Source organism: Novimethylophilus kurashikiensis (genome assembly GCF_003112435.1).
In the GTDB taxonomy this organism is placed as follows: Bacteria; Pseudomonadota; Gammaproteobacteria; order Burkholderiales; family Methylophilaceae; genus Novimethylophilus; species Novimethylophilus kurashikiensis.
The window spans coordinates 1-57,671 of sequence record NZ_BDOQ01000023.1 but is presented as its reverse complement, the minus strand read 5'-3'; the positions used below and the strand labels follow the sequence as shown (position 1 = coordinate 57,671).

At 54.9% G+C, this 57,671-nt stretch carries 51 protein-coding genes and 2 tRNA genes (1 of these 53 running past the window's edge); 46 read left to right on the top strand and 7 right to left on the bottom strand.

What is annotated here, in order from left to right; translation table 11 throughout:
• A protein-coding gene (locus NMK_RS17675; RefSeq protein WP_109017097.1) for an HlyD family type I secretion periplasmic adaptor subunit crosses the window boundary here: on the top strand, window positions 1-61 show its 3' end. Its footprint begins 1,280 nt before the window's first position; 61 of the gene's 1,341 nt are visible here — the last part of the coding sequence; its start codon lies beyond the left edge, outside the window; its stop codon occupies window positions 59-61.
• Here the strand turns inward: NMK_RS17675 and NMK_RS17670 are convergent.
• Window positions 58-666 (bottom strand): arylesterase, encoded by a 609-nt coding sequence (locus tag NMK_RS17670; protein WP_109017096.1) that lies wholly within the window; start codon window positions 664-666, stop codon window positions 58-60. The two genes, NMK_RS17675 and NMK_RS17670, sit on opposite strands and share 4 nt — an antisense overlap.
• Between NMK_RS17670 and NMK_RS17665 the strand changes: the two genes are divergently transcribed.
• Entirely contained in the window at window positions 665-1,333 is a 669-nt protein-coding gene (locus NMK_RS17665; protein WP_109017095.1) for an ABC transporter ATP-binding protein, read from the top strand. The genes NMK_RS17670 and NMK_RS17665 overlap by 2 nt on opposite strands.
• The gene (locus tag NMK_RS17660; RefSeq protein WP_109017094.1) at window positions 1,330-3,816 is read left to right on the top strand and encodes an ABC transporter permease; all 2,487 of its coding nucleotides are present in this window, start codon (window positions 1,330-1,332) and stop codon (window positions 3,814-3,816) included. The genes NMK_RS17665 and NMK_RS17660 overlap by 4 nt, the downstream gene beginning before the upstream one ends.
• Window positions 3,817-3,967: 151 nt before the next feature.
• Here NMK_RS17660 and NMK_RS17655 read toward each other — a convergent pair whose 3' ends face one another.
• Together NMK_RS17655 and NMK_RS17650 are read right to left on the bottom strand one after the other, a co-directional pair.
• A complete protein-coding gene (locus tag NMK_RS17655; protein WP_109017093.1) occupies window positions 3,968-4,612 on the bottom strand; it encodes a response regulator in 645 nt (214 codons plus the stop codon).
• Window positions 4,609-5,961 carry an ATP-binding protein gene (locus NMK_RS17650; RefSeq protein WP_109017092.1) on the bottom strand — a complete coding sequence of 451 codons (1,353 nt, stop codon included), beginning with the start codon at window positions 5,959-5,961 and terminating at the stop codon, window positions 4,609-4,611. Before NMK_RS17650 ends, NMK_RS17655 begins: the two co-directional genes overlap by 4 nt.
• 166 nt (window positions 5,962-6,127) lie before the next feature.
• Between NMK_RS17650 and NMK_RS17645 the strand changes: the two genes are divergently transcribed.
• The 12 genes from NMK_RS17645 to gltX all read left to right on the top strand — a co-directional run bounded on the left by NMK_RS17645 (window position 6,128) and on the right by gltX (window position 20,217).
• Complete coding sequence (locus NMK_RS17645) at window positions 6,128-8,383, top strand: TonB-dependent receptor (RefSeq protein ID WP_109017091.1); 2,256 nt, start codon at window positions 6,128-6,130, stop codon at window positions 8,381-8,383.
• A 149-nt stretch (window positions 8,384-8,532) separates the two neighbouring features.
• Window positions 8,533-9,732 carry a formate-dependent phosphoribosylglycinamide formyltransferase gene (gene purT, locus NMK_RS17640; protein ID WP_109017090.1) on the top strand — a complete coding sequence of 400 codons (1,200 nt, stop codon included), beginning with the start codon at window positions 8,533-8,535 and terminating at the stop codon, window positions 9,730-9,732.
• Window positions 9,733-9,736: 4 nt separating this feature from the next.
• Complete coding sequence (locus tag NMK_RS17635; protein WP_109017089.1) at window positions 9,737-10,150, top strand: group II truncated hemoglobin; 414 nt, start codon at window positions 9,737-9,739, stop codon at window positions 10,148-10,150.
• A gap of 80 nt (window positions 10,151-10,230) precedes the next feature.
• The gene (gene tig, locus NMK_RS17630; protein ID WP_109017088.1) at window positions 10,231-11,544 is read left to right on the top strand and encodes a trigger factor; all 1,314 of its coding nucleotides are present in this window, start codon (window positions 10,231-10,233) and stop codon (window positions 11,542-11,544) included.
• Window positions 11,544-12,188 carry an ATP-dependent Clp endopeptidase proteolytic subunit ClpP gene (clpP, locus tag NMK_RS17625; protein WP_109017087.1) on the top strand — a complete coding sequence of 215 codons (645 nt, stop codon included), beginning with the start codon at window positions 11,544-11,546 and terminating at the stop codon, window positions 12,186-12,188. Before tig ends, clpP begins: the two co-directional genes overlap by 1 nt.
• Window positions 12,189-12,233: 45 nt before the next feature.
• On the top strand, window positions 12,234-13,502 hold the full coding sequence (gene clpX, locus NMK_RS17620) for an ATP-dependent Clp protease ATP-binding subunit ClpX (RefSeq protein WP_109017086.1): 1,269 nt from the start codon (window positions 12,234-12,236) through the stop codon (window positions 13,500-13,502).
• A 113-nt stretch (window positions 13,503-13,615) separates the two neighbouring features.
• Window positions 13,616-16,051 (top strand): endopeptidase La, encoded by a 2,436-nt coding sequence (gene lon, locus NMK_RS17615; protein WP_109017085.1) that lies wholly within the window; start codon window positions 13,616-13,618, stop codon window positions 16,049-16,051.
• Window positions 16,052-16,193: 142 nt separating this feature from the next.
• A complete protein-coding gene (locus NMK_RS17610; RefSeq protein ID WP_109017084.1) occupies window positions 16,194-16,466 on the top strand; it encodes an HU family DNA-binding protein in 273 nt (90 codons plus the stop codon).
• Window positions 16,467-16,486: 20 nt separating this feature from the next.
• Window positions 16,487-16,562 (top strand) — tRNA-Val (locus NMK_RS17605).
• A gap of 51 nt (window positions 16,563-16,613) precedes the next feature.
• Window positions 16,614-16,690: transfer RNA gene (locus NMK_RS17600), tRNA-Asp, on the top strand.
• A gap of 126 nt (window positions 16,691-16,816) precedes the next feature.
• Window positions 16,817-18,712, top strand: a complete 1,896-nt coding sequence (locus NMK_RS17595; RefSeq protein WP_109017083.1) for a SurA N-terminal domain-containing protein — start codon at window positions 16,817-16,819, stop codon at window positions 18,710-18,712.
• A gap of 113 nt (window positions 18,713-18,825) precedes the next feature.
• On the top strand, window positions 18,826-20,217 hold the full coding sequence (gene gltX, locus NMK_RS17590; RefSeq protein WP_109017082.1) for a glutamate--tRNA ligase: 1,392 nt from the start codon (window positions 18,826-18,828) through the stop codon (window positions 20,215-20,217).
• Here gltX and NMK_RS17585 read toward each other — a convergent pair.
• Window positions 20,214-21,626, bottom strand: a complete 1,413-nt coding sequence (locus tag NMK_RS17585; protein WP_109017081.1) for an MBL fold metallo-hydrolase RNA specificity domain-containing protein — start codon at window positions 21,624-21,626, stop codon at window positions 20,214-20,216. The genes gltX and NMK_RS17585 overlap by 4 nt on opposite strands.
• Window positions 21,627-21,762: 136 nt before the next feature.
• Here NMK_RS17585 and hfq point away from each other — a divergent pair, with 136 nt between their 5' ends.
• The 15 genes from hfq (at window position 21,763) to NMK_RS17510 (ending at window position 35,050) form a co-directional block, all read left to right on the top strand.
• A complete protein-coding gene (gene hfq, locus NMK_RS17580) occupies window positions 21,763-22,005 on the top strand; it encodes an RNA chaperone Hfq (RefSeq protein WP_109017080.1) in 243 nt (80 codons plus the stop codon).
• A complete protein-coding gene (gene hflX, locus NMK_RS17575; RefSeq protein ID WP_109017079.1) occupies window positions 22,005-23,132 on the top strand; it encodes a ribosome rescue GTPase HflX in 1,128 nt (375 codons plus the stop codon). The genes hfq and hflX overlap by 1 nt, the downstream gene beginning before the upstream one ends.
• Before the next feature lie 14 nt (window positions 23,133-23,146).
• The gene (hflK, locus tag NMK_RS17570; RefSeq protein WP_109017078.1) at window positions 23,147-24,331 is read left to right on the top strand and encodes an FtsH protease activity modulator HflK; all 1,185 of its coding nucleotides are present in this window, start codon (window positions 23,147-23,149) and stop codon (window positions 24,329-24,331) included.
• Window positions 24,328-25,206 carry a protease modulator HflC gene (gene hflC / locus NMK_RS17565; protein ID WP_109017077.1) on the top strand — a complete coding sequence of 293 codons (879 nt, stop codon included), beginning with the start codon at window positions 24,328-24,330 and terminating at the stop codon, window positions 25,204-25,206. The genes hflK and hflC overlap by 4 nt, the downstream gene beginning before the upstream one ends.
• Before the next feature lie 10 nt (window positions 25,207-25,216).
• Window positions 25,217-25,405 (top strand): DUF2065 domain-containing protein, encoded by a 189-nt coding sequence (locus tag NMK_RS17560; RefSeq protein ID WP_109017076.1) that lies wholly within the window; start codon window positions 25,217-25,219, stop codon window positions 25,403-25,405.
• Between the two features lie 9 nt (window positions 25,406-25,414).
• On the top strand, window positions 25,415-26,572 hold the full coding sequence (locus NMK_RS17555; RefSeq protein WP_109017075.1) for an ATP phosphoribosyltransferase regulatory subunit: 1,158 nt from the start codon (window positions 25,415-25,417) through the stop codon (window positions 26,570-26,572).
• A 13-nt stretch (window positions 26,573-26,585) separates the two neighbouring features.
• Window positions 26,586-27,908, top strand: a complete 1,323-nt coding sequence (locus NMK_RS17550) for an adenylosuccinate synthase (RefSeq protein ID WP_109017074.1) — start codon at window positions 26,586-26,588, stop codon at window positions 27,906-27,908.
• Between the two features lies 1 nt (window position 27,909).
• Window positions 27,910-28,452 carry a flavoprotein gene (locus NMK_RS17545; RefSeq protein ID WP_109017073.1) on the top strand — a complete coding sequence of 181 codons (543 nt, stop codon included), beginning with the start codon at window positions 27,910-27,912 and terminating at the stop codon, window positions 28,450-28,452.
• Entirely contained in the window at window positions 28,428-29,825 is a 1,398-nt protein-coding gene (locus NMK_RS17540) for a DUF6513 domain-containing protein (protein WP_109017072.1), read from the top strand. Before NMK_RS17545 ends, NMK_RS17540 begins: the two co-directional genes overlap by 25 nt.
• On the top strand, window positions 29,822-30,397 hold the full coding sequence (locus tag NMK_RS17535) for a DUF447 domain-containing protein (RefSeq protein ID WP_109017071.1): 576 nt from the start codon (window positions 29,822-29,824) through the stop codon (window positions 30,395-30,397). The genes NMK_RS17540 and NMK_RS17535 overlap by 4 nt, the downstream gene beginning before the upstream one ends.
• Window positions 30,394-31,143: a (5-formylfuran-3-yl)methyl phosphate synthase gene (locus tag NMK_RS17530; RefSeq protein ID WP_109017070.1), complete on the top strand. Its 750-nt coding sequence runs from the start codon at window positions 30,394-30,396 to the stop codon at window positions 31,141-31,143. Before NMK_RS17535 ends, NMK_RS17530 begins: the two co-directional genes overlap by 4 nt.
• A 22-nt stretch (window positions 31,144-31,165) precedes the next feature.
• Window positions 31,166-32,290 (top strand): OmpA family protein, encoded by a 1,125-nt coding sequence (locus NMK_RS17525; protein WP_109017069.1) that lies wholly within the window; start codon window positions 31,166-31,168, stop codon window positions 32,288-32,290.
• A 62-nt stretch (window positions 32,291-32,352) separates the two neighbouring features.
• Window positions 32,353-33,684 carry a TRZ/ATZ family hydrolase gene (locus tag NMK_RS17520; protein ID WP_109017068.1) on the top strand — a complete coding sequence of 444 codons (1,332 nt, stop codon included), beginning with the start codon at window positions 32,353-32,355 and terminating at the stop codon, window positions 33,682-33,684.
• Window positions 33,651-34,367, top strand: a complete 717-nt coding sequence (ubiG, locus tag NMK_RS17515) for a bifunctional 2-polyprenyl-6-hydroxyphenol methylase/3-demethylubiquinol 3-O-methyltransferase UbiG (protein ID WP_109017067.1) — start codon at window positions 33,651-33,653, stop codon at window positions 34,365-34,367. The genes NMK_RS17520 and ubiG overlap by 34 nt, the downstream gene beginning before the upstream one ends.
• The gene (locus NMK_RS17510; protein WP_109017111.1) at window positions 34,361-35,050 is read left to right on the top strand and encodes an HAD family hydrolase; all 690 of its coding nucleotides are present in this window, start codon (window positions 34,361-34,363) and stop codon (window positions 35,048-35,050) included. Before ubiG ends, NMK_RS17510 begins: the two co-directional genes overlap by 7 nt.
• Window positions 35,051-35,128: 78 nt before the next feature.
• Here NMK_RS17510 and NMK_RS17505 read toward each other — a convergent pair whose 3' ends face one another.
• The 3 genes from NMK_RS17505 to NMK_RS17495 all read right to left on the bottom strand — a co-directional run bounded on the left by NMK_RS17505 (window position 35,129) and on the right by NMK_RS17495 (window position 41,862).
• Window positions 35,129-38,626: an EAL domain-containing protein gene (locus tag NMK_RS17505; RefSeq protein WP_181376335.1), complete on the bottom strand. Its 3,498-nt coding sequence runs from the start codon at window positions 38,624-38,626 to the stop codon at window positions 35,129-35,131.
• 144 nt (window positions 38,627-38,770) lie between these two features.
• On the bottom strand, window positions 38,771-40,117 hold the full coding sequence (locus tag NMK_RS17500) for a sigma-54-dependent transcriptional regulator (protein ID WP_109017065.1): 1,347 nt from the start codon (window positions 40,115-40,117) through the stop codon (window positions 38,771-38,773).
• Window positions 40,114-41,862, bottom strand: a complete 1,749-nt coding sequence (locus tag NMK_RS17495; protein ID WP_227871560.1) for a PAS domain-containing sensor histidine kinase — start codon at window positions 41,860-41,862, stop codon at window positions 40,114-40,116. Before NMK_RS17495 ends, NMK_RS17500 begins: the two co-directional genes overlap by 4 nt.
• An 87-nt stretch (window positions 41,863-41,949) precedes the next feature.
• On the opposite strand from NMK_RS17495, the gene NMK_RS17490 reads away from it, so the two are divergent.
• The 16 genes from NMK_RS17490 to NMK_RS18970 form a co-directional block, all read left to right on the top strand.
• Window positions 41,950-42,981, top strand: a complete 1,032-nt coding sequence (locus NMK_RS17490; RefSeq protein ID WP_146187237.1) for a hypothetical protein — start codon at window positions 41,950-41,952, stop codon at window positions 42,979-42,981.
• A 41-nt stretch (window positions 42,982-43,022) separates the two neighbouring features.
• On the top strand, window positions 43,023-43,457 hold the full coding sequence (locus tag NMK_RS17485) for a hypothetical protein (protein ID WP_146187236.1): 435 nt from the start codon (window positions 43,023-43,025) through the stop codon (window positions 43,455-43,457).
• Window positions 43,458-43,659: 202 nt separating this feature from the next.
• Window positions 43,660-44,355, top strand: coding sequence for a thermostable hemolysin (locus tag NMK_RS17480; RefSeq protein WP_109017062.1), 696 nt, complete (start codon window positions 43,660-43,662; stop codon window positions 44,353-44,355).
• Complete coding sequence (locus NMK_RS17475; RefSeq protein ID WP_109017061.1) at window positions 44,352-45,857, top strand: AMP-binding protein; 1,506 nt, start codon at window positions 44,352-44,354, stop codon at window positions 45,855-45,857. Before NMK_RS17480 ends, NMK_RS17475 begins: the two co-directional genes overlap by 4 nt.
• A complete protein-coding gene (locus NMK_RS17470) occupies window positions 45,844-46,497 on the top strand; it encodes an iron-containing redox enzyme family protein (RefSeq protein ID WP_109017060.1) in 654 nt (217 codons plus the stop codon). Before NMK_RS17475 ends, NMK_RS17470 begins: the two co-directional genes overlap by 14 nt.
• On the top strand, window positions 46,494-47,297 hold the full coding sequence (locus tag NMK_RS17465; RefSeq protein WP_109017059.1) for an SDR family oxidoreductase: 804 nt from the start codon (window positions 46,494-46,496) through the stop codon (window positions 47,295-47,297). Before NMK_RS17470 ends, NMK_RS17465 begins: the two co-directional genes overlap by 4 nt.
• Before the next feature lie 15 nt (window positions 47,298-47,312).
• A complete protein-coding gene (locus NMK_RS17460) occupies window positions 47,313-47,957 on the top strand; it encodes a tetratricopeptide repeat protein (RefSeq protein WP_109017058.1) in 645 nt (214 codons plus the stop codon).
• A gap of 34 nt (window positions 47,958-47,991) precedes the next feature.
• Complete coding sequence (locus tag NMK_RS17455; protein ID WP_181376334.1) at window positions 47,992-49,662, top strand: ArnT family glycosyltransferase; 1,671 nt, start codon at window positions 47,992-47,994, stop codon at window positions 49,660-49,662.
• On the top strand, window positions 49,659-51,425 hold the full coding sequence (locus NMK_RS17450; protein WP_109017056.1) for a glycosyltransferase: 1,767 nt from the start codon (window positions 49,659-49,661) through the stop codon (window positions 51,423-51,425). The genes NMK_RS17455 and NMK_RS17450 overlap by 4 nt, the downstream gene beginning before the upstream one ends.
• Before the next feature lie 44 nt (window positions 51,426-51,469).
• Window positions 51,470-51,838: an EamA family transporter gene (locus NMK_RS17445; protein WP_109017055.1), complete on the top strand. Its 369-nt coding sequence runs from the start codon at window positions 51,470-51,472 to the stop codon at window positions 51,836-51,838.
• Between the two features lie 222 nt (window positions 51,839-52,060).
• A complete protein-coding gene (locus NMK_RS17440; RefSeq protein ID WP_109017054.1) occupies window positions 52,061-52,552 on the top strand; it encodes a TlpA family protein disulfide reductase in 492 nt (163 codons plus the stop codon).
• A complete protein-coding gene (locus NMK_RS17435; protein ID WP_109017053.1) occupies window positions 52,549-52,776 on the top strand; it encodes a DUF4266 domain-containing protein in 228 nt (75 codons plus the stop codon). The genes NMK_RS17440 and NMK_RS17435 overlap by 4 nt, the downstream gene beginning before the upstream one ends.
• A 26-nt stretch (window positions 52,777-52,802) precedes the next feature.
• Entirely contained in the window at window positions 52,803-53,957 is a 1,155-nt protein-coding gene (locus tag NMK_RS17430; protein WP_109017052.1) for a DUF3570 domain-containing protein, read from the top strand.
• On the top strand, window positions 53,957-54,862 hold the full coding sequence (locus NMK_RS17425) for an FAD:protein FMN transferase (protein WP_109017051.1): 906 nt from the start codon (window positions 53,957-53,959) through the stop codon (window positions 54,860-54,862). Before NMK_RS17430 ends, NMK_RS17425 begins: the two co-directional genes overlap by 1 nt.
• A 22-nt stretch (window positions 54,863-54,884) precedes the next feature.
• Window positions 54,885-56,732 (top strand): protein-disulfide reductase DsbD, encoded by a 1,848-nt coding sequence (gene dsbD / locus NMK_RS17420; protein ID WP_181376333.1) that lies wholly within the window; start codon window positions 54,885-54,887, stop codon window positions 56,730-56,732.
• Window positions 56,733-56,744: 12 nt separating this feature from the next.
• The coding region (locus NMK_RS18970; RefSeq protein ID WP_305778759.1) for a putative Ig domain-containing protein at window positions 56,745-57,671 on the top strand (927 nt) is incomplete at its 3' end.

Below are 57,671 nucleotides of genomic sequence, written 5' to 3'. Positions count from 1 at the left end.
GATTTCTTATCTCATGTGGCCCTTACGCAAGGCTATGGATGAATCCCTGCAAGAGCCTTAATGCAACATTGGTTTTAACTCGACCCAGACATTTTCCAGCAATTTCCCCTGGGCTTGCGCCACTGGGTGCAGTCCATCTGGCTGAGTAAGTTCGGGTTTACCCGCTACGTCTTGTAATAAAAAGGACACTAGTCCTGCCTTCGTTTTTTTTGCCAAGCCCACATAGATGTTGGCGAAATCTTTCGTGTATTGAATTCCGTAGTTCGGCGGCAGTCTCATACCGATAAGCAATGTGCGTGCGCCGGCTTTCTTGTTGGCAGTGATGATGCTGGAGAGGTTGGTTTCGGTTTCAGAGAGCGGCAATCCACGCAGTCCATCGTTGGCGCCCAGTTCCAGGATGACGATAGCTGGCTTATGTTTTATCAGCAACGCGTCTATGCGACGTACCCCGCCGCTTGTTGTTTCGCCGCTAATGCTTGCATTGACGACTTCGTAATCCGGCTTTTCCTGAGCCAGCTTTTTTTCAAGGAGCGATACCCAGCCCGCCTCGCGCGGGATGCCATAGGCGGCGGACAGGCTGTCGCCGAATACCAATATCGTCTGTTTTGCCATCGCCGTCAGAGGCAGTAACATCAACCCCATTGCCAACCACCATCTCAATCTCATGCCGACTCCCGTCATTGAAGCCCGTCAACTTGCCAAGCATGTTAACAGCAGCGAAGGAACGCTGACGATACTCCACGTCCTCGATCTCGTCGTGAAGACAGGCGAAACCGTCGCCATCGTGGGCGCTTCCGGCTCGGGAAAATCAACCTTGCTGGGGCTGTTGGCGGGGCTTGATGCGGCTAGCGAGGGGCAGGTACTAATCAATGGAGTGGCATTGGATAGTCTTGACGAAGATGGCCGGGCGGCCTTGCGTGGCAAGGAAATCGGCTTTGTGTTCCAGTCTTTCCAGTTGCTGCCGGCGTTTACTGCGCTGGAAAACGTATTGCTGCCGCTGGAGCTTGCCGAGCGAGACAATCCTGAACAACTAGCCTTGGCGGCTTTGAGTCGAGTAGGGTTGCAGCATCGCTTGAGCCACACGCCCAGTCGACTATCTGGCGGGGAGCAGCAGCGCGTCGCCATTGCACGGGCCTTTGCGCCGGGGCCGAAATTGCTCTTGGCCGACGAACCCACAGGTAACCTCGACAGCGCCACCGGCGAACGCATTATCGATCTGTTGTTCGAGCTTAACCGTGAGGCTGGAACGACCTTGGTATTGGTGACGCACGACCCGGTGCTAGCGGCCCGTTGCAGTCGTACGCTCAAGCTGGAAGGCGGGCGGCTGGCATGAACAAGCTTCAATTTGCCTGGCGCTTATTCAAGCGCAACTGGCGTGCGGGGGAATTGCGCATCCTGGCTTTCGCCGTGGTCATCGCCGTCGCTGCCGTGACCGCCGTCGGATTCTTTACCGATCGCGTACAGTCCGGGTTGGCAAGGCAGAGCAATTTGCTGCTTGCTGCCGACCTTGCCCTGGTATCGGACCATCCCATTCCAGAGGATTACATTCGAGAAGCGCAGCGACGCGGTTTATCGCAGGCCCAGACACTGCATTTCCCCAGCATGGCGACGCATGGGACGACCAGCCATCTAGCCGAGATCAAGGCCGTCGACCCGGGCTATCCCTTGCGCGGTCGCTTGCGGATTGCCGCTGCCGAAAACGCCGCTCCGCAGCCTACCAACGCCGTTCCTGCATCCGGTACGGTTTGGATGGAGCCACGCCTGTTGACCTTGCTCGGTGTGCATGTCGGCGACGATATCGTGTTGGGCGAACGCACGTTCAAGCTGGCCGCAGCGCTGCATTTCGAGCCAGACCGCGGCGGTGATCTTTTCAGCATTGCGCCACGGCTCATGATGGCGCACGGTGATATGGCGAGTACAGGCCTGATTCAATACGGCAGCCGAGTTACTTACAGATTGCTCGTTGCTGGCGATGCCAAGGCCGTCGAGGATTATCGCCTTTGGCTTAACTCGGAGTTGAAGCGGGGAGAGCGGGTAGAGCAGGTGAGCGATGCGCGACCCGAAATCCGCAACGTGTTGACCAAGGCGCGGCAATTCCTCGGTTTGTCGGCCATGGCGAGCGTTGTGCTCGCCTCGGTGGCCATGGCCTTGGCCGGCATGCGTTTCATGGCGCGCAATCTCGATGCCTGTGCTGTGATGCGATGCCTCGGCGCCAGCCAGCGTTTCATCCTGGACGTGCATCTGCTGCAACTGGTGTTGATCGGCTTGTTGGGCAGCCTAGCGGGCACTGCCTTAGGGTTTTTCGCGCAAGAGGCCTTGAGCCGTCTGCTCGCCGGCATGGTGTTGGAGCGCCTACCATCTCCGTCGTGGCTGCCTGTGCTTCATGGATTGTTAACGGGGTTGTCGGTATTACTCGGCGTAGTGTGGCCTCTGCTGGCCAGGTTGCGAGATGTCCCGGCGTTGCGTGTTTTGCGCAGCGATTTGCCGTCCCCATCCATGGCGCGCGGATTAGCCTTCGTTCCGGCTGTAGCGATTATCGCCGGTTTGATGGTCTGGACGGCGCAGGAGCTTAAATTGGGGCTGATTGCCTTGGCCGGTTTTGCCGGTTTCATGGCGCTGGCGTCATTGGTGGCCTGGTTTGCGATGCGTGGATTGCGACGCTGGAGCAGGCAACAAGCTGGCTCGTGGCGTTTCGGCGCCGTCAATCTGGCGCGGCATCCCGCCGCTAGTATCGCCACTATCGCCGGGTTCAGTCTGGGGCTGATGGCCTTGCTCTTGCTGACTTTAGTGCGCGGTGATCTGCTGCGGAGCTGGCAATCGACCTTGCCTCCCGAAGCGCCTAACCGCTTCGCCATCAATATTCAACCTGATCAATTGATCGATTTGCAGGCGTTTTTCCAACGCGAACAACTGCCGCCGCCTACTTTCCAGCCCATGGTGCGAGGGCGGTTGATCGAGGTCAACGGCAAGCCTCTGGATGTTTCCAAGTACGACGAACGGGCGCGGCGTTTGGCGGAGCGTGAGTTCAACTTGTCGTGGGCGACTCAAATGCAGGAAGACAATCGCATCGTCGCCGGGCGATGGTGGACGCCGCAGGAATCCGGTCGGCCGCAACTGTCGCTGGAGCAGGGGATTGCCGATACCCTGGGACTGCACCTAGGAGATCGGCTCACCTATGACGTGGCCGGGCAGACCATCGTGCTCACCATCACCAGCCTGCGCAAGGTGGAGTGGGATTCCATGCGAGCCAACTTCTTCGCCGTCACGCCGCCTGGCGTTCTCAATGATTTTCCTGCCAGCTACATCACCAGCTTTTACCTGCCGCCGCAGCACGAGGATGTGTTGAACCGCTTGGTGCAGAGCTTTAACAACGTCACGGTTATCGACGTCGCTGCCATCATCGCGCAAATTCGTAGCATGATGGACCGCATGGCTTATGCCGTGCAGTTCGTGTTCGGGTTTTCCCTGCTGGCCGGGATACTGGTGCTTTATGCCGCACTGGCCGCTACCCAGGACGCTCGAGCACTGGAATACACCTTGCTGCGCGTGCTCGGCGCTAAGCGGCGACAAATGGTGGCTGCCATGCTGGCCGAGTTCGCGCTAATTGCTGCCTTGGCTGGATTGGTTGCCGCATTAGGCGCCAGCGTGCTGGCCTGGGGCATCAGTCGGTATGCGCTACATCTGCCTTATACCTTCAACCCGGCGCTGCTAGCGTGGAGTGTAGGTGGGGCTTTGGCGGTGATTCCATTTGCTGCTTGGCTTGGGCTGCGCAACACCATGAACCTGCCGCCGCGGCAGTTGCTGAATAGTGTCTGAAAAAACGGCGGGCAAGCCCGCCGGGTGAGTTGCTATGGAGGTGTAAACAAACTGAGATATTGCTTTGCTGCACGTCTTTATCTTAGCTTTTGAACCCACGAAAACCGAGGGAAAACTTCCTTCCGTTGGCCGGGATTCTTTCCCGTCCGGACTAACTTTCGATCACGCCATGGCGGATAGCCAGCCGCACCATCTCGACTGGACTGTTGATGCCGAGTTTTTGCTTGATGGTAGTTTGGTAGTTGGCGACGGTTTTGCCGCTAAGTTTGAGCGCCAGTGCTATATCTTCAGTTTCCTTGCCCTCGGCCAGCAGGCGGAAAATCTCAAACTCGCGGGCGGATAGCTGTTGTATCGGATCGCCTTTGTCCTGCAGGGTTTGCATGGCGATTTTGCGAGCGATCTCGGGGCTGAGGTAGGTCTTGCCACGTACAATGGCTTGCAGCGCATCGACCAGTTCTTCCGCCAGGCTGCTTTTCGCCAGGTAGCCTTTGGCACCGGCCTTGAGCGCCTGGTTGGCGAACGCGGCGTTTTCATGCATCGAGAGCACGAGCAGCTTCGCAGCGGGATGGCGGGCAATGATGCGGCGTATGGCTTCCATGCCGCCCATGCCGGGCATGGTGAGGTCCATGACAGCAGCATCGGGCAGCGTTTCACCGAATAATTGGTATCCGCGTTCGCCGCTGTCGGCCTCGGCGGTGACTTCGAACCCGGTGTGCTGCTCCAGCAGGCGCCGAATGCCGGAACGCACCACGGCGTGGTCGTCGACGAGCAAGATTCTAAAGCGGATCGTGCTCATGCTTCATCCCTCACAGGAATCCAGGCCCGAATTTCCGTGCCTTGGCCCAGGCTACTATCAACAATCAGCCCGCCGCCCAATCCCTCTACACGTTCCCGCATGCCCGGCAATCCCATTCCGTCCGTACGGTTCGGGTCGAAGCCTTTGCCGTCGTCGCGCACACTGATACGTAGGTCGATCGATTCATTGCGAATTTCCCGCTCGATGGTCACCGTGACATTTTTAGCCTGGGCATGGCGGGTGACATTGGTGAGGCATTCCTGCACCAGTCGATAGGCCGTGATCTCCGTCGTCTCGGCAATGACTGGTGGAATTCCGTGGCTGCTGAATTGAATCTCAGCGTCCTCGTTGCGTGATTGCCAAGTGTCTGCGAGATCATGCAGTGCTGCTTCCAATCCCAATTCGTCAAGGATACCGGGACGCAGGCGCTGCAGCAGACCCTTCACGAGATCCATCAGGTGGCGCGACAGCTCGCTGATGGCTGCGGCGCTGTCCTTGATTTCCGGATATTTGGTTTCGGCCTGGCGCAGCACCACGGTGGCATCGGTGTGAATCGCGGTCAGGCATTGGCCGAACTCGTCGTGCAGGTCGCGTGCCAGGCTCTTGCGTTCTTCTTCCTGCAAGGTGATGAGTTGCTGGGTCAGTCGATGGTTGCGCGAAATGCTGAGTTCCAGCGTTTCCACCATGCGGTTGAATTTCTCGCCGATTCGCGCAAGTTCCGGCAGGTCGAAACCGGGCAGGCGGGCTTTCAGATTGCCGCGCTCCAGCTCGTTGAGCGCTTGCAGGATATTCTCGGTGGGCTTGAGCGCCTGGCCCACTGCCCAGGCAATCATCAGGTTGACCGAGACGAAGAATATGATCGCTAGCGTGGTGGAGTCGGTGATCTGCTTCCAGATTTCGGCGTATTCGTAGGTGGGGTCGGGCGTAATGACCAGTTGGCCGATGAGTTGTCCCCGATATTCGACATGGCGTATTTGCGATTCCCAGGGTGGGGTGATGCGGTTGAGCAGCGCTTCGAACCAATCCGGCGCTTCGCTGTGTACCCGGCGCGGCGAGCGGGGCTGATTGCTGTCCAGCACGTGGCCTTGGAGATCGCGAAATTCGATATGCAAATGCCGCATGTGGTCCAGCCGTTGCAGTTGGAAGGGACGTCCTTCGTCGTTGCGCAATACTAGCGCGCTGTTGTTGAACAAGGCGGTATCGAACAGGTAGAGCGCAAGCCTTTCAGCCGATGCAACTTCGGCGCGAACGTTCTGACGGGCATTGATCAGCGTCAGGATCGTTCCGGCCAGGACGATCAGCATCAACAGGCCGGTAATGATGAGGTTGAGGCGGAGCTTGAGACTCACGGTAAGGCTTTCATGAATGGCATGGGCAGGTGAACTATAGCGGCAGCGGGGAGGGAAGTGAAATAACCCTGTGCAGGTCGGGAATTTTTCCTAATGTGCCGGCTCGGACCATTTGTTAGAGTTGCGTAAAATTTTGTTAACACTTTTGCAGCTTATCGAGGAAAACATGCATCAGGTTCGTGTCAAAACGCTGGTTCTCGCCGTCGCCGGCGCCATTTGTATGATTCAAAACGTCCACGCCGCCAACCAGGCCGAAGTGCTGGAAACGGGTGCTGTGGATGTGGTGAGTACCACGCCCTTGCCCAGTATCGGTACGCCCATCAATGAAGTGCCGGCCAATGTGCAAACCGCATCTGCGAAGTCCATCGCAGAACAGCGCAACCTGGATGTTTCGGAGTTTCTCGATAACAACCTGGGGTCGGTGAGCACGAGTAACAGTGTTGCCAACCCTTACCAACCTGATGTCGCTTTCCGCGGGTTTACCGCATCGCCGTTGCTCGGGACGCCGCAGGGACTTTCAGTGTTCATGGACGGCGTTCGTGTGAACGAGCCATTTGGCGATGTGGTGAACTGGGATTTGCTACCGCCAAACGCTATCGCGAGTATCAACCTTGTTCCAGGCTCTAATCCTGTATTCGGCCTGAACACGCTCGGTGGCGCATTGTCGGTCAATACTAAGAGCGGCTCAGAATTCCCGGGCACATCGGTGACAGCTTACGGCGGTTCGTGGGGGCGTCGTGCACTCGAAGTCGAAACCGGGGGCGCCAACGCAGACAAGAGCATCGATTATTTCATCTCTGGCAATACCTTCAAGGAAGACGGCTGGCGCGATCACTCCAAGAGCGAAGTGAATCAATTGTTTGGCAAGGTGGGCTGGCAGGATGAGAAAAGCGACCTGGACCTGTCCGTCATGTTCGCCGATACCGATATGGAAGGGACGCAAGCATTACCCCGCTCAATGCTCAATAACCGTCATCAAGCCTATACCTATCCCGATTCCATCGGTAACAATTTGGCGATGGTCAATTTGAAAGGCAGCCACTTTTTCACGGACGATATATTGGTGGCGGGGAATGTGTATTACCGACATAACCGGATTACCGGGTTTAACAGCAATGCGGAAACGTTAGCCCCAGGAGATTCCGCCAATATTTCTACCTCTACCGACCAAGACGGTTTCGGCGGAGCCTTGCAGATGACGTTGCTCAAGGATTTGGTTGGGCATAAGAATCAGTTTACCGTCGGTGCAAGCTTGGATGCCGGCAGAACCGATTTCACCAGTGATACAGCGCAAGCCAGCGTCATTGGCAATAAGACAGTCAATGACCCTGGCGTAGACGAAATTGCCTGGGTTCGTCTCAATGCTCGTAACGATTATTACGGTGTGTATGCTACGGATACGTTCTCCATCACCGATCAATTGCATGCAACCTTGTCCGGCAGATACAACCTTGCAAAAATTCATTTGTCCGGCGAGAGTTTTGACGATAATTTGACGCCAAAAACGTCTGACTTGAGCGGCAATCATCGTTACAGCCGTTTTAATCCCGCTATTGGCTTGAATTACAACCCAAGCCAGTCGCTCGGGTTCTACGGCAGCTACAATGAGGGGATGCGCGCACCGACGCCAGTTGAGTTGTCCTGCGCCGATGAGTCTCGTCCTTGCGCACTGCCGAATGCTTTCGCGGCAGACCCGCATCTCGACATGATTGTCTCCAAAACCTGGGAAGGCGGGGTGCGTGGAAAACTGATACCGGGCTTGGGCTGGAACGCCAGCATTTATCGCACTGTGAACAACAACGACATCCAGTTCATCGCCAGCAATGCGACGTCTACGGGGTTCTTCAAGAACGTGGGTGATACCAAACGGCAGGGTGTAGAGCTAGGCTTGAACGGCAAGGTCGAGCGCTTCAGTTTTGCGGCCAACTACGGCTTTGTGGATGCAACTTACCAGTCCGATTTCGTAGTTGGTTCGCCCAGTAATAGTACAGCTGACGGGGCGGGTAAGATTCCTGTGACCAAGGGCGACAAGATTCCCGGCATTCCAAGGCAAACACTCAAGCTGCGTGTCGGCTATGAAGTTACGTCGAACTGGAGTGTGGGGAGCAATGTTGTGATGGCCGCAGGCCAATACGCGCGTGGAGACGAGAACAACAAGGATATCAACGGGAAGGTGCCTGGCTACACTGTGGTCAACCTCGATACGCACTATGCGATCAATGACAGCTGGAAGGTATTCGCCAAAATCAATAACGTGTTCGACCGCGACTATGAAACCTTCGGGGTGTTGGGCACAAATATTTTCAATGGACAGGATGAGCAATTCCGTTCACCAGCCGCACCGCGTGCAGGTTGGGTAGGTGTCACCTATGAATTCGGTCGTCCCAAAGGCTCAGCCGGCGCCAGAATCGATAACGATTAGCGCTTTAATCCCGGCAATTCCGGCCCGGCCTTGTGCCGGGCTTTTTTATTGGGCGGTCAGTACAAAATCCCCGCCGCTAGTGACGGCACCCCCCCCAGCGGGTTACTATTCAGCACCATTCAAATTTGCAATTTCCGCTGGAGTTTCCCTTGAAAATCGGCACCCCTCTCAGCCCCTCGGCCACTCGTGTCATGCTGCTCGGCAGCGGCGAGTTGGGCAAGGAAGTCATCATCGCCCTGCAACGCCTGGGCGTCGAAGTGATCGCAGTCGACCGCTATCCAAACGCCCCCGGCCACCAGGTGGCGCATCGTTCTCACGTCATCAATATGGCGGACGGCGCAGCCTTGAAAGCGCTGGTAGAACAGGAGCGGCCACACCTGATCGTCCCGGAAATCGAGGCACTCAACACTGATACCCTGGCCGAGATCGAATCCGCAGGCTTGGCGACTGTCATCCCAACAGTTAAGGCAGTGCAGCTCACTATGAACCGCGAAGGTATCCGTCGTCTTGCGGCGGAAGAACTCGGGTTGCCGACTTCGCCTTATGCGTTTGCCGAAAGCCTGGAACAAATGCAGACGGCTATCGATGGTGGTATCGGCTATCCATGCTTCGTCAAACCGGTGATGTCGTCTTCGGGTAAGGGGCAATCCCGCGTAACCAAGGCGGACGAAGTATCCGCAGCCTGGGACTACGCCGCGGCAGGCGGACGGGTGAACAAGGGCAAGGTGATTGTGGAAGGGCAGATCGATTTCGATTATGAGATCACGTTGCTGACTGTGCGCGCCAAGAATGCTGCGGGTACTGTGGAAACCCATTTCTGCGAACCCATCGGGCATGTGCAGGTCAAGGGCGACTATGTGGAAAGCTGGCAGCCCCAGCCTATGTCGCCCCTGGCCTTGCAGCGCAGCCGCGAGATTGCCAAGGCGGTGACGGACAGCTTGGGCGGCTTGGGCTTGTTCGGTGTGGAGTTGTTCGTCAAGGGCGATCAGGTCTGGTTCTCAGAAGTCAGCCCACGGCCGCATGATACCGGAATGGTGACGATGGCGAGCCAGCGGTTGTCCGAGTTCGAACTGCACGCACGAGCCATTTTGGGGCTGCCGGTAGACGTCGCTCTAAAAAATCCGGGTGCCAGTGCCGTCATTTATGGAGGTGTGGACGGTCAAGGCATCGCGTTCGAGGGGCTGGAGCAAGCGTTGTCGGTGCCGGAAAGCGATGTTCGCCTGTTCGGAAAACCGGAATCCTTCGAGCGACGCCGCATGGGCGTTGCCTTGGCGGGGGGCGAGGATGTTAATGTCGCCAGGGAGCGAGCCAAGCAGGCCGCGAATTTTGTCAGACCGGTAAAGGGTTAATGTCTTGAGCGCTGCAACCGAAGAGAAGAGTGAAGTAAAAACGACATTCTTTGAAGTAATAGGTGGAACCGACACGATCAGGGCGTTGGTCGAGCGTTTTTACGATGTGATGGATACCGACCCCAAGGCCGCCGGGATTCGCGCGATGCATCAGGAAGACCTGACATCGGCGCGTGAAAAGCTGTTCATGTACCTGACCGGCTGGACGGGCGGACCGCAACTTTATATCGAACGCTATGGTCATCCCATGCTGCGTGCGCGACATTTGCCTTTCCCCATCGGCGAGGATGAACGCGATCAATGGATGTATTGCATGATCCGCGCTATGCACGACGTGGGACTGGAAGAAAAGGCGATACTCAAGTTCTCCGAGGCATTGTGGGGCGTTGCCGACTTCATGCGCAACAAGACGGAATAGCAGATGATCCTTCGTGCTAGAATCATGAGTTTCATCAGCCGGCGGCAGTGATTGTCGCTTTTTCGATTTAAGGAAAGAACATGCAAGCAACCGTTGAAAATATCAGCAACCTTGAGCGCCGTTTGACGGTGGCGATGCCAATGCAGCCGATCGAGGAAGAGATCGGCAAGCGCCTTAACAGCCTGGCCAAGACGGTCAAGATGGCCGGTTTTCGCCCCGGCAAGGTGCCGTTCAAGATGGTGGAACAGCAATACGGTCCGCAAGTGCGCCAGGAAGTGCTTTCCAGCAAGGTGGAAGAAACCTTCAGCGATGCCGTCCACAAAGAAGGTCTGCGCATTGCCGGTTACCCCAGCATCGAGCCCAAGCCGATGGCGGACAATGCCGAGAATTACGAATATGTGGCAACGTTCGAAGTGTTCCCGGAAGTGGCGATCGGCGATCTGTCCGGCGTCTCTATCGAACGTCCCAAGCTCGCAGTGAGCGACGCTGAAATCGACAAGACGCTTGAAGTCTTGCGCAAGCAACGCGCGGTGTTCGAAACCGTTGAGCGCGGTGCCGAAATGGGCGATCGCGTGAGCATCGAGTTCAGCTCCCAGATCGACGGCGAACAAATCGAAGATACCAAGGGCCAGACCATTCCGTTGGTGCTGGGCGAAGAAGGCCGCCTGCCGGACTTCGACAAGAACATCGTCGGTGCCAAGGCCGGTGAAAGCCGTTCTTTCGAACTCAATTTCCCTGCGGATTATCACAATGCCAACCTGGCCGGAAAAACGGCCAAGTACGAAGTGAAGGTGGCCTCGGTGTCTGCGCCCAAGTTGCCCGAGATCGATGCCGATTTCGCCAAGGGACTGGGTGTGGAAGATGGCGACATCGCCAAGATGCGCGCCGAGATCAAGGACAGCCTGGATCAAGAAGTCGACAAGCGCATCAGCGCTGCAGTGAAGAGCCAAGTGCTGGGTGGTCTGGTGAACGCAATTGATGTTGAGTTGCCAAAATCTTTGGTGACGATCGAAGTCGGTCGCTTGATGGAAACCGCTCAGCAAACCTTGCAGCGTCGTGGTCTGGATGCCGGTCAGATCAACCTTGAACCGGCCATGTTCGAAGAACAGGCGCAACGCAACGTCAAACTGCGACTCATCATGGTGGAAGTGGTGCGTGCGAACGAGCTGCAAGCCAAGCCGGAACAGATTCGCGCCATGATCGATACATGGGCCAAGAGCTTCGAGCAACCGGAAGAAGTGGTGAACTGGTACTACGGCGACCCGCAGCGCCTGAACGAGCCGGCTGCGATGGCCACGGAAGAAAACGTGGTGAATTGGGTGCTGGAACGCGCCAAGGTCACCGACAAGGAAGTTGCATTCGACGATTTGATGGCTGCCAAGGAGCAAGCTTGATGAGCATTGAAAGTAAATTCGAGATGCAAAACCATTGGGAGCCCCAAGGTTTGGGCTATATCCCGATGGTTATCGAACAGAGCGGTCGCGGCGAACGCTCTTACGATATCTACTCGCGCCTCCTCAAGGAGCGCGTGGTGTTCCTGGTTGGACCGGTGAACGATATGACGGCCAACTTGGTCGTGGCGCAGTTGCTGTTCTTGGAAGCGGAAAATCCCGACAAGGATATTTTCTTCTACATCAACTCGCCCGGCGGTTCCGTGACGGCCGGCATGGCAATTTACGACACCATGCAATTCATCAAGCCGGACGTGAGCACGCTGTGCATCGGCCAAGCTGCCAGCATGGGTTCCCTGCTGCTGACGGCAGGTGCGAAGGGCAAACGTTTCTGCCTGCCCAATTCGCGTGTGATGATTCACCAGCCGTTGGGCGGCTTCCAGGGGCAGGCGTCCGACATTGAGATTCACGCCAAGGAAATCTTGTACTTGCGCGGTCGTCTCAACGAAATCCTGGCGCATCATACCGGTCAGCCGGTCGAGGCCATCGAGCGCGATACCGATCGCGATAATTTCATGAGCGCCGAGCAGGCCATGCAGTACGGTATCGTGGACAAAGTGATTGGCACGCGTGCCGATGCTGTATAAGATGTTTTTGCAGGTGTGTTTAGTGGTTCGTATTAAGGAAACTTCATGACAAGCAAATCCGACGGCGAAAAGCTGCTTTATTGTTCCTTCTGCGGCAAGAGCCAGCATGAGGTGCGTAAGCTCATCGCCGGCCCATCGGTATTCATTTGCGACGAATGCGTCGATCTGTGCAACGACATCATCCGCGAGGAAGTTCAGGAAGATGGCGTCAAGGCACGTCGCGACAGCTTGCCCACGCCCAAGGAAATCTGCGACATCCTAGATCAGTATGTGATCGGCCAGGTGCGCGCCAAGAAGATTCTCGCTGTGGCGGTGTACAACCACTACAAGCGTCTGGAACAGACAGGCAAGGGCAAGGACGACGTCGAGATTTCCAAGAGCAATATCCTGCTCATCGGACCGACCGGTTCCGGCAAGACCTTGCTGGCCCAGACCTTGGCTCGCTTGCTCGACGTGCCTTTCGTCATTGCCGATGCAACGACGTTGACCGAAGCCGGTTACGTGGGTGAAGACGTCGAAAACATCATGCAGAAGCTGCTGCAAAAATGCGATTACGACGTCGAGAAGGCGCAGCGCGGCATCGTCTACATCGACGAAATCGATAAGATTTCACGAAAGTCCGATAATCCCTCGATCACCCGCGACGTATCGGGCGAGGGTGTGCAGCAGGCCTTGCTCAAGCTGATCGAAGGTACGGTTGCTTCCGTGCCTCCGCAGGGCGGTCGCAAGCATCCCAACCAGGATTTCGTGCAGCTCGATACCACCAATATCCTGTTCATTTGCGGTGGCGCATTCGATGGCCTGGAAAAGGTAATTCGACGCCGCTCTGAAAAGGGTGGCATCGGTTTCGGCGCTGAAGTTAAGAGCAAGGATGACCAGAAGGCTGTTGGCGAAGTGCTGCGCGATGTTGAACCTGAAGATTTAATCAAGTTCGGCTTGATCCCGGAATTCGTGGGTCGTCTGCCTGCTGTGGCTACGCTGGAATCCTTGGACGAGGCTGCCTTGATGGAAATCATGGTAGAGCCCAAGAATGCCTTGACCCGCCAATTCCAGAAGTTGTTCAGCATGGAAGGCGTTGAACTGGAATTCCGCGATTCGGCATTGCACACGATTTCCAAGAAGGCCTTGGAGCGCAAGACTGGCGCACGCGGTTTGCGTTCCATCATGGAACACTCGCTGCTGGATGTCATGTTCGATCTGCCGACCATGAAGAATGTCAGCAAGGTGGTCGTAGACGAAGGCGTAATCAACGGCGACAATCCGCCGATTCTGATTTACTCGGACGCTCCCAAACGCGTCGAATCCGGAAAATAATCACAACAAGGCGCGACGGGCTTGATTTGCCCGTCGCAGCCCCCACATGTTAGGTGTGCGACAGTTCATGTCCTGTGATGGTCGCCGCTTATTTATGACTGAAGGAAGCACGCATGTCTAACGAAGAGTCCAGCCCCAAACCCATTACGGAAGCCGATTTCCTCCCGCTGTTGCCGCTGCGCGACGTCGTGGTGTACCCGCATCTGGTCATTCCCTTGTTTGTTGGTCGCGCCAAATCGGTTCGTGCCTTGGAACTGGCTGTCGAAAATGGGAAGCAGATTCTGCTGGTAGCACAAAAGTCGGCAAACCAGGAAGATCCGGGTCCAGCCGATCTATATGAAATCGGTACGCTGGCGACGATTCTGCAAATGCTCAAGCTGCCGGACGGCACCGTGAAGGTGTTGGTGGAAGGCGTGAGCCGTGCGCGCGTGCTGGAATTCGTCGAACGCGAAGACAGTTTTGCTGCGCGCATTTCCCCGGTGGAAACCGCTTCCGAGGCAGACAGTGAAGTGCAGGCTTTGATGCGTGCGGTATTTGCGCAATTCGATCAGTTCGTCAAGATCAACAAGAAGATCCCGCCGGAAATCCTGACCTCGCTTTCCAGTATCGACGATCCCGGTCGTCTGGCCGATACGATCACGGCGCATCTCTCGCTCAAGCTCGAGGAGAAACAGCGCATTCTCGAGATGTTCGACGTTGCCAAGCGGCTCGAGCACCTCTTGGGCTTGCTGGAAGCCGAGTTGGATATCCTCCAGGTTGAAAAGCGGATCCGTGGCCGCGTGAAGCGCCAGATGGAGAAGAGCCAGCGCGAGTACTACCTCAACGAGCAGGTAAAAGCGATCCAGAAGGAGCTCGGCGAGCAGGACGAAAATGCCGAGATGGACGAGCTCGAGCGCAAGATCAAGGAAGCCGGCATGAGCAAGGATGCGCGTGCCAAGGCCGAGGGTGAACTGAAGAAGCTGCGCATGATGTCGCCGATGTCTGCGGAAGCGACAGTGGTGCGTAATTACATCGAAACATTGACTGGTCTGCCGTGGAAGAAAAAGACCAAGATCAGCAAGGATCTTGGGGCGGCCGAAAAAGTCCTGGACTCCGACCATTTCGGTCTGGAAAAGGTCAAGGAACGCATCATCGAATATCTCGCTGTGCAGCAGCGCGTCGACAAGTTGAAAGCGCCTATCCTTTGCCTGGTAGGCCCTCCGGGCGTGGGTAAGACATCCCTGGGGCAAAGCATTGCCAAGGCGGTGAACCGTAAATTCGTCCGCATGGCGCTGGGCGGCGTACGAGACGAGTCTGAAATTCGCGGCCATCGCCGCACCTACATCGGCTCTATGCCAGGCAAAGTGTTGCAAAGCATGAGCAAGGTCGGTGTGAAGAACCCGTTGTTCCTGCTGGACGAAGTGGACAAGATGGGCATGGATTTCCGCGGCGATCCTTCCTCCGCCTTGTTGGAGGTGCTGGACCCGGAGCAGAACCACACGTTCTCCGATCACTACGTCGAGGTGGATTACGATCTGTCCGATGTAATGTTCGTGGCGACCGCCAACTCCTTGAACATCCCTGCGCCCCTGCTGGATCGTATGGAGATCATTCGTCTTGCCGGCTATACCGAAGACGAGAAGGTCAATATCGCCATGAATTATCTGCTGCCCAAGCAGTTGAAGACGCATGGCTTGAAGGAATCGGAGATTTCCATTTCCGAGGCGACGATCCGTGACGCCGTACGTTACTACACTCGCGAAGCCGGTGTACGTAGCCTGGAACGCGAAATTTCCAAGATCTGCCGCAAGGTGGTGAAGGAGTTGTTGACTGCCAAGGGCAAGAAAGCGGTCGGTCGCAAGATTACGGTTAGCCCCCGCAATCTGGATAAATACCTTGGTGTGCGCCGTTACGACTTCGGTATTGCCAACAAGGAAAACCAGGTTGGTCAGGTGACCGGCCTTGCGTGGACCGAGGTTGGCGGCGAATTACTCACCATCGAAACGGTTGCAATACCGGGCAAGGGCAAGACCATTACCACGGGCAAGTTGGGCGAGGTAATGCAGGAATCGATCCAAGCCGCCCTGTCGGTCGTGCGTAGCCGTGCCAAGCGCCTTGGTATCGTCCCCGACTTCTATGAGAAGAACGATATTCATATCCACTTGCCCGAGGGTGCAACGCCTAAGGATGGTCCCTCGGCAGGTATCGGTATCTGCACGGCGTTGGTGTCGGCACTTGCCAATATTCCGGTACGGGCCGATGTTGCCATGACGGGCGAAATTACTTTGCGTGGCGAAGTGTTGCCGATCGGCGGTCTGAAAGAAAAGTTGTTGGCGGCGCATCGCGGCGGGATCAAGACGGTACTAATCCCGCAGCAGAACGTGAAAGACTTGGTGGATATTCCGGATAACGTCAAAAATCATCTTGATATTCATCCGGTTAAGTGGATCGACGATGTCTTGCAGATCGCGCTCGAACGCGTGCCGGAAGAGTTGGCCGATACCCCCGCCGTGCCTGCACTGACCCCCGCTGAAACGCAAAGCGAGTCGGCCGGTGTAGTCAAGCATTAACAATCTGAAAAAAGTGTAGTTTTTTCCCCTTGAAACTCAGCCGCAAAAGCCTTGACACGGGCTTTTGCGGCTTGATATAAAGCCGTTGGCAGGTGTGTTTGTGTTTGCCATTCACTTAAACAATGTGGAAAGGGGATTACACGTGAACAAGTCTGAACTCATCGATCAAATCGCCAAGGGGGCTGATATTTCCAAGGCTTCTGCGGGACGTGCATTAGACGCTGCAACTGCTGCAATCGGCAAAGCTTTGAAGAAGGGCGAATTGGTAACTCTCATCGGTTTTGGTACCTTTTATGTTGGTAAGCGCGCTGCGCGTAATGGTCGTAATCCCCGTACCGGCGCCACCATCAAGATCAATGCTGCAAATTCCCCCAAATTTAGGGCTGGCAAAGCACTCAAAGATGCTGTAAACTAGCGGGCTGTTGTTGATTGATTGGGTGCTTAGCTCAGCTGGTAGAGCGTCGCCCTTACAAGGCGAATGTCGGGGGTTCGATCCCCTCAGCACCCACCAAAAACCTTCAATCATTCAAAAGCAACAAACAGTTTTGGAGTGCAAGTTTTTGGAGTGGTAGTTCAGTTGGTTAGAATACCGGCCTGTCACGCCGGGGGTCGCGGGTTCGAGTCCCGTCCACTCCGCCAAATCAGAAAAGGCGAGCTTAAACGGCTCGCCTTTTTTGTTTCTGCAGAACGCTCGCGAGGCTGAACAAGGCTGTGGCATAATCGCGGTTTTGTTGTTCTTCCCCAAGTCTCTGAGGCTTTATCATTATGTTGGAAGCAATACGCGAGCGTTCGCAAAGCTGGATTGCCAAGCTCATCCTGGCAATGATCACTGTCCCATTTGCGTTGTGGGGCGTCGACTCTTATCTTCGCCAAGCCGGTTCCAATGTCTCGGTGGCCAAGGTTAACGGCGATACCATCACGGTTCAGCAATTCACCAAGGCGATGCAGGATTTCCGCGATAGCATGGAAAAGCCTGATCCCAATCTCATGGACAATCCCGAGGTGCGTAACAGCATCCTCGACAAGCTGATTAACAACAAGCTGCTTTCCGAGGAAGTGCGCAAGGGCGGTTACACCGTTTCTGATGAGCAACTTTCCAAGATGATTGTGACGCTGCCTGAATTCCAGAAAGACGGCAAATTCTCTCAAGACCAGTACGACAAGGTGCTGGCTCAGAACGGTTTGACGCCTAGTCGTTTCGAGGCGCTGATGCGCAGCGATTTGTTAACGCAGCAAGTGCGAAATAGCATTTCACGCTTGGCTTTCATTCCGAAAACCGAAGCTGAAAGCGCTCTACTCGTTCAGCATCAGTTGCGTGAAGTCAGCGTCTATTCCTATCGTCCTGATGATTTCCTCAGTCAGGTGAAGATCGATCCGGTCGAGGTTAAGGCTTATTACGACAAGCATCCGGAAGAATTCCGCGTGCCAGAGCAGGTTAAGCTCGACTTCGTCGTGTTTTCGGCCAACGCCATGATTACCTCTATGCGCGTAGGTGACGAAGAGGCCAAGAAGTTCTACGAAGAGAATGCCGCCAAGTTCCAAGGCGATGAAGAGCGTCGTGCCAGCCATATCCTGGTCACCTTCGGTGGCAAGAAGGACGCCGCTGCCAAGGCTGAGGCCAAAAAGAAGATCGATGAGATTCTTACCGAGGTTAAAAAATCACCGGAAAAATTCGCGGAACTGGCCAAGAAGTACTCCCAGGATCCAGGCTCGGCAGTAAACGGCGGCGATTTGGGCTTCGTTAAACGCGGCCTGATGGTGAAGCCTTTCGAAGATGCCTTGTTCGGAATGTCTCCTGGCAGCATTAGCGGTCCGATCGAAACTGAATTCGGTTATCACATCATCAAGCTGAATGAGGTCAAGGGCGCTGCTCAATCGTTCGACCAGGTCAAAGGCCAGATTCGTGCTGAGCTGATGTATCAGAAGGCTCTGGCGAAATTCTCCGAGACCGCGGACAACTTCAGCAATGAAGTGTACGAACAGTCAAACACTCTAGATGGTGCAGCCAAAGATTACGGTGTGCAGGTCCAGAAGAGCGACTGGCTTTCGCGCGACGATGCTGCCAAGTTCTTCAAGAGCGACAAGCTGGCTAACGAGATTTTCTCGGATGAGGTGCGCAAGGATAAGCGGAATACCGAGGCCGTTGAAGTATCGCCCAACACTCTGGTGGCAGCGCGTGTCACCGACGCTCGTCCTGCCAGCGTTAAATCCTTCGAAGAAGTTCAGGCTGGTATCGAAGACAAGCTGAAGCATCAGCAGGCGGCCAAATTGGCAACCCAGCAAGGCGAAAAGTCGCTGGCTGAACTCAAGAAGGGCGGCAACGGAGGCGACATTAGCTGGACGACGCCAGTCAAGATCGATCGTCAAAATCCGCAAGGTCTGACAGATAGCGTGATGAAGCAAGCGTTTCGCATGGATGCTTCCAAGCTGCCCGCCTATGTTGGCGCAGCAGGCAAGGACGGCGGTTATGTGCTGATTCGCCTGACGGCTGTTGAAGATGGCTCTAAGCAACTGGATGCTGACGCGAAGAAGACGGCTGCGACTGAATACGAAGCAGCGCTGGCTTCGGAATATCTCACGACTTTCATGAAGTCGTTGCGCGGACATGCCAGCATCAAGGTCAACCAGGACTTGATGGCGGCACGCAACCCGCAGCAGTAATCATTCGGTTGGACGGAAAAGGCGGCTGCGGCCGCCTTTTTCTTTATGAAATCGAGCGGCTAACCGGTTGAACCGGTTAAAATCCGCTTAAGTTTTTGATGGAAGTTTCAGATATGGTTCGAACTCGTTTTGCCCCCAGTCCCACCGGATTCCTGCATATCGGCGGTGCACGTACTGCCCTGTTTTCCTGGGCTTATGCCCGCCGACACGCCGGCAGTTTTATCTTGCGCATAGAAGATACCGACCTTGAGCGCTCTACGCCAGAAGCCGTCCAGGCCATTCTGGATGGCATGGAGTGGCTGGGTCTTGGCTACGACGAGGGTCCGTTCTATCAAATGCGGCGTATGGAACGCTATAAGGCAGTGATTCAAGGCATGCTAGCCGCTGGAACGGCCTACTACTGCTATTGCAGCAAGGAAGAGGTTGAGGCCATGCGCGAACGTCAGATGGCTGCAGGGCAAAAGCCGCGCTATGACGGAACTTGGCGTCCGGAGCCTGACAAGAGTTTACCGGCTGTGCCGGAGGGTGTGTCACCCGTGATCCGTTTCAGGAATCCGAAGGATGGTGTCGTCGCTTGGGACGATCAGGTAAAGGGCCGTATTGCGATTGCCAATGAGGAACTGGATGACCTCATCATTGCACGTGCCGACGGCACCCCGACCTACAACTTCTGCGTAGTCGTCGACGATTGGGATATGAAAATCACCCATGTGATCCGCGGTGACGACCATGTGAACAATACGCCGCGCCAAATCAACATTTTGAAGGCACTCGGTGCCGAGGTGCCCAAGTATGCGCATCTGTCGATGATTTTGGGCGACGACGGCCAGAAGTTGTCCAAGCGCCACGGCGCAGTTAGCGTGATGCAGTACGACGAAGACGGCTACTTGCCTGAGGCGGTGCTGAATTACCTGGCGCGCTTGGGGTGGTCGCATGGCGATGCCGAGATTTTCGATATGGAGCAGTTCTGCTCATGGTTCGACCTCGACCATATCACGCCTTCCGCCGCACAATTCAATACCGAAAAGCTGAACTGGCTGAATGCGCATTACCTGAAACTGGCTGATAACGCGCGCTTGGCCTCCGAAGTGTCTAAGCGCTTAGGCTTGCGCAGTATCGGCACTAATGGCGGTCCGGATTTGGAAGGAGTAGTGGGGCTTTACAAGGAGCGTGCTTCCACATTGAACGAACTCACGGATGCCGTTGAGTACTTCTACCAGCAAATCCACGCGACCCCGGAACTGCTGGAAAAGCATCTGAGCGCAGACGTTATCCCGGCATTGCAAGGGCTGGCTGAAAAGCTGGCTGGGTTGCCTTGGACGCAAGAGGCCTTGCATGATGCCATTCAGGAAGCCGTCACGGCCAATGGTCTCAAGTTCCCTAAAATCGCCATGCCGTTGCGCGTAATGGTGGCTGGCATTGCGCAGACGCCGAGCGTGGATGCAGTGCTTGCTCTGCTGGGGCGCGATGAGACGTTACGCCGCATCAAAGGCTATTTAAGCTAAATCTCGATTCTTTCGTGCAATTCGGGGACCCGGACGTTCCATCCCAGTTCGTCCTGGACCCGATTGGCGAAAATTTCCGCTGTTGCCGATTCCCCGTGCACAACCAGCGTCTGCTGTGGAGCTTTCTTGAAATGCTTGAGCCATGCTAGTAGCGCGGCCTGGTCCGCATGCGCTGACAATCCCCCAATCGTATAAATCCCGGCGCGCACTGGTGTTTCCCTTCCAAAAAGCTTGACGAGGCGGGCACCGTCGACCAGCCGTCGGCCCAGTGTTCCTTGCGCCTGGAAGCCGGTAATCACGATGCTGCATTCCGGGCGACTCAGGTTCCAGCGCAGATGATGCTTGATGCGCCCCGCGTCGCACATGCCGCTGGCCGAAATGATGATGGCGCCTGAGGTAATTTCGTTGATCGCCATGGATTCCGTCACGTCTTGAACGAAGCGGATGTTGGGCATGCTGTTTGGATGCTCCTCGCCCCATGCCACGAGTTTCTGGGCTTCCTCGTTGAATAAGTTGGCGTGACGCATGGTAATTTCCGTAGCAGAGAGTGCAAGCGGAGAGTCGACGTAGACGTTTAGCCCAGGCGGTAATCGTCCCTGTCGCGTCAAATCGACGAGCAGGTAAATGATTTCCTGGGTGCGACCCACCGTAAACGCGGGTATCACCACATTGCCGTGTTTGTGGTGCAAGGTATCGTTGAGGACGTGAACGAATTCGTCCATAGTCTGATCCAGCTGTTTGTGCAACCGATTGCCATAGGTCGATTCGATCAGCAAGATATCGGCATTGGCGATTGGGGTGGGGTTGCGAAGAATGGGGCGGTCGGGTTGTCCGAGATCGCCGGAAAATACGATTTTTTTGCGCTCCCCAAGATCGTCAAGCCATAGCTCAACAATGGCCGAGCCGAGAATGTGGCCGGCATCGCGGAACGTGAAGGTAACATCAGCGTGTGGGCTGGCTTCGGTGTCGTAGTCTTGCCTGGTCACAAGTTTCAGGCAATCCTCGACGTCTTGCAGTGTATACAAGGGTTCGGCGGGTGGCATACGCGATGCGCGGTGATTTTCCTGGCGGCGGATTTCCTCCCATTCGGCTTCTTTTTCCTGAATATGAGCACTATCTCGTAGCATGACAGCGATCAAGTCTGCTGTTGCAGGCGTGCAATAGATAGGCCCGTTGAAGCCCAGCGATACCAGCTGGGGCAACATCCCGGAATGGTCGATGTGAGCATGGGTGAGAATGACGAAATCGATGGCGGTAATGTCGAATGCAGGAAACTGGCGGTTCTTGAGGTCCGCTTCGTGGCCTCCTTGAAACATGCCGCAATCGACGAGAAATTGCGTTTTTTCCGTACGAACCAGGAAACAGGAGCCGGTGACTTCCCCCGCAGCGCCGTAAAAACTTAAGTCCATAGGTCTTGTCATAGCCAAAAGAATCCCAATAACGGTATCATGAAGCGCTTTGCTTTATGTAGCGGAATGGGGAAATTTCGCGTAAAGTTTGTAATCTTTTTCTGTAATCATAACCCCATAAAAGAGGGAGAATCACATGACTATCAAGGGCCAAACGCTCCAAGACCCGTTTTTGAATACGCTTCGTAAGGAGCATGTGCCGGTTTCCATTTATCTGGTCAACGGTATCAAATTGCAGGGACAAGTCGACTCGTTCGACCAATACGTAGTGTTGCTGAAGAACACCGTTACTCAAATGGTTTACAAGCATGCAATCTCTACCATTGTGCCTGGGCGTGCAGTTAGCATTCCCCATGGCGTGGAGGCTGCAGAGGACTAATGTTTGAACGTCATGGTGGCGGCAATGCCGCTGTCTTGGTGAGCCTCGACTTCGGCGAGGCAGGTTACGAAGATAGTTTGGCGGAGTTGCATCACCTGGTCGCCAGTGCCGGACTGGAAGTGCGCGGTGTCGTAGAAGGCAAGCGTGCAAAACCGGACGCAGCGCTTTTTGTCGGTAGCGGTAAAGCCGAAGAAGTTGCCGCAGCCTTGCGCGATGGTCAGGCGCAAGTCGCAATTTTCAACCATGAGCTATCCCCGGCTCAACAGCGCAATCTTGAAAAGACGCTGGAATGCCGGGTGGTTGACCGTACAGGACTTATTCTCGATATTTTTGCCCAGCGGGCAAAAAGTCACGAAGGCAAGCTGCAAGTCGAGCTTGCGCAAATGGAACACCTTTCAACACGGCTGATTCGCGGCTGGACCCACTTGGAACGCCAAAAGGGCGGTATCGGCGTGCGCGGTGGCCCGGGTGAAACCCAGCTCGAGCTCGACCGCCGCATGATTCGTCAGCGCGTCAAGATGTTGAAGGAGAAACTCGCCAAGCTGGCGCAGCAGCGCGGTATGCAACGCCGGGCTCGCAAGCGTTCGGGTGTGCTCTCAGTATCCCTGGTGGGTTACACCAATGCCGGTAAATCGACACTCTTCAATCGTCTGACGCAATCTGGCGTCTATGCTGCTAACCAGTTGTTTGCCACGCTGGATACTACTTCCAGGAAATTATTCATCCCTGAATGCGGCCCAGTGGTGGTATCTGATACGGTTGGGTTCATCCGTAATCTACCGCACACATTGGTCGAGGCGTTCGGTGCTACGCTCGAAGAAGCAGCACAGGCTGATCTGTTGCTGCACGTCGTGGATATGGCCAGTCCGTCGCGGGACGAGCAGATCGACGAGGTCAATAAGGTCTTGCGTGAAATCGGCGCACAGGATGTGCCGCAGCTATTAGTCATGAACAAGATCGACGAAGCAAGCGTGGAGCCGGGTTTCGAACGCGACGAATATGGTAAAATTTGCAAAGTTTGGGTTTCGGCCAAGACTGGCGCCGGTATCGAACTGATTCGACAAGTCCTCAGCGAACGTCATCAGCCCCATACAGAACAAATGCAGTCCACTCTGGCTGCGGTTTAATTTTCGGAGCAACTATGGCATCGAACGACCCGGGATGGGGCGGCAAGAAAAATGACGGTCCGCCCGATCTGGATGAGATCATGCGTGACCTCACGCGCCGTCTCAACAGTCTATTCGGCAAGGGCGGCAAGAATGGCGCCCCCCAGGCATCAACGCCATCTCAGAACCCATTCGGCATCGGCTTGATTGGCGCTTTAATTGCCGTCATCTGGCTGGGTACCGGTTTTTACATCGTAGACCAAGGCAAGCGCGGTGTTGTGCTTCGTTTCGGCAAGCATGTCGAAACCACCATGCCGGGACCGCGTTGGCATATGCCTTACCCCATCGAATCGGTCGATGTCGTGAATCTTGAACAAGTGCGAACGATTGAAGTCGGTTACCGCGGTCATGCCGAATTGGGCCCGGGTCGCAGCCGCGAATTACGCGAATCGCTCATGCTGACCGATGACGAAAACATCATCGATCTCCAATTCGCGGTTCAATTCAATCTCAAGAATCCTGAAGATTTCCTGTTCAATAACCGCGATACGGAAGAAGCCGTGCGCGGTACCGCTGAGACTGCGATCCGTGAAATCGTCGGCAAGAGTCGTATGGACTTCGTGTTGTACGAAGGGCGCTCAGAAGTTGCGGCGCAAGCCAAAAAGCTTATGCAGGACATCCTCGACCGCTATCACTCCGGCATCAATATCGTGAGCGTCACCATGCAGAACGCCCAACCGCCTGAACAGGTGCAAGCGGCCTTCGATGATGCCGTCAAGGCTGGCCAGGATCTGGAGCGCCAGAAAAACGAAGGCCAGGCCTATGCCAACGATGTCATTCCCAAAGCCCGTGGCAATGCCGCTCGTTTGCTGGAAGAAGCAGCAGGCTACAAGCAGCGCGTGATCAACGAAGCTCAGGGTAACGCAAGCCGCTTCTCGCAAGTACTGGAACAGTACGAAAAGGCCCCGCAGGTGACGCGTGAGCGACTCTACCTGGAGGCTCAAGAACAGATCCTCAGCAACAGCAGCAAGGTGATGGTGGATCAAAAGGGCAACGGCAGTATGCTGTATCTGCCGTTGGATAAACTGATGAACGCGCCCGGCAGTGCCGCAGCAGCGCCAGCGCCGGCCACAACAGCCCCAGTTCCCTCTGTGAATCCCGATGCGGAAGCGCGTTCGCGCGATGCTTTCCGCGGTCGTGACCGGGAGTCCCGTCCATGAAAAACCTCGGATTATTTTTTACCGGACTGATTGCCGCGCTGGTTGTGCTCAGCCTCTCTGCATTCAGTGTCGATCAGCGTGAATTCGCCATCGTATTCCGTCTCGGCCAGATTATTTCCGTCGAGCAGTCGCCGGGATTGCACTTCAAGGTGCCGCTCCTGGATAACGTTCGCTATTACGACAAGCGCATCGTGACGCTGGACTGGGTGGAGCCGGATCGCTTTATTACCAGCGAGAAGAAAAACGTCCTGGTCGATTCGTTCGTCAAATGGCGTATCGTCGATCCGGCCAAATATTACGTCTCGGTGCGCGGCGACGAGAAGCAGGCTGAAGCGCGTCTTTCTCAGATGGTGAACGACGGTCTGCGTGCTGAATTCGGCAAACGTACGATTCACGACGTTATTTCCGGCGAGCGCGCCAAGATCATGGACATCTTGCGCGACAAGGCAGACCACGAGGCGCGCCAAATGGGCATCCAGGTGTTGGATGTGCGTTTGAAGCGCGTCGACCTGCCGCCGGAAGTGAGCGATTCCGTCTACCAACGCATGGAAGCCGAGCGTAAGCGTGTGGCTAATGACCTGCGTTCGCAAGGTGCCGGAGCTGCTGAAAAGATTCGTGCCGATGCAGACAAGCAGCGTGAAGTGATCCTGGCGGAAGCTTTCCGCGAAGCCCAGCGAATCAAGGGTGAAGGAGATGCCAAGGCTTCAGAAATCTACGCTTCGGCCTATAGCAAGAATCCCGAGTTCTATGCTTTCTATCGCAGCCTGGAAGCCTACCGTAACAGCTTCCGCAGCAAATCCGATGTGCTAGTACTGGACCCCAGTTCCGATTTCTTCAAATATTTGAAGAGTCCTGGCAGCGGCCGCGGTAAGTAAGGAATCGGTCTTGAGCGAGAATTTATTGATGGCTTTCGGCCTCATGCTGGTCTTGGAAGGCGTCCTGCCACTGCTCGCTCCAGCTGCTTGGCGTCAGACTTTCCGCCGCATGATCGAATTCAAGGATGGCCAACTGCGGTTCATCGGCCTCGCATCCATGTTGGGCGGCCTGCTCATAATCCTAATGGCGAGCAATTAATCTAGTTATATGCGTCACTGGCTGTTACCTGAATATATCGAAGACGTCCTCCCGGCGGAGGCACGTCGCATGGAGTTGCTGCGTCGCCAGCTGCTCGACCTTTTCCACACCCACGGTTATCGCTACGTCATCCCGCCCATGCTGGAATACGTCGAGTCGCTCACCACGGGAGTAGGGCACGATCTGGACCTGTTGACGTTCAAAGTGGTCGATCAGATTTCCGGTCGTCTCATGGGTGTTCGATCCGATATCACGCCGCAAGCGGCACGTATCGATGCGCATTTGCTGAACCAGCAAGGCGTAACGCGTCTGTGCTATGCCGGAAGCGTCCTGCGAGCCCAGCCGAGCGGTACGGCACAAACTCGCGAGCCCTTGCAGATCGGTGCTGAGCTCTTCGGCCACGCCGGCATTGAAAGCGATTTGGAGGTTCAGCAACTGCTAGTCCACGCCTTGCAGGCTGCTGGTATTGCCAAACCGCACCTCGATTTCAGCCACGTAGCGATTTTCCGTGCCTTGGTGGAAAGTGCGAGCATCGCGCCGCAACTTGAATCCGAGCTTTTTCAAGCCTTGCAAGCCAAGGATGCCAGCACGCTCAGCGAACTCACCAAGTCCCTGCAAGCTAGCATTCGAGCGGCCTTGATGGCGCTGCCCACTTTGTATGGCGATGCACGGGTATTAGATACCGCGGCAGAGCAGCTGCCTTCGATTCCCCAGATTCAAAATGCATTGGGCGAGCTCAAGCAAGTTGCACAGCAGTTTTTGGCGCCGGATGTTGAAGTCAGCTTCGATTTGGCCGAGCTGCGGGGATACCACTACCACAGCGGCATGGTCTTTGCCGCCTATGCCGAGGGTTATTCCTCCGCATTGGCTCAAGGGGGACGTTACGACGAGGTTGGGCAGGTGTTCGGACGCTCCCGACCTGCGACGGGGTTCAGCATGGACATGCGGGCGCTCGTCAACGCTTTACCGCCTGCAAGCGGCAACAAGGGAATTTTGGCGCCGCTAACGGAGGACGTCGAACTGCGCAGTAAAATCAAGTCTCTGCGCGCACAAGGGGAAATTGTCGTAGTGGAGTTGCCGGGGCATGAGCAGCATCGCGCCGAGCTCGATTGCGATCGCGTATTAGTAAAAAATGACAAGGGCTGGGAAATTCTCCCCGCCGCATAATGTAAGGTTGATCATGGGTAAGAACGTAGTCGTCATCGGCACCCAATGGGGCGATGAAGGTAAAGGTAAAATCGTCGATTGGCTGACCGATCACGCACAAGGCGTGATCCGCTTCCAGGGTGGGCACAACGCAGGCCATACGCTGGTCATCGGACAAGGTGCCGCGCAACGCGAGTACAAGCTCAACCTGGTGCCGTCAGGCATCGTGCGCGAAGGCGTGCGATGCTACATCGGTAACGGCGTGGTGCTGGATGCGGGGCATTTACTGGAAGAAATTAGCGGCCTTGAATCTGTTGGCGTGGAAGTGCGCAGCCGCCTCATGATCAGCCCGGGCTGCCCGCTTATCCTGGGTTATCACGTCAGCCTGGATAAGGCACGTGAGGCCGCTCGTAGCCAAGGCAAAAAAATTGGTACGACAGGCAAGGGGATCGGCCCGACCTACGAGGATAAAGTTGCCCGCCGCGCGCTTCGTGTCTACGACTTGTTCTACCCCGAGCGTTTCGCCGACAAACTGGCCGAAGTGCTCGACTATCACAATTTCGTGCTGACTCGCCATCTGAATGCCGAGGCGATCGATTTTCAGGCTCAGCTCGACGCGGCTATGAAGCACGCCGAAAGCCTGCGTCCGCTGGTTCACGACGTTTCTGCCGCACTTTACGATGCACATCAAGCGGGTCACAACCTGTTGTTTGAAGGTGCGCAAGGTACGCTACTCGACGTGGATCATGGGACTTATCCCTATGTGACTTCGTCCAATTGTGTGGCCGGCCAAGCATCCGCAGGCTCCGGCGTCGGTCCCAGCATGCTGCACTACGTGCTCGGTATCACCAAGGCCTATTGCACACGCGTCGGCGGCGGTCCTTTCCCGAGCGAGCTCGACATCGAAACCGATGCAACCCCCGGCCATCAAATGTCCGACAAGGGACGCGAAATCGGTACGGTGACACGCCGCAAGCGCCGTTGCGGTTGGTTCGACGCTGCAGCATTGCGTCGTTCTGCCCGTATCAACGGTTTGACTGGCTTGTGTATTACCAAGCTGGACGTTCTCGATGGTTTGCAGGAACTGGAAATTTGCACCGGCTACAAGCTGGACGGCAAGGTCATAGACTTGCTGCCAGTCGGTGCTGAAGACGTAGCCCGCTGCGAGCCGATTTACGAAGTGATGCCTGGCTGGCAGGAAACCACCTTCGGCGTTAAGCGCTGGGACGATCTGCCCGCTAATGCGCGTGCTTATTTGAAACGCCTGGAAGAGCTCTGCGGCGTTCCTGTCGATATCGTCTCGACCGGTCCTGAGCGCGACGAAACCATCGTCCTGCGTCACCCCTTCGGAGCCTGATTTGAGTCAGCCTGAAAAGAAGCGCCTGGCTTGGGCCTTGACTGGCTCCGGCCATTATTTGCGCGAGTGCATCGACATCATCCATAAGCTGGAAGATGTCGATTTGTTCCTGAGCAAAGCAGCTGCAGAGATTTTGCAACAGTACGGTTATACCCATAACGTCGGCCGCGTTTACCTCGACAAGACGGCGAGTTCGGTGCCTGTGGAGTTTTTCTACCAAGGCGTTTATCACACCGTGGTCATCGCACCGACCAGTTCGAATACGGTGGCGAAAATGGTGTGCGGTATTTCCGATAACCTGGTGACCAATATTTTCGCCCAGGCCGGTAAGTGCCGCATTCCCAGTATCGTATTCGCCTGCGATACTGCGCCCGAACTCGAGTCGGATGCGCCCCGCGACCATGTGGTCAAGGTGTGGCCGCGCCGCATCGATCTCGAAAACATGGAAAAACTCAAGACCTTCGAAGCCACGACGGTCGCCGCTGATATGCAGGAGCTGGAAACAGCCATTCTTGCGCGATGCCGCGAAACATCCTCTTCCTGACCGGCAAACTCGCCGAAAACAGCCTGCATAAAGTCCTGGCCGGATTGCAGCCGGCCGAGTTCGAGTTCCAGATCGCACAATTGGGTATCAGCGTTGCTGCACTGATGACGCCGGAATTCATCGCTCGACGCCTGCCCGATGCCCGGGGTGCGGACAAGATTGTTATTCCCGGCCTGTGCCGTGGCGATCTTGCGCCGCTGGAAGCCAAGTACGGCGTTCCGGTAGAACGTGGGCCCGAAGACCTCAAGGACTTGCCGCAATATTTCGGCCGGGGCGGCAAAAAGCCCGATCTTTCGCGGTATTCCACCAGGATATTTGCCGAAATCGTCGAGGCGACCGACCTGACCGTTCCGCAAATCGTCGCCCGCGCAGCGCACTATCGCAGGCAGGGGGCGGATGTGATCGACCTTGGCTGTCTCCCCAACACGCCTTTCCCCCACATGGAAGATGCCATTGCAGCCCTGCACGAGCAGGGCATGCAGGTCAGCGTCGATTCTTTGAATACCGAAGACTTGCTCCGGGCGGGACGGGGCGGGGCAGACTACCTGCTCAGCCTGACTGAGAAGACGCTCTGGATCGCCGACGAAGTGGCTTCCACGCCGGTATTGATTCCTGCCAAGCCAGGCAGCCTGCCTTCCTTGTACCGTGCCATCGAGCAGATGCAGAAAAAGGGCAGGCCGTTTCTAGCCGATCCAATACTGGACCCCATTCCGTTCGGGTTAACGGAATCTATCGTGCGTTACCACCGTTTGCGCAAGCGTTATCCCGATATTGACATCATGATGGGTGTGGGCAACCTGACCGAGTTGACCGATGCCGACACCACAGGCATCAACGCCATGCTGTTCGGCATGATTGCCGAGCTCAACGTCAATGCGGTGCTCGCCACCTCGGTAAGCCCCCATGCAATCAATGCCGTGGCCGAGGCCGATGTAGCCCGGCGCATGATGCTGGCGGCACACGAGGACAAGCGGTTGCCGCGCGATTACAGCAACGGCCTTCTCGGCCTGCACGATCGTCGGCCATTCACCTACACTCCGGACGAAATTCAGGGACTGGCCGCGCAAGTCAAGGACCCCAACTTTCGTATCCAAATCTCCGAGCAAGGCGTGCACATCTACAACCGCAACGGCTTGCATTGCGATACCGATCCTTTCAGGCTGTATCCCATGCTGGACGTTGATGAAGACGGATCGCACGCGTTTTATCTTGGTGTCGAACTGGCGCGAGCCCAGATTGCCTGGCAACTTAAAAAGCGCTATTCACAGGACGAAGAGTTGCAATGGGGGTGCAATACAGCCGCGCCTGACCCGAGAGGCCGTACTGAACATCGGGAAGCCGCGCTGGAGAAGAAGAAGTCCAAGAAATCATGATCTACGAAACCATCATCACCAGTGTGAATGCTGATGGCAGCGCACATGTGGCGCCATTCGGTATTCGGGAAGAGGCTGGTCGTGTGCTGATTGCGCCTTTTCGTCCCTCCACCAGTCTGGACAATCTCCTCCAGGCACGCAGCGCGGTTATCAATTTGACGGACGACGTGCGCATCTTTGCAGGAAGCCTGACAGGGCGGCGGGAATGGGCAGTAAAGCCTGCCAGCAGAACGTCGGGTTGGGTACTTGAATGTGCGTTGGCTCATCGCGAACTCGAACTTGACGAGATCATTGACGATGCCACACGGCCATCCCTGTGGTTCAAGGTCGTGCACGAGGAAAATCATGCGCCGTTCCGCGGTTTCAATCGTGCCCAGGCGGCCGTAATCGAGGCGGCAGTGTTGGTAAGTCGATTGCATATGCTGCCAATGGAAAAAATAGACGCGGAACTGAAATATTTGGAAATCGCTATCGATAAAACCGCAGGAGAGCGCGAATTGCAGGCTTGGGGCTGGTTGATGGAGCGTATTCAGAACTTCAAGGCCGAACAAACCGGGGAGAACCAGGCATGACGGGGATGCTGGCGAGTGTAACGTCCGCTGCCGAAGCTACTCTGGTACTTGAGGCAGGCGCCGACATCATCGATCTCAAAAATCCCGCTGAAGGCGCCTTGGGTGCACTTCCTGCAGAGAGAATCCTTGAGGTTGTGGAATTTGTCGACGGCCGCAAACCGGTAAGCGCAACAGTCGGCGATTTGCCCATGGTGCCGGCCATATTGCAGGACGCCGTCATGCGAACGGCCTCGCTTGGCGTCGATTTTGTCAAAGTCGGATTCTTCGGTGAAGGGGGTCGCCAAGCTTGTATCGAAGCACTAATGCCCCTGGCCCAGGAAGGTATCAGCATTGTGGCGGTTCTGTTTGCGGACCAGCAATTCGATCCAACTTTACTACCATACCTGGCTGAGGCCGGATTCTATGGCGCAATGATCGACACCGCGGACAAGTTTCAAGGGGGGCTTCGTTCCTGGATGGATGAGGCTGCGCTGCGTTCTTTTGTGGTCGATGCCAAACGTGTCGGCTTATTGACCGGTTTGGCTGGCTCATTGAGGGCGGCCGATATACTACCCTTGCTATCTATAGGACCTGATTATTTGGGTTTTCGCGGCGCTTTGTGCGGAAATGACCATCGTGAATCGACGCTTGATCCGGCGCGGGTTTCAGCCATTTCCCAAGCTGTTGCGCAAATGCAACATACCGAACATAACGAGCCAGCAGAAACATTGCATTGCAATGCATCGCGGGCGTATAGTTCAGCTTGATTGCAACAACAGGGAACAACACATGAAAACCAAGCTGATTAGTGTAGCTCTTGCAGGTATGCTCGGCGTTGCTGCGAACGGTGCTTTCGCAGATGACGCATTCGAAGGCCCCATGTACATCATGCCCACTTTGGGCTACATGCACACCGATAGCGATTTGAAGGCCGACAACGATGTCGCCTACGGTATCCGCCTTGGCAAGGCCATTAGCGAACACTGGGATGTGCAGCTTGGTTTGACTCATTCCAAGGCTGATGCTGACAACCACATTGGTGGCCAGGCTGCCAGTGGCGATTACAAGCAAACGTTGCTCGGCTTGGATGCCTTGTATATGTTCAGCCGCGACAAGTTCCGCCCGTTCGTACTGGCCGGTGTTGGCGCTGCGCACAACAACATCGACTACAAGATCGGTGGTGTTAATGTCGGCGATTCCAAGACTTCCTGGATGGCTAACGTCGGTGCTGGTTTCCAGTATTTATTCACCGATAACATCGGTTTACAGGCTGACATCCGTCACGTCTGGAGTCGTGCTAAGGCCGATAACACGGTTTTGTGGAACGGTACCGAAACCATTGGCAATACTTATCTCAACGTTGGCGTAATCTTCAACTTCGGCGCACCTAAGAAGGTCGCTGCGGCTGAACCCGAACCCACACCGGCTCCGGCGATGGAAGAGATTGCTCCTCAGGAAGAAGAAGCTGTTCCGCCTCTGACTTCTGAAGAGCCGCCCCAGCCTGATCAAGGTCCGAATGAACCCGCATTCACCAAGATGACCTTGCAAGCCGAAGTGCTGTTCGGTTTCGACAAGGATGCGCTGACGACCGAAGGCAAGAAGATTCTCGACACCGAAGTGGTCGAGAAGATGAAGGCTCATCCTGAAGTCGAACTGGTGCTCATCACCGGCCATACCGACTTCATCGGCGACGAAAAGTACAACCAAAAGCTTTCCGAGCGTCGTGCTAATTCGGTCAAGAAATATCTGGTGAGCCAGGGTATCGATGCCAACCGCCTGCACGCAGTAGGCAAGGGCGAATCCTCTCCTGTCGTCGATTGCAAGGGCGTTCGCGGCAAGAAGCTGATTCAGTGCCTGCAGCCTAATCGCCGCGTCGTGGTGGAAATTGAGGCTCAACGCCAAACGGCTCAGTAATTTACTGTCGCCAACAAAAAGCCCCGACTTGTCGGGGCTTTTTTTATGTATAAAGTCATGAAATGAATACACCCCAGCCAGTCGATCTCCTGATCGCACCCCAATGGATCGTTCCTGTCGTTCCCCGCGGCCTCGTTTTGCAGGAGCATGCCCTGATCATTGATGCCGGTCATATCCTCGATATCCTCCCGCTGGCCGATGTACGGCAACGATATCTACCGCGTCAGAGCCACCATTTACCGAGTCAGGCCGTGATGCCGGGATTGATCAATTTGCACACGCATGCTGCCATGTCGCTGATGCGTGGGCTGGCCGACGACATTGCCCTCATGCCTTGGCTCAAGGAACATATTTGGCCGGCCGAGCATGCCTTCGTGTCGGAAGCATTCGTCAACGATGGCACCTTGCTGGCATGTGCCGAGATGATCCGCGGAGGCACAACATGTTTTGCGGACATGTATTTTTATCCCATGGCGACCGCGTCTGCAGTAAAGCAAGCTGGTATGCGTGCCAGCCTTGGCCTCGTGGTCATCGATTTCCCTACCGGGTATGCCGCAGATGCTGACGACTATATAAACAAAGGCCTCGCTGCTCGCGATGCGTTAAGTGGCATTTCGACACTTTCGACCATCTTTGCCCCGCATGCGCCATATACCGTTGGCGATCGCACTTTCGAAAAATTACTCACCTTTTCCGGACAGTTGGACCTTGGGATTCACGTGCATTTGCACGAGACGCAGGCTGAAATCACCGAGAGCGTTGCTCAATACGGGATACGTCCTTTGCAACGCCTCGCCAACCTGGGGTTGCTTGGCCCCGGTTTGATCGCAGCGCACGGTGTGCATCTGACTCAGACAGAAATCGAACTGCTGGCCGAGCATGGCTGTCATATAGCGCATTGCCCAACGTCTAACCTCAAGCTTGCGAGCGGCATTGCACCCGTGGCTGACCTTCTGACTCACGCCGTTAATGTCGGGTTGGGAACGGACGGGGCAGCCAGCAATAACCGGCTCGATATGTTCGGTGAAATGCGAATGGCAGCTTTGCTTGCCAAGGGAGCTAGCGGCAACGCCGAAGTGCTCCAAGCTTGGCGGGCGCTGGAAATGGCTACATTGAATGCGGCACAGGCATTAGGTCTGGATGGCGTTATTGGCTCTCTCGAAATCGGCAAGGCTGCCGACCTGATTGCTGTCGATCTTTCCGATGTGGAGACCCAGCCGTGCTTTGATGTGGTTTCCCATTTGGTTTATGCTGCCGGGCGCAGCGAAGTCACGCATGTGTGGGTGGAAGGGCGTTGCCTGTTGTCGGAAGGTCAACTGACTACCTTGGATCGCCGCGAAGTATTGGAGAAAGCAAAACTATGGCAGAAACGACTGCAAGCGAAGTCAATGTAGATCGCCTCGAACTGGAAAAATTTTCCGCATTGGCGCATCGGTGGTGGGACCCACAGAGCGAGTTCAAGCCCCTGCATGAAATTAATCCTTTGCGCTTGGACTACATCGATCGCAAGGTCGGCCTGAGCGGTAAAAAAGTATTGGATGTGGGCTGCGGAGGCGGCATTCTTTCAGAGTCCATGGCCTCACGCGGCGCACAAGTGACCGGCATCGATCTCGGGGAGAAAGCCCTAAAGGTAGCCAAGTTGCACAAGCTGGAAAGCGGCGTGGCAGTCGATTATCGGCTTATCTCGGCTGAAGCGATGGCCGAGGAAGCCCCGGCCGGTTTCGATGTGGTGACGTGCATGGAAATGCTGGAGCATGTGCCTGATCCTGCAGCCATTGTTGCTGCATGCAGCCGCTTGGTAAAGCCGGGTGGACATGTCTTTTTCTCAACCATCAATCGCAACCCAAAGTCCTACTTGTTTGCGGTAATTGGGGCGGAATATGTACTGAACCTGCTGCCCAAAGGGACACACGAGTATTCAAAATTCATTAAGCCATCCGAGTTGTCCGCCTTCTGCCGGAATGCCGAGTTGGATGTCGCCGATTTGATGGGCATGAGCTACAACCCGGTTACCAAACGCTATTGGTTGGACAAGGATGTCTCCATCAATTACCTCGTTCACACGGTGAAATCTTGAGATTCAAAGCTGTTCTGTTCGACCTCGACGGTACGCTAGCTGATACTGCGCCAGACCTTGGCCGCGCCCTTAACATGCAGCGGCAGCGGCACGGGTTGCCTCCTTTGGCCGACGACGTGATCCGCCCGTTTGCTTCGCACGGAACGCGCGGTTTGCTTGGGGTCGGGTTTGGATTGTTGCCATCAGATTCCGCTTTTGAATCTATGCGTGAGGAATATCTGGTGCTGTACGATGAGGTATTCTGTCAGTACCCTCGCTTGTTCGATGGGATGGCGGCCGTGCTGGAGACGTTCGAGTCGCAAAACGTGTTGTGGGGCGTGGTCACCAATAAACCGAGGCGATTTACTCAGCCATTGATGGAGGCTTTGGGCTTGAGCAGCCGGGCTGCAAGCATCGTCAGTGCAGACGACTGCGAGCGCCCTAAGCCTTATCCTGACACCTTGCTTCTTGCCAGTCGCCAAGCCAATGTGACGCCTCTGGAGTGTCTTTATGTCGGTGACGCCGAACGTGACATCATCGCTGCCAAAGCGGCAGGGATGGAGGCCTGGGTCGCAAATTACGGCTATTTGTCAGAGGATGACAAGCCGGAAGAGTGGGGTGCTCAGGATATGATTGCTTCGCCGGTCGATCTCATCGAGCGTCTTTTCGATCAACGAATAGGAACACTCAGCCTGGTTCGCTAAAAGTCTTCGGACTATTTGGTGCAAAGCCCGCTGGGCTCTCGAGTGAGGGGGCTCGGCTATTAAGACCGCCGAGAGTTTCTAGTTCGTGTGCTCCGAATTCATCGCTGATACATAATCCAGAAATTCCTTTGCGGGCATTGGGCGTGCATAGAAATACCCCTGGAGATACTCGCAGCCGATTTCCTGTAGGATATCGCGTTGACGTTGCGTTTCTACCCCCTCCGCGATCATCTTGACTCCCAGTTTGTGCCCCATCGCGACGATGGCCTCGACGATCGCGCGGTCGTTGGTATCGGTTTCCAGCTCGTTCACGAAAGAGCGATCGATCTTGAGGTAATCGATGCTGAAACGCTTGAGATAAGCCATGGCTGAATATCCTGTGCCGAAATCGTCCAATGCCACTTGCATTCCAGCCTCGCGGAATCTGGCCAATTCCCCAACCACGTCGCTTTGCTCGCTGAGCAGCAAACCTTCCGTAATCTCGATCACAAGATAATGGGGAGGCACGCCAAGTGACTGCAATCTTGGCATCCACTGGTCACATAGATTGCCGCGCATGAACTGACGCGGAGAGATATTTACGCTGATTTGGCCGTGAATTGGTCTGGCACTGTTTTGACTGCGAATATCTGCCCACTGGCCAGCCAATTTTGCGGTTTCCAGGAAAATCCAGTCACCGATTTCGTGAATGAGGCCCATCTCTTCGGCAATAGGGATGAATAAGTCGGGCGGCACCATACCGTGTTCCGGGTGTTTCCACCGCAACAATGCTTCGGCTTTGACGACCTGCCCGCTGAACGTGTCGATAATGGGCTGGAAGTAGGGAATGAGTTGTCCTGCGGCAAGGGCTTCGCGCAGATCGGTGGCGAGGTGCAGGCGCTGCTGCATTTCTTCTTGCATGGTACTGGTGAAAAAACTGAAGCCGTTGCGCCCACGCTCCTTGGCGGCATACATGGCTTGGTCCGCGCAGCTGAGGAGTGATTCGGCGTTTTCTGCATCCAGGGGGTAGCTGGCAATACCGATGCTGGCAGAGATATAAGCGACTTGGTGTTCGATATTGAACGCAGGCTGCAGACTTTGGAGTACCGTTTGTGCCATGCGCGTCAGATGATCCATTTTATTCACGTCAGGCACAACGATGACGAACTCGTCGCCGCCTAGTCTGGCCACAGTATCGGATTCACGGATATGCAGCCGGATACGTTTTGCGGCTTCAATCAACAGCTGATCCCCGATATGATGCCCGAGCGAGTCATTGACCTCCTTGAAGCGGTCAAGGTCCACGAACAGCAATCCCAACGGTTGTTTGGTACGGCTTGCCTTGGCGATTTCCTCATGCAATCGGTCGTGCAGCAACCGCCGGTTGGGGAGCCCAGTCAAGGCATCGTAGCTGGCCTGATGGCGGAGCCGGTCGTTGGTGTGCTGCCGCTCGATTGCGATAGCAGCGAGATGGCTTGCCTGCTTCAGGCGCGTTAAATCGTCATCAGACAACGGCAGATCGGATTGCGAAACGACATGTCCCAATACCTGGCCTTCTGGAGTCAATATCGGTTCACTGTGCATTCCTGATTCCTGAGGATTCTGCTCATCTCCATCCAAACGGGAGTGCGGAATAATGATGGTGCTTTTGATGGATCCGCTGGAAGTCTGTGCATATTCAGTGACCTGAGCCAGAATTTCCGTCAAGTCGCCACCAAATGCCAAATGTTCATAGATGCTGAAACGTATTTCATCCTGAGTTTCTCGTAGCTTGCGATCGGTTACCTCATAGCCAATACCCAAAATGCTGACGATTTCGTTGTTGACGCCGCGTTCCGCAGTCATGGAAATGTTGATCCATCTGGGCGAGGTTTGCGCCGTTTCCAGCAAAATCTCGGTTTCTGTAGGAATGCCCGTGTCGCGTACACATTCGATGCAGGCTAGAAGAACAGGTATCAAGGGAGTATCTGTGATGGTTTCGGTTATGCCAAACAATTGGGCATAAGCAGGATTAGTAAAGGTGTGGTGCCCTTCGAGACTATAGCGTGCGATGAAATTGGGTGAGTTTTCAGCGAGGGTGCGGTATTCCTGTTCCCGTTGCCTGAGATCAGCCGTGCGTTGCTCCACGCGCTTCTCGAGCGTGGCATTGAGTCGGGTAATTTCTTTTTGTGTGCGGCGCAGGCGCAGCAGAAAATAAGTTACGGCTAGCAGGATAACTGCACTGCTCAACAGTACTAACCATAATTGATGCTGTCGTGTTTCCGATCGCTGAAGTTGGGCTGCTCGCTTGAGTTCTTCGATCTGTCGTTGCTTGGTTTCTGATGCATATTTTTTAGCCAGCTCTGCCGTTCTGCTACTTATTGTGGCGCCGGCTTCCCGATTTGCTATATCAATGGCTGTGCTTGCGTAACGGTAGGCTTGCTTGAAATCCTGTCGAGACGCGTAAACGGACGCAAGTTGTTTTGCACTTTCCGTCTTGTATAAAGGAAAATCGATTTCATCGGCGATGGTTGAGGCTTCCTCGGCTGCTGCCAATGCTTTTTCGTGTTCGTGTAAAAACTGGTAATTGTCGCCCCTGTATTTGATCGTCCACCACAACCCTATTTTATTTCGATGTTCTCGATAATTACTTTCTGCTTCAGCCAGCAATGGAAAGCTTTCGCGAATCTTGCCCTGTTCGCGCAGGTTCTCGGCCAAGTGATTAAGCAAAACTCCCTCACAATACGGGATGGCTGCTTCTCTGCATGTTTTTAGTGCCGAACGGAGTAATACCTCGCTGTTTTTCAAATGTCCCGACGCATCTTCTGCGTCACTGATGCCCATCAGCGCCAACGCCTTAAGTAGTTTCGAATGCGCAATTTCCGAATATTTAAGCATCTCGCGAAAATGCCGCTCTGACTCGTAATTATTCTTACTTTGCTGGTAAGAAATACCCAATCCTCGATGCGCATATGCCAGCAATTGGGGATTGCCATTGTTTTTTGCTTTTTCGAATGATCGCAAGGCGAACGTGATTGATTCATCCAATTGCCCGAGACGGCGATACATAACAGTTGCGCCTAAACGGGCCTCTCCTAACAGATCTGGGCTGTCCCCCTCTTCGAATAAGCTCGCACTTTGCATCGTAGCCGTAATCAGCAAATCTATATTGCCCTGATACAAAGCGAAGTTGGCGATATTGAGTTGTGCTTCGGCACGGCCTGCACGATCATGTGCTGCGATGGCTATTTCTAAGGCAGTATTCGCATGGACATAGCCTTGTTCTGTTAACGAAAGATTGTGTTCGACGCGCGAAAGGACGTTAAGGGCGCGCGCCTGATCCTCGGCAGATGCAAAAGCTGGGATGCCGGCTATCCATTCCAGTGTTTTTGTATAAGCCGTCGGAGCATCGTTTTCGCTCAATAGACGGAGTTTGCTGGATTGATCAACCCAAGTTTGATGAGGTTGGAAAGTGCGAAAAAAGATGGGGGTTTTAGTGGAAGCGAATACAGCTTGGGGAAACGCTAGCAAGGCGACGAGTAACATCCTCCCGCAATATTTTTTGCTCCACAGCCATACTGCTGGCTCGCAGTTGGCGGTAAAGAGTGTGTTTGTCATTATTTTCAATTTGTTGCGTCGACAGGACGGTAGCATCGGCGCAAGAAAAATATCAGACCAGAGGGCGTCTGACTATCAGGGAGGGAGGAATTTACGGGTAGGGAAATGCTTACTATTGGGTGCTGAAATGTCTAAATTGCAACATCAATCGATATTCAGTTTCTTAAGCTTGTACCACAATGAACGTTCGCTGATATCGAGCAAACGTGCTGCTTTGGATTTGTTGTCTCCCGTTCGTTTCAAAGCTTCCCGGATCATTGCATCCTCGAGTTTCTCGACTGCTGAATTGAGTTCAAGCGAAGCAAAAATTTCTGTTGCGGGCGAAGGCTCTGCAGGAGCAGTCTCAGTCATCTCGCGGGGCAGCTGTTCTACTCCCACAGGCTTGCCTCGGCTCAATACAGCTGCACGTTCGATAACGTTCTGCAATTCACGCACGTTGCCGGGCCAGTCATAGTGTTGTAGTGCTTGCAAGGCTTGCTCGGTGATGCCATGACCATCACATTTAGCTAGAAAATTGGCCGCCAGCGAGGGAATATCCTCCTTGCGTTCTCGCAGTGACGGCAGTTCGACGTTGAACACATTGATGCGGTAATACAAATCCTCGCGCAGTTTTCCATCAGCAACGGCCTGACGCGGATTGCGATTCGTCGCGGCGATCACCCGGATATCGATGGGTATGCTGCGGTTGCTGCCCAGTCGCTCCAGAACGTTTTCTTGCAAAACACGCAACAGTTTGGCCTGCAATGCCATTGGCATTTCAGTCAATTCGTCCAGGAAAAGCGTACCACCCTCGGCCATTTCGAATTTGCCGATGCGGTCCTTGGTGGCACCGGTGAATGCGCCTTTTTCATAGCCGAACAACTCGCTTTCTAGGATGTCGGCTGGAATCGCAGCGCAGTTTATAGGTACAAAAAGGGCACTGGCCCTGGGCGAGGCCCGATGAATGGCACGGGCAGCTAGCTCTTTTCCGGTGCCGGTTTCGCCGGTAATGAGTACGGTGGTTTTGGTAGGGGCGACTTGACGAATGTATTCGTACACCCGTTGCATGGCCTCGCTGCTGCCCACAAACTCGCCCCAACCTTTGTCGACTTCGTGGCGGAGAAATGCATTTTGCCTCTGCATGCGGCCAAGGTTTAGGATGCGGTCTACGGCGATCTCGAGTGCATCCACGTCGAACGGTCGGACGATGTAGTCACACGCGCCTAATTTCATGGCTTCTACGGCGCTCTCAATGGTGCCGTAGGCGGTCATGATGATTACCGGCACATCCTGGCCTTGATCGCGCAGGTTGCGTAGGAGATCAATGCCCGTCATCCCTGGCATGCGCAAATCGCTGATGATGAGGTCGGCAGGCTCAGCCAATTGCGAGTTCAACGCATCCTGCCCGTTGGAAGCGCAGACGACCTCGTGCCCCATGCGTTTCAGCATGATTTCCAACACGCGCTGCATTTTTGCTTCGTCGTCCACCACCAGGACGCGTTGACCGGTCATACCTTGCCCTCGATCGGTAATGTGATAGTAAAGAGTGCGCCACCTAATGTGCTGGTGCCCGCAGTAATCTCCCCGTCGTGCGAGCTGATAATTTGCTGCACAACGGCCAGGCCCAAACCCACGCCGCCTTCCCGCCGGGTAAAGAAGGGGTCGAATACCCGCGGCTGATCTTCGACAGGAATACCAGGGCCGTTGTCGGCGATCTCGATGCTAAGTTTGCCATCCAGAGGCTTACAGCTCACTGACACCCTGCCATTAACAGGGAGAATTTGCAGCGCATTGAGGATCAGGTTGAGCAATACCTGGGTGAGTTGTTCGGCATCGGCATTGACCAGGATGTTTTCTGCCTCGCAGTGTGTTTCCAGGATGATGTTTTTCTTCTCGGCTTGTCCAGCAAGCAAGCCGATGCTGTGCCTGATCAGTTCGGATATAACTGTGGGCTGGAAATTCGGTGGCCGTGGGCGAGCGGTATCCAGCAGGGTGGAGACGAGACTATTCAATCGTTCCGTTTCGCTCTCGATAAATCCGGTCAGCTCACGAGCTTCCGGGCTTAGCGATTCGCGCGCCAGCATTTGCGCCGAAGAACGCAAGATACCAAGTGGCGTCCTTACCTCATGTGCCATCACTGCTGCCATTTCACCGAGAACGGCCAGCTTGGAGGCGCGAACCAGGTTCTGGCGAGACTGATCCAGATCGTTCACTGTTTGAACGAAAGCCGTAGTCAGCTCTCCAACTTCGCCACCTATCCCGCTGGGTGAAGGAGGTAGTTTCTTATCCTGCATGAACCGGCGCGTAAAGGCCGTCAAATCGGCGATAGGACGGGCGATGCGGCCTGCAACCAGCATCGACAAGGCGATCGCGAAACTGCTGACCAATACCAGCAAGATCAAAAACATCGTCGCCATCTTCTGTATCGGCAAAAAGGCTTGGTGGCTGGGTTGTATCACCAGCGTAGTCCAGCCGAAGCCGGGAAAGTGCTGGAATCCGTGGGAGCGGTCGAAGCCTACGGTGACTTCGGACAAATGGAGCGGTGCGCCGTCGAGAATGGCCTTGCCGTTCTTTTTTCCAGTAGGCAACCAGCCTTGCGGCAAGGAGGCCAGGAGCATGCCTTGCTCGCGCAACTTGGATGATGCCGCCACGATGCGGTTCTGCCGGTCGATCAAGACCACCATGCGACCGTTTTGCGCGGCTTGGTCGAGAATGCGATAAATCTGCCCCCAGTTGAAACGTAGCAGCAACTCGCCTGCCGGTCCTTCCTTGAATTGGGAGTCGATGCCGGCACGGATGGTGAAAGTTGCTTGGTCGCCCTTGAGCTCGAGTGCTTCGATGGCAATCCTAGGCTCGATTTGCAGCAGGGTATCGGCCGGAGCCGCAATTTTGCCGATCAGGGAGGTATCGCTGCTGGCCACGATATGGCCATTGGTATCGATACAGGAAAGTTCGTGATACACGTCGCGATAGCCGGTCTTGAGATCGACCAAAAATTGCGAGAGCCGCTTGTCCACATCGTGGACCTGAATGTCTTGCATTACTTCCAGGCGGCGCCATGTCTGTGCGTTTTGCAAGCGTTCGAACAGCATCTTGTCGATGTCTTCCGAGACGGTAGCCGACTGTACCAGCAGACTGCGGCCGATTTCCTGGCGCATGGCTTCCCCGGCGGTGGAAAATGCCAGCATCGAAAGCAGTATTGCGGGGATCAGGCTGACGGCAAGAAAGGCAATCAGTAAGGTTTTGCGTATAGTCACAGCCGAATGATCCAGAGCGAGGCGATGCGCAAGTATAAGAAAACTGCCGAAAATGGCACAATAAAACTTTTTCACCTGCGGCTATTCATGAATCTTCGCGCCAGAATCCTGCTATGTGTCGCGCTCTTGGCAAGCTCCGGCCAGGTATTGGCGGATGAGCCGGCAAGTGATGATTACCAACTCGGGCGTGGATGGAAGATTCCCGGAACACCCATTCGGCTGGGCGGTTATGCCAGCCTGGAAGCCGAAAAAGACCGGCACGAGCCTTTCAAGATCAATGCCAGCGATGTCAGCCTGTTCGTCTGGTGGGAGGGCGAGGGCAAGTTTCGATTTTTTTCCGAATTGGACCTGGAAGATGCCCTGGTCTATGAAGACGGCAAAAACCCGACGACGCGACACGGCTATCTCGCGTTGGAACGCGCCTACGCCGATTACCTTTATTCCGAATGCCTCAATTTCCGAGCAGGTAAGTTCCTGACACCTATCGGCCGCTGGAACGTCATTCATGCCGAGCCGCTCGTATGGACCACGACTCGTCCGCTAGTGACTGAACGTGCTTTCCCTACCAATGCTACGGGAGTGATGGCCTACGGTACGTTGCCGGTGGGGGATCGTGAAATCGATTACTCCGTTTATACCGCCCTAGGCGAAGATTGGCGGCCCGACCCCAAGCTTGATCCTTTCGAGGAAGCCTTGGGCATGCATGTCACGGTACCGGTCTCATCCAATGCGGAAATCGGGGTTTCTTACGCCAATTTTAGCCAGCATGGCTCCAACGAAGAACGCAAAAACCTGCTGGGGATGGACTATTTCTGGACCCACGAGCGTTACGAGGTCAGCGCCGAGCTTGCCTATCGCATTTCCGATGAGGGGAGTGCTTCCGACGAAAGCGGTTTGTTCGTACAAGGCGTAGCCCCGCTGACAGATCGTCTTTATGTCATCGGTCGGTATGAATGGTATAACCCCGCCGGGCCTGCCCCTGCGATGAATATCGGACTGCTGGGACTTGCCTTCAAGCTGTCTCCAGCCATGGTCTTCAAGGCGGAATACATCCACGCCTCCCGTAACACAGTCAAAGAGCCCGAGGGCGTCTTTACTTCTTTCGCGATTCTGTTCTGATGCGCTGCCGATCTCTTACAGTCTGGGCAGCGGTGCTGCTGATGGGGTGGCATATTGCGGTAGCGGCCGGGGAGGGCGCCATTGCCGTGATAACAACTCCAGGCCATGGCAAGAATCTCAAAAAAGACGATCTTGCCCTCATCTTCAAACGCAAGAAAGTGTTCTGGTCGGACGGCATGAAAATCCAGCCGGTCAATCTTCCCCCAGCTAACCCGCTACGTCAGTCATTCTCTCTCGCCATCCTGGGTGCAACGCCCGATGAGATGGAAAAGTACTGGAGCGATATGTACTTTCATGGCATTTCGCCACCGCATGTACTGGCTTCGGAAGAGGGAATGCTACGTTTTGTCAGCGATACCCCAGGCGCGATTGGATACGTTTCCTATTGCCGTGCTGCCGGCCGGGCTAACATCGTCATGATCATCGGTGCCAACGGTCAGCTGCTACAAGAGGTGCCAGCGGATTGCGCTGACTAATTTTCTTAGTCTGCAAAAAATGTAGGAAGGAGTTGCGGGTTTTTCCATTCTGTGCAGGAATTGCACGTTACTAGCGGATTAATAAAATCACTCTGAAATTTATCTAATCTATTGAATTTAATAATAATAAAATAGATTTTATTCACTTGGCACACACCTTGCCATATTCCCTTCAGCGATTTCACGCAAAAAGGGAGTCTACATGCAAACCGCTTCTACCTCGCCAGCGCTGCTGCCGTCATTATCGCCGCAGTCGTTGGCAGATTTTCAGGCACATCTGGCGCGCTTATTTCATGTCGAAGAATACTTCGGGCGACACCGCGCAGAGGTAGAGGAATTCATCGGGGCACGGTTTGCCGAAATGCACGGGGCGCAGATCCGCCAATTCATGCCTCGCTTGCTCAGCCTGCGTTCCAAGCGCGGCGACCTGATTGCTGCATTTGGCCTTCGCTCAGCAGAAACATCATCTCTCTTTCTTGAAAACTACCTTAGCCAACCCATCGAGTCGGTTCTGCAATCCCGCCTAAGTCAGCCAGTAGCGCGCGAGGAAATCATCGAAGTTGGTCACCTTTCTGCCTTGTATCCGGGGGCAGCACGCTGGCTCATTGTCGCCGTGACGGCGTTGTTGCAGCAGGAAGGCTACCGCTGGGTGACCTTTACCGGCACAGCCGGCTTGCGCAATGGATTTCATCGCTTGGGGCTGCGCCCTGTCGAACTGGGCGACGCGACTCTGGCACATCTGCCAGAGTCCCAGCGAGCGGCGTGGGGCAGCTATTACGACCATGGGCCCAAGGTCATGGCGGGCGATATTGCGCATGGATATCAGGCCCTGATTTCTCGTGGCGATCTTTCGGAATTGTTGCGCGGTGGATTGGCCTCGGTGGAGGCCCACGCGTGAGTCTTTTGTTGCAAGCGATTGCAGCCCACGCGCGAAATGTGCCGCTGGGCCCGGCCTTGGCCGACGACGCACGTGTCATAACCTATGCCGAACTCAATGCGGCCATCACGACTGGCGCGGAGGTTCTGCAATCTTCTGGAATTACTACGCTGGCCTTGCTGGCAGATAACGGAACCCCCTGGGTAGTGAGCGATCTCGCGGCACGGCACGCACAAATTCCATGCGTCCCGTTGCCGCACTTTTTTTCGCCAACCCAGATCGTGCATGCGATTCGCAATAGTGGTGTCAACGGCGTCCTTACCGATCGTGTCGATGATCTCGTCTTGCTATTGGAGCAGACCGGCATTGCCTATCAAGCGGTCACGGCATGGCAGGGCTTGACCTTGATTCGCCTTGAGGTCGATGCCGTGGAGCTGCCCGTAAATACCGCCAAAGTGACTTATACCTCCGGCACTACAGGTGACCCTAAGGGTGTCTGCCTGAGCGGCGAGCATATCGAAACGGTTGTGCAGTCCTTACTCGAGGCAACTTCTGCGTCGGCCGCCGACCGCCATCTTTGTCTCACGCCGTTATCGACCTTGCTGGAGAACCTAGCCGGTGTTTATGTGCCGCTACTTGCCGGTGCGTGCTGCTGCGTGCCATCGCTGAAGACGGTCGGCTTGAGCGGCGCATCAGGGCTGGACCCGATGCGCATGGTCAAGTCGCTCAGCGATTTTCAGGCGACAACTGCCATCATGGCGCCGCAGATGTTACAAGCCTTGGTTGCGGTGGTGGCCCAAGGGAACGTCATTCCCAGGCATTTGCGCTTTGTCGCGGTTGGTGGCGCATCAGTGCCTCAACGAGTATTGGCGCAAGCCGAACAATTGGGGATCCCAGTATTCGAAGGTTACGGCCTTTCCGAGTGTGCCTCAGTGGTGTCTCTCAATACGCCATCATGCCGCCGCTCCGGTTCGGCTGGTCGTCCCTTGCCTCACCTAGAACTGTGTATTGCCGAGGATGGTGAAGTGCTGGTCTCAGGGCCGCATTTCCTAGGCTACATCGGACACCCGGGGCCCAATGAAACTTGGCCTACAGGGGATATCGGCTACCTCGATGCCGACGGCTTTCTCTATATCACGGGCCGCAAAAAAAACATGTTCATCACCTCGTTCGGCCGCAATGTTTCGCCGGAGTGGGTGGAATCCATACTTTTGCAAAACAACGCCATCTTGCAGGTAGCTGTATTCGGAGAAGGGCAGCCTTGGAATACCGCAGTTGTGGTTGCCAAACCAGACACTTCTCAGGCCACGCTTCAGCGAGCCGTCGAACAGGCTAACTTTCAATTACCCGATTACGCCCGGATCGGAAACTGGATCGCAGCCAAGTCGCCATTTTCAAGCGTCAACGGGCTGTTGACACCCAACGGACGTTTGCGTCGCGACGCCATTTTCGAAGTGTATCGCACCCGCATCGATGCGATTTATGACACATCCCTCGAGGAGAAAATCCATGCCGTTTTATGAGGAACTGCTACAGGCGACAGAAGCCGAGCAGAACCGTTTGCAATCCCTGCCGATTATTCAATCGGCATTAAAAGGGGAAGTCACCCGAACGCAATACATCGCGTTCCTGACGCAGGCCTACCACCACGTCAAGCACACCGTGCCTTTGCTCATGGCTTGCGGCTCTAAGCTCGGCGCCGACAAGGAATGGCTGCGCGAAGCCATCGCGCATTACATCGAAGAAGAGATCGGCCATCAGGAATGGATACTCAACGACATTGCCGCATGCGGCGGAGATGCTGATTCGGTGAGACATGGCATACCTGTTTTCGAAACCGAACTCATGGTGGCCTACGCCTATGACACTATTGCACGCGGTAATCCGGTTGGATTCTTCGGTATGGTGCATGTGCTGGAAGGCACCAGTATCCAGCTCGCCATCCATGCGGCAGAGGCATTGCAACGTTCACTCGACCTTCCCGTCAGCGCATTTACCTATCTCAACAGCCACGGGGCGCTCGATCTCGAGCACGTCGATTTCTTCCGCAATCTCGTCAATCGCTTGGATTCAGGAGAAGACAAGGCTTGTTTGACGCATTGCGCCAAGACGGTGTTTCGCTTGTACGGCGATATCTTCCGTTCACTGGAGACCGTGCAATGAGGATGACCGGTGCACGCATTGTATTGACCGGAGCGGCGGGCGGTATCGGGCAGGAGCTCGCATTAGCCTTGGCGGATCGCGGGGGCGAGTTATTGCTGGTGGACCGCGACAACGAGGCGTTGGCCTTGATACAGGGTCGAATTCAACGACAAGGCGGGCGAGCCCGCGTTCACGCTTGCGACCTGACTGACCAGCGTGCATTGCAAACCTTGGTTCAGCAAGCCCAGACCGTTCTGGGCGGCGTTGACGTATTGATCAACTGTGCGGGTGTTTCCAGTTTTACCAACTTCGAGCAAGAACGACCAGACATGCTGGAGTTGCTCTGGCGCGTCAATGTCCTGGCCCCGATGCACCTCACCCGCATGCTGCTGCCACAGATGCAGCAGCGGGGAAGTGGCCGAATCGTGAATGTCGGATCGATTTTCGGCTCGATTGGATTCGCTTATTTCACGTCCTATTCCGCCAGTAAGTTTGCCATGCGCGGGTTTTCCGAATCCCTGCGCCGCGAATTGGAGGGGACCGGCATCGGGGTGACTTACGTCGCGCCACGCTTCACTCGCACCCCAATCAATAACAGCGCGGTCAACCGCATGGCCGAAGCGGTAGGCATGAATGCCGACGATCCCAAGGTCGTCGCCAGCCTCATTTTGCGTGCTATCGCGCAAGACCGAAATGACTGTTACCTCGGATGGCCCGAATCCCTTTTCGTCCGCATCAACGCCATTCTGCCGCGCCTGGTCGATTTCGCCCTACGCAAGCAGAACCGCCAGACCCGTAACTTTGCTGTAGCCAACGACTAAACGCAGGAGCACATCATGAAAATTGCTTACAAATTAATTGCTATCGCCAGCTTGTTGGGAATGAACAGCTTGGCGATTGCCGACAACGTCATGGAAGCCGTCGCCGATCTGCAGCACGGCTGGGCCAAAGCCTATTACCAGGTGCCGGACAAGCAGAAGGAAGCCGTTTTCAAAGACTTGGTGGCAAAAGCACATCAAGTTTCTGCGGCCAATCCAGGGCGCGTCGAACCCATGGTGTGGGAGGCCATCATCCTTAGCAGTTCTGCCAAATATGCAGGCTCTTTGACAGCACTGAGCCAAGTCAAGGCTGCGAGAGATTTGCTGATCTCCGCCGAAAAAATCCAGCCGGATGCACTCGAAGGTTCCATCTATACCTCGCTCGGCAGCTTGTACTACAAAGTCCCCGGCTGGCCCATCGGATTCGGGGACAAGAAAAAGGCCCGCGAGTATTTGACCAAAGCGGTGAAGACCAACCCTGATGGGATCGACGGCAATTATTTCTTGGGTGATTTTCTGCTGGAACAAGGGGAGGTCGCCAAGGCACGCGAATATCTCGAAAAAGCGCTGAACGCTCCTCCGCGTCCAGGCCGTGAGGATGCCGACCAGGGGCGTCGTGCGGAAATCCAGCAGGATTTGGACAAAGCAAAGCAGCGTAGTTAAGATGGCGGCCACAATAACAATACCGCCATTAATAATGACAAGAAAAAGCTATTCCTCCTGGGCGTGGTGGGGCTTTGCTGCCTTGCTGCTTATCACCCTTCGTGTCTTCTCTGTTTACACTTGGCGCATCGATAGCGATGAACCCCAGCACCTTCACGTGATCTGGGGTTGGGCCAATGGTCTGCTCCAATATCGCGACGTATTCGATAACCACACACCGTTGTTTCACATGCTGTTCACGCCGGTTTATGCTGCTTTGGGCGAGCGCGCGGATATCCTTCAGTTGATGCGGTTGAGCGTGATCCCGCTATACCTGCTTTCGTTGTTGGCCGTATATCAGATGGGTAAGGCGCTGTTCACTAAAGAGTCTGCTTTATGGGCTACGCTCATTACTGCATTATTTCCATTATTTTTTCTGACTTCTTTAGAGTTCCGCACTGACGATTTGTGGATTGTGCCTTGGCTGTTTGCCATGACCGTGTTGGTGCAAAAGCCATTGAGGCGGTCACATTTTTTGTTGGTTGGTTTGCTGCTGGGAGCGACTATTGCTGTATCGATGAAGACAAGCCTATTGCTGTTGTCTTTGCTATTGGCGGTCATCGTCTCTCTTGGGTTGGCAACAGACAAGATTAGAGAAACTGCTATTCACAAATGGCGATATGCCATCTGGCTGCTTGTGGGGTTGCTGGTTGTGCCTGTTGCGTTTGTGCTGTTTTTTGTTGCCAAAGGCTCATTTGGCCCAATGTATTATGGCGTCATTCAGCACAATATTGTGCCGGGGTTGGGGCATTGGAAGCACTTCGCCAGAGTGTTCAAGGTGCTGGTTGGCTTAATTCCGTTAGTTCTAATAGGTACCTGGGTTGTTAATCGTAGCAGCCGGGATGTTGGAATGCGCTTTCGCCGCACCGTTATTTTTCTTACTTTCGGATTTTCCATCCTGGGTCTTTATGGCTTTTGGCCGCTCGTCACACGGCAAGACTTTCTGCCTCTAATCCCACTTTTTGTCGTAATTGCGACAGGGTGTTGGATAGATGCGATGCAACAGACTTCGAGGAGTCATGCAGGAAATTTCAAACAAGGTGTTCTTGTTGTCTTGGTTCTGGTTGAAGCCAGTATCTTAATCGCGAAGGATAAACCATGGCAGTTGATGAAGACATCTGCGCCAACGCAACTGGTTTCTGAAACCCTGCAATTGACCCACTCGGGCGACCGCATAATTGACCTCAAGGGCGAGACTGTATTTCGTCCTAGACCTTTTTATTATGTCCTCGAGGGGGTTACACGCAAACGTATTTCATTGGGACTGATTCAGGACACTATTCCGGAAGATGTCATTCGCACAGGAACCGCCGTGGCGGCCGCAGATAGTGGTTTTTTTCCTCCGCGAGGACGCGCTTTCCTGAACGATAATTTTGTATCCGTTGGGGCTTTACGGGTGGCCGGGAGGCTCATTGATGACAAAGCTATGAATGCCGATGGATCCTTTGCATTCGAAGTCGGCGTTCCCACCGTATATGCATTGGTTTCAGATCGAGGCGACCAAGCTACAGAGTTAGATGGCAGCCCTTATACCGGGGGACGCACGCTTTCACCCGGTCGTCATACATTTAAACCCGCTCTTGGTAGTTCAAGCCAATGGGCTGTCGTATGGGCGTCAGCTATTGAACGAGGGTTTTCTCCGTTCCCTGGAAAGGGCCGGGTATGAGCTTGGCCCTGGCATTCAATCGCAGTGCTCGCGTAATGATCCTCGCGGTTCATCCCGATGATGAATCTATTGCTGCCGGTGGGTTAATTCAGCAAGCAATCGCAGCCGGGGCCAACGTGCGCATCGTGTTCATCACCGACGGCGACAATAATCCGTGGCCCCAGCGCTATATTGAGAAGCGCTGGACCATTGCAAGAAACGACCGCATGCGCTGGGGGCGTCGTCGTCGCGAGGAGGCACTGTCAGCCTTGAGTGTGCTTGGAGTGAAAGCCGAAGAAGCTGTTTTCTTAGGCTTTCCTGATCAAGGACTGACAGATTTGCTGCTCACGAACGGGGTGGGGGCTCATGGCATGGAAGCCCTTGAGCGAGAAGTGCTTGAATGGGATCCATCGCTGCTGATTGTTCCCTCAATGCGGGACTTGCACCCGGACCATAATGCGACTGGCGTTGCGATAGATATTTTGTTGCAGCGCTGGCCGTCGGCATTGGAGCGTCCACAGGTCTTAGCGTATCTAGTCCATGGAGAGGCTCAAGGCTCCACCGTAGCCGAGTCCATGCAACTTTCACCTGTGCAATTATTGCTGAAACGCGTCGCTATCCTCTCGCACGAGAGCCAGATGAAGCTCGGCAGCTGGCGTTTCCTGAAGCATGCTCAACCACGTGAACTGTACCTCGACCTGAAGGCGTCCTCTGACGAACGATCCAGTCTCATCAAGGTTACGCATGACGAACACGATATCAAGATTTATTACAGGCTTTCCCGCTTCTCGAGGCTTTTAGGCGCCCCGCAACTGTATATCGTCACAGGCACAGCTCGGTTCAAAATTGACTTAGCACACCTGAGTGATGCCATGGAATTGATCGACTGTATTAACAATCGTGCGATTCGTGCTGTGCAGGCGTTTATGGTGGGGGATGATTGTCAGCTAACAATTTCCCGGGAGTACTTGCCGGACGCACAGCAAGCTTATTTCAAGCTAGCCCGAGGAATAGGCTTTTTCGATGCTGACGGGTGGTGTCCATATGAGTTGCAGCCACAGCCTGTTCGAAAAAAGGTCGGATCGGTGGCGATTATTCCTTGTTTCAACGTCGAGGATTATTGCGAGCCTGTCATTATTGCTGCAACGCAATATGCTGATCGTGTCATCGTTATCGATGATGGCTCTTCGGATAGAACCGGCGAAATTATCACTCGTTTGTGCAAAACGCTCTCGCACAAAATCGTTCCGATTAGTTTTCCAGAAAATCGGGGCAAGGGCGTGGGACTCATGGCGGGGTTCCGATTAGCATTGGAGCGCTATGATTTTCAAGCGCTGATCACGTTGGATGCGGATGGCCAGCATCCTCCCGCGCACATCCAGTCATTACTCGAGTGCATGAAGCCAGAAATTGATATGGTGGTGGGCGAACGCGACATCAGCCGGATGCCGGGCAGAAGCAAGCTGGGAAATACCTTGGCTAGCGGCATGCTGCGCTGGATTTATCCTGCTGCGCCAGTGGACACCCAATCTGGCATGCGTGGATTTAGCCAACGTTTTGCAGCGGAAATCGCTGCGACTATCGAAGGGTGTCGATACGAAACGGAGTTCCAGATTTTGTTGCTGGCATTGTCACGCCGCCGCAGTATTGCCTCCGTCACCATCCCCACGGTTTATCTGGATGACAACCGTTCTTCCAAGTTCCGTCCCATCACCGATTCACTGCGGATATTCGGCACGCTGATTCTCTGGCGTCTGGGGTTTGGGCCCAAGGTGGTTCTTTGATCACGAGAACGGTAGCCACTGTACGCAGTTGGACGCGGAAACCAATGGATGCCGGGATCATCGGCTTGTTTGTAATGATCCTCGTGTGGGATACCGGTGCGCAATTATTGTTGAAGTTGGGGTTGGCCGCGCATGGAGAATTACCGGTGTACGCTTGGTCCCCGATGGCGGCCTACCTGAAAACCATTGCAACCGAACCCTTGATTTGGTTGGCTCTCGTCTTTCTGATCCTGGCATTCTTGACCTGGCTTGCCATTATCGCGCGGGTGGAATTGAGCAAGGCGCATCCGGCGACATCTTTTTCCTATGTCACTGTCACCATCGCTTCAGCGGTCTTCTTGAACGAGTCCTTGAATCTCACCAAGGTAGCCGGGCTTTTTCTTATCGTCCTTGGCGTTTTCCTCATCGCCTGAAGTGCACCATCAATCCCTGCATAAAATGTATGAAATTATTGTATGAATACATTTTTTGCAGGCATTTTCCCAAGTTAAAGAAAATTTAAATTTTTCGCTATTCCTCTTCAATACAGATGGTTATGAGAGGGTGCAGTCGTTTGGCATATCCATTGCTTAATAGTGGGTAATTTCGAAAAATGATATCTTTCGCTGCATAACAAATCCATAAGGGACGAAACAATGAAAAGAATCATCACCCCATTACTCTTAACCCTCAGCATTACATGCGCGGCAGAAAGCCTCACAGGGCGCGAGGCGCCCGCATTCTCCTTGACCAGTCCCAATGGTGGGCAGGTCAATCTCTCCCAATACAAAGGCAAGGTGGTGTATCTGGACTTTTGGGCATCATGGTGTGGGCCATGCCGAAAGTCCTTCCCCTGGATGAACGCAATCCAGAACAAATATGCGTCACAGGGACTTCAAGTGATTGGGGTCAATCTGGATGAAAACAATGGCGATGCGGCCAAGTTCCTAAAAGAAATGCCGGCACAATTCGCGATTGCCTTCGACGGCAAGGCCGCCACCCCAGCACTGTACGGGGTCAAGGGCATGCCCAGCAGTTTCCTGATCGGCCGCGACGGCAAGGTGATTCTGGAGCATAGCGGATTCAACGACGCAGATCGCGCCGAGCTCGAGAAAAATATCCGGGCCGCAGTCGAGGGGGCCAAATGAGTTTCACTCTAACGCTGGTGCGCACAATCGTGGTCGTGGCCGGGTACATGTCCTTGACCGGATGTGCCAATGTCAAACCTTGGGAAAAGGGAACATTAGCTCGGCCTGAAATGACTTTTGAAGGCGATGCCTTGGATGTCCGGTTTACAGAGCATGTCTACAGCAGCAAGGAAGCGGCCTCGGGAGGCGCCGGGGTAGGCGGCGGCGGGTGCGGCTGCAATTAAGCAGAAATTCCAAGAAAAAAGCCACAATGAAAACAAAACAAGTAGTGAGCGCTGCTCGTCCGCATTCCGCAACCGCTGGGCCTGCGATCGGCTTGGCGCTTTTAACCGCAGCGACTGCTTTGATGGCCGCAAAAAACGCTCACGCGGACTTAGCTCCCGAGCGAGGCATGATAAGCCTGAAGTATCTGGACTATCAGGATAGCCAATCCGGCCAAGATCGCATTGGAGTTCATGCGCCGTCCATCATGGTGATGGCACCCGTAGCCGGCGTCTGGTCAGTTTCCGGGACGTTTACCTCCGACGTGGTCTCCGGCGCCTCACCGGCGTTCCACACCGAGCAGCTCACCAAGATGAAGGATCACCGCAAGGCGGTCGATCTTAGCGTAACTCGCTATTTTCCGCGTGGCTCACTGACGCTAGGTGCCAGTCATTCGCAGGAGTCGGACTATATTTCTCGCGGTCTGTCTGCCCAAGGCACGATTTCGACCGAAGACAAAAACACCACGTTCAACCTAGGTGTCGGCACGAGCGACGACACCATTACGCCCAGCTACGGCGGCGTTCACGAGAAGAAAAACGTTACCGATGTCATGGTCGGTGTCACGCAGGTGCTGACTAAGCAGGATATCGCGCAGCTCAACTACGGCTTTTCTCACGGTCGCGGTTATTTTTCCGACCCCTATAAACTGGCAGACGAGCGCCCCCGCGAGCGCAATCACCGGACCATCCTTGCGCGCTGGAACCATCACTTTGCGTTCACAGATGGGACTAGCCATTTGAGCTACCGCTATTACTGGGACACCTGGGATATCCGGGCCCATACGATCTCCGGCGAATACGTGCAGCCCTTGCCTTACGGCTGGACGCTCACGCCGGGGGTCCGTTTTTATACCCAAACGGCAGCGCGGTTCTATTTGCCTGTCGATCCGGCAAATCCATCCTGGCCTACATTCCCCTCGGTCAATGCCACCGAATTTTCCGAAGACCAGCGCTTGTCAGCATTTGGCGCAGTTACGGTGGGGCTCAAGGTGGCCAAGCAACTGAGTCCTGATTGGCTGCTCGATGTGAAATTCGAGAAGTACAAGCAGCGTAGCGACTGGGCTTGGTCAGGCACTGGTGACCCAGGGCTCGCTCCCTTTGATGCCCGTACCTTCCAGTTCGGGATCACTCGGTATTTCTGATGACCTCGCCCGAGTTGACCACTTTTCGCCTGACCTTCGATGCTATGGGCAGCAGTTGCGAGGTGATGCTTGCCGCCGTGAATGAGGCTGAAGCCCGTCGCCTGGCTCAGTTTGCCATCGATGAGGTCAAGCGTATCGAGCATAAATATTCGCGCTATACCCAGGATGGCGTAACTGCCCAAATCAATCGTGCGGCAGGCGGTGATTGGATCCAAGTCGACGAGGAAACCCTCTCGCTCTTGTCTTATGCCGATTCGCTTTATGAAGCGAGCGGCGGTCTCTTTGATATGACCTCAGGCGTATTGCGTCGGGCCTGGAATTTCAAGCAGCCGGCCCTGCCTTCCGAGACGGTATTGAATGAAGCACTTTCCCTGATTGGCTGGCATCGCGTCGAGCGTGACGGGGAGGCCTTGCGGCTGCCTGATGTCGGCATGGAGGTGGATTTCGGCGGTTTCGGCAAGGAGTATGCCGCTGACCGGGCAGCCGAAGTCTTGATGGGCGAGGGTGTGCAGCATGGCTATGTCAATCTTGCCGGGGATATGCGGATTATCGGGCCCAAGCCCGACGGGCAGCCTTGGCAAATCGGCATTCAGGATCCACGCGTTCCCGGCCGAGTGGTTGCCACCATTCCTGTAGAAAGCGGAGCACTGGCAACAAGTGGGGATTACGAGCGCTTTTTCGAGCTGGACGGCAAGCGTTATTGCCACATTCTCGACCCTAAACGCGGCTTCCCGGTTGGCTATTGGCGGTCGATCAGTGTCTTGGCGCCCGTGGCCATCGTTGCAGGAAGCTGTACCACGATCGCCATGTTGAAAGAGCAGGCTGGGATCGAGTTCCTGGAAAGCACTGGCATGGATTACCTAGCGATCGACCATGGTGGCGAGAATTATCAAAAGACGTTTTAACGATTACGAATACGGGAAAAATATGAAGAATCAAACTCCCATGCACTGGCTTTCCACTTTGAGCGGAATATTGCTGATGTGGTTGTTTGTGGCTTCTGCGGCTGCGGATGAGTTTCTTGATCCGTCCCAAGCATTTAAGTTGAAGGCAGAGCTTTCAGATACCCACAAAGTTGCACTGGATTGGACGATCGCACCTGGCTACAAGCTTTATCGTGAACGCTTGAGTTTTGAAGCGGAGGAGGATGCCTCCAAAATCGGCTCGGCAGTATTGCCTGATGGTGAGCGTGCTGTCGATCCGAATCTCGGCCAGGAAGTCGAAACCTACCATGATCAATTGGCGGTAGGCCTGCCTGTCAAGGCAATGACAGGGGCATTCACGCTCAAGATCAAGTATCAAGGGTGTGCGGAAGCAGGTTTGTGCTATCCACCCATCACTAAGCGTTTTGTCGTGGATGCAGCTCATCCGGGCGCACTGCAAGAGGGTACCGCGCAGAACAGCTCATCCATCACCGCCACCAAGCCTGAAAGCACCGCTAATACGGATACCCCTCGAGACGAGGGAACGCTCGCACAACAGGCCCTGCAGAGCCGCCAACTGGGACGGATCGGGATGATGTTTTTAGGCTTTGGCCTGTTGCTCTCGCTAACCCCATGCGTGCTTCCCATGGTGCCCATCCTGTCTTCGATCATCGTCGGTGAAGGCAACGTAACGCGCCGACGCGGTTTTTTGCTGGCACTGAGCTATAGCTTGGGCATGGCCCTCGTGTATACCGGGATGGGCGTCGCTGCAGGAATGGCCGGCGAAGGTCTTGCCGGCGCATTGCAAAAACCTTGGGTACTGATCACCTTTGCAGCGCTGCTCATCGGCTTGGCACTGTCCATGTTCGACGTCTACCAACTGCAACTTCCTAACGCATTGCAGTCGCGGCTTAGCATGACCAGCGATCGGTTTAAGGGCGGGCGCTTTACCAGCGTCTTCATCATGGGTGCCATTTCGGCGCTGATCGTAGGGCCTTGCGTTGCCGCTCCGCTGGCGGGGGCTCTGGTTTATATCAGTCAGACACATGACGTGCTGATCGGCGGCTTTGCGCTCTTTTCCATGGCATTGGGGATGAGTGTTCCGTTGCTGCTGACAGGAATTTCCGCGGGCAGTTTGCTGCCGCGGGCGGGTGCCTGGATGAACGAGGTCAAGCATGGATTCGGCCTCATGCTGATCGGCGTTGCCGTCTGGATGCTAACGCCAGTCCTGCCGGGCTGGGCGTTGCTTTTTTCTTGGGGCGCATTCGCAGTGTTATGCGCCGTCTTCCTGCGTGTATTCGATCCCATGACAGACCGAGTCAGTGCCGGAGGCCGATTTGTCAGGGCGCTGGGGCTGGTATTCCTGCTGGTCGGCGTCCTGGAATTCGTAGGGGCCGCGAGCGGTGGGCGCGATGCCGTACAGCCGTTGGGTCATATGTACATTTCCAGCAATGTTCAAGCCAAGCAGCAACCCGAGGTGAGGTTCTCACGCATCCACAACCTGGCTGAGCTGGAAAACACACTCAAGACCACCAATGCCCCCGTGTTGCTAGACTTTTACGCCGACTGGTGCGTGGCCTGCAAAGAAATGGAGCACTTGACCTTCAGCAATGCGAAAGTGGCCGAGCAATTGGGCAAGCTCGTCCTGCTCCAGGCAGACGTTACGGCCAATAGCGATGAAGATCGCGCCCTGATGAAGCAATTCAGCCTGTTCGGTCCACCAGGAATTATTCTTTTCAATCCCGCAGGTCAGGAAATCAGGCACGGTCGCGTTGTCGGCTATCTCGAGGCCGATGCTTTCCTCGCGCACCTCAAACAATACCTCGCCGGCTTCCGGTCGATATCACGATAAAGGAGAACACACATGGCTTATGTCGGAACTTCAGGCAATGATTATTGGACCGTACAACGGTATGGTCAGGTGCTGACTCTGGATGGCGGGGCTGGGACCGATACGCTCAGTTTCGATCGGTTGTCGAGATCGAGCTTTACGATTACTTCGAATGTGGATGGCAGCGTTTCGGTGGATTCGGTCTCCGGGGCGAGTGCAACTTATCATATTCATTTGACGAACGTTGAGTTTTTGACTTTCGACTCTGGCGCAACAAGTGTTGATCTAAGGACGTTAGGTAATCATGCCCCAACAGTCGCCAATCTCATCGCAGATCAAACCACTTCAACCAGCAGTGCATTCAGTTTTACGGTTCCATCGAATACCTTTACTGATGCCGATGGCAATGCTTTGACATATTCCGCGAAATTGTCGACCGGAACAGCATTGCCTTCATGGCTAACATTCAATGCAACAACACACACCTTCACGGGGACTCCTCCCGCTACCGCAGAGGGTATTCTGAGCGTGAGAGTTATTGCAACGGACACGCATTCAGCCAGCGTTTCTGTTGTTTTTACGATCTCCATTGCAGGTGGTAACGATGTAATCAATGGGACATCGGCAAACGACATACTCGCCGGGTTAGGGGGGAATGACACATTGTCAGGAGGCGCTGGCAATGACGTCTTGAACGGCGGTGCCGGGAATGACGCGCTGGATGGAGGCGCCGGGAATGACATCTATGTCATGTCGGCCGGCACAGAGCATACGCAGGCGGAAATCGCGGATACAGGAAGTGATGTCGGAGACGAAGTGCGCTTCACGAGCACGACGGCGCACGACACATTGACGCTGTATGCCGGAGACACCGGGATTGAGCGTGTCGTGATCGGCACGGGCGTTGCTGCTGCGGCGGTAGCGACGGGAACGACAGCGTTGAGCGTGGATGCCTCTGCG

Coding starts and splice junctions, on each gene's coding strand:
- NMK_RS17520 (WP_109017068.1), top strand. CDS start 32,353: ATGAATACACCCCAGCCAGTCGATCTCCTGATCGCACCCCAATGGATC.
- clpX (WP_109017086.1), top strand. CDS start 12,234: ATGACAAGCAAATCCGACGGCGAAAAGCTGCTTTATTGTTCCTTCTGC.
- NMK_RS17645 (WP_109017091.1), top strand. CDS start 6,128: ATGCATCAGGTTCGTGTCAAAACGCTGGTTCTCGCCGTCGCCGGCGCC.
- NMK_RS17655 (WP_109017093.1), bottom strand. CDS start 4,612: ATGAGCACGATCCGCTTTAGAATCTTGCTCGTCGACGACCACGCCGTG.
- NMK_RS17445 (WP_109017055.1), top strand. CDS start 51,470: ATGGATGCCGGGATCATCGGCTTGTTTGTAATGATCCTCGTGTGGGAT.
- gltX (WP_109017082.1), top strand. CDS start 18,826: ATGGTTCGAACTCGTTTTGCCCCCAGTCCCACCGGATTCCTGCATATC.
- NMK_RS17485 (WP_146187236.1), top strand. CDS start 43,023: ATGGGGTGGCATATTGCGGTAGCGGCCGGGGAGGGCGCCATTGCCGTG.
- lon (WP_109017085.1), top strand. CDS start 13,616: ATGTCTAACGAAGAGTCCAGCCCCAAACCCATTACGGAAGCCGATTTC.
- NMK_RS17585 (WP_109017081.1), bottom strand. CDS start 21,626: ATGGACTTAAGTTTTTACGGCGCTGCGGGGGAAGTCACCGGCTCCTGT.
- tig (WP_109017088.1), top strand. CDS start 10,231: ATGCAAGCAACCGTTGAAAATATCAGCAACCTTGAGCGCCGTTTGACG.
- NMK_RS17480 (WP_109017062.1), top strand. CDS start 43,660: ATGCAAACCGCTTCTACCTCGCCAGCGCTGCTGCCGTCATTATCGCCG.
- clpP (WP_109017087.1), top strand. CDS start 11,544: ATGAGCATTGAAAGTAAATTCGAGATGCAAAACCATTGGGAGCCCCAA.
- NMK_RS17535 (WP_109017071.1), top strand. CDS start 29,822: ATGATCTACGAAACCATCATCACCAGTGTGAATGCTGATGGCAGCGCA.
- NMK_RS17525 (WP_109017069.1), top strand. CDS start 31,166: ATGAAAACCAAGCTGATTAGTGTAGCTCTTGCAGGTATGCTCGGCGTT.
- ubiG (WP_109017067.1), top strand. CDS start 33,651: ATGGCAGAAACGACTGCAAGCGAAGTCAATGTAGATCGCCTCGAACTG.
- NMK_RS17450 (WP_109017056.1), top strand. CDS start 49,659: ATGAGCTTGGCCCTGGCATTCAATCGCAGTGCTCGCGTAATGATCCTC.
- hflC (WP_109017077.1), top strand. CDS start 24,328: ATGAAAAACCTCGGATTATTTTTTACCGGACTGATTGCCGCGCTGGTT.
- NMK_RS17595 (WP_109017083.1), top strand. CDS start 16,817: ATGTTGGAAGCAATACGCGAGCGTTCGCAAAGCTGGATTGCCAAGCTC.
- NMK_RS17505 (WP_181376335.1), bottom strand. CDS start 38,626: ATGACAAACACACTCTTTACCGCCAACTGCGAGCCAGCAGTATGGCTG.
- NMK_RS17665 (WP_109017095.1), top strand. CDS start 665: ATGCCGACTCCCGTCATTGAAGCCCGTCAACTTGCCAAGCATGTTAAC.
- NMK_RS17425 (WP_109017051.1), top strand. CDS start 53,957: ATGACCTCGCCCGAGTTGACCACTTTTCGCCTGACCTTCGATGCTATG.
- NMK_RS17490 (WP_146187237.1), top strand. CDS start 41,950: ATGAATCTTCGCGCCAGAATCCTGCTATGTGTCGCGCTCTTGGCAAGC.
- NMK_RS17470 (WP_109017060.1), top strand. CDS start 45,844: ATGCCGTTTTATGAGGAACTGCTACAGGCGACAGAAGCCGAGCAGAAC.
- NMK_RS17530 (WP_109017070.1), top strand. CDS start 30,394: ATGACGGGGATGCTGGCGAGTGTAACGTCCGCTGCCGAAGCTACTCTG.
- NMK_RS17460 (WP_109017058.1), top strand. CDS start 47,313: ATGAAAATTGCTTACAAATTAATTGCTATCGCCAGCTTGTTGGGAATG.
- hflX (WP_109017079.1), top strand. CDS start 22,005: ATGTTTGAACGTCATGGTGGCGGCAATGCCGCTGTCTTGGTGAGCCTC.
- NMK_RS17670 (WP_109017096.1), bottom strand. CDS start 666: ATGAGATTGAGATGGTGGTTGGCAATGGGGTTGATGTTACTGCCTCTG.
- dsbD (WP_181376333.1), top strand. CDS start 54,885: ATGAAGAATCAAACTCCCATGCACTGGCTTTCCACTTTGAGCGGAATA.
- NMK_RS17465 (WP_109017059.1), top strand. CDS start 46,494: ATGAGGATGACCGGTGCACGCATTGTATTGACCGGAGCGGCGGGCGGT.
- NMK_RS17500 (WP_109017065.1), bottom strand. CDS start 40,117: ATGACCGGTCAACGCGTCCTGGTGGTGGACGACGAAGCAAAAATGCAG.
- hfq (WP_109017080.1), top strand. CDS start 21,763: ATGACTATCAAGGGCCAAACGCTCCAAGACCCGTTTTTGAATACGCTT.
- NMK_RS17660 (WP_109017094.1), top strand. CDS start 1,330: ATGAACAAGCTTCAATTTGCCTGGCGCTTATTCAAGCGCAACTGGCGT.
- NMK_RS17435 (WP_109017053.1), top strand. CDS start 52,549: ATGAGTTTCACTCTAACGCTGGTGCGCACAATCGTGGTCGTGGCCGGG.
- NMK_RS17540 (WP_109017072.1), top strand. CDS start 28,428: ATGCCGCGAAACATCCTCTTCCTGACCGGCAAACTCGCCGAAAACAGC.
- hflK (WP_109017078.1), top strand. CDS start 23,147: ATGGCATCGAACGACCCGGGATGGGGCGGCAAGAAAAATGACGGTCCG.
- NMK_RS17440 (WP_109017054.1), top strand. CDS start 52,061: ATGAAAAGAATCATCACCCCATTACTCTTAACCCTCAGCATTACATGC.
- NMK_RS17555 (WP_109017075.1), top strand. CDS start 25,415: ATGCGTCACTGGCTGTTACCTGAATATATCGAAGACGTCCTCCCGGCG.
- NMK_RS17455 (WP_181376334.1), top strand. CDS start 47,992: ATGACAAGAAAAAGCTATTCCTCCTGGGCGTGGTGGGGCTTTGCTGCC.
- NMK_RS17550 (WP_109017074.1), top strand. CDS start 26,586: ATGGGTAAGAACGTAGTCGTCATCGGCACCCAATGGGGCGATGAAGGT.
- NMK_RS17430 (WP_109017052.1), top strand. CDS start 52,803: ATGAAAACAAAACAAGTAGTGAGCGCTGCTCGTCCGCATTCCGCAACC.